The following is a 56,020-nucleotide window of genomic DNA, read 5'->3' on the forward strand; positions in this document are numbered from 1 at the left end:
TGCTTGGTGACGTGACTGCCGTCCTCGGACACCAGCAGGTGCTGCAGCACAATGCGCGGGCCCGTGTCTTCCACCAGCAGCACGGTCTCGTAGGCGCCAACCGTTTTACCCTTCCGACGCTCGTAGTCGGGCGCCAGCACCACGGTCTCGGCGAAATCGAAGCTCACCGCGAACTCGCCCAGCATGCCGAGAATCGCGAGCCGGTCCTTCTCCATGGCATCCGAAGCGGCCGCGATGGCAGCTAGATAACCCGCATCCGGCGTCGGAACGATGCCGGACGGCGCTGGGACCGGCTGCGGAGCTTGGTTCGTGGCGGGCGTCGCTGCGCAGGCCGCGAGCGCGACGCCGGCCAGGGTCATCACGAAAGCAAGACTGAAGCGCACGGCGGTTCTCCGTTGACCTCATCGATGCGACCGGCCCCGCGTCGGACCGACGCCGGTGTCGCCGTTGGCTGCAACAGGGTTTCCACGGCGCGGGTTTCCGCTGGGCGCATGCGCAAGCCCGGCCCGCTGCTCGCATCCGCTGACGGAGATGCACCGCGGATCGCGCCATCGGCCTGCATCCTGGGGCAGGCGCTGCAGGTCCGGGTGCAGGAAGCTGCTGCGCGCTGCGACGGAGACGGCAAGGGCGTACACATGGCGTCAGGCTCCGCTGGACGGGGTGACGGCGGGAATAAAAATCGCCCCGGCCCGGTGTGGGCCGGAACGCAAGGACGTACCGGGAACCCTCAGGAGGCGATTTGTCGCCGGCACGGTTGGGAGCGGGTTCAGGCGCGTGCGCGAGCGCCGGTTTCGATGCGCGTCTGCTGGGGACGGTACGCAAAGCCAGGGGGGCAGCGGCATCGCGGGGCTCCGGAAGAGCGGCTGGCGATGGCTGGCCGGTGGTAGGCCTGAAAGCGGCCGATCAAATAAGATTAATTATCATTTAATAGAAGATCAAATGACGGAGTCCGCCAGCGTGTCCCAGCGCAGCATCGCCGACCGTGCCGACCGCTTCAGAAGCGCATTTCGACCCCGATCGATACCGTGCGCGGTGCACCGGCGATGAGCTGCCCGAAGTTGCTGGTGGAGAAGTAGCGCTCGTCGAATACGTTGTCGACGCCGCCGCGGAAGGTGACGCCGCGCAGCAAGGCGCTGGCGGCCACGGCGGTGTCGTAGCGAAAGCCCAGCGCGACCACGTCGAAGGCGTCGGCACGTTCGAACAGGTGGGCGTTGTCGAGCGGACGGTCACCGGTGTAGGCCCAGTTGCCGGTGAACGTCCAGCCGGGCAGGGCCAGCGGCGCATACTCGGTGGTGAGAGTGGCGCGGTGTTCCGGCACGCTGGTGGGGCGGTTGCCCTCGGTGGCGGGATTGCCGGTTCGATCGAGCTCGGCGTCCAGCCACAGCGCGCTGCTCAACACCGTCCAGCTCGGCGTGAGCTGTGCGGTCAAGCTCAGTTCGACGCCGCGATGAACCTGATTGCCCTCCTGCACGAAAGTGTTGCTGGCGTCGATGAAATTGGACGGGCGCTCGATCTGGAACAGCGACAGCTCACCCTGGATCGCCGACGTGACCATGGCCTTGAGCCCGGCTTCCCATTGTTCGCTCACCAGCGGCGGTTGTACTTCGCCGGCGTTGGTGACCGGCAGGCCGTTGGCGGTCTGCGGTGCGGTGCCGCCGTTTTCCAGGCCTTCGATGTAGCTCAGGTAGGTCGAGATGCTCGGCGCGGGCTTGAACACCAGCGCAGCGTTGGGCGTGAAACGCGACTTGTCGTAGCGCGCGGATTCGGCGCCGGCGGCGTTGACCGAGCGCTGTTCGAGCGTCGCGTAGCGGCCGCCCAGGTGCACCTGCCAGACTTCCGACAGCGCCACCACATCCTGCAGGAACCAGCCGGTGTCATCGATGGTGAAGCCGGCCTGCGACGGTGTCAGCACCGGCTGGGGATCGGGGATGGCGACCGGGTTGTAGAGATTGCTCATGCCGATCTCGCCGGAGAACGAATCGCCGAAATTCGCCTCGGTCTTCTGCGCGGCGTAGCCGGCGACCAGTTCGTGTGCGATGCCACCGGTCTGCAGTCGGCCCTGGATCATCGGACGCAGCGCGCGCGACTCGCGATCGGTGTTGTCCGAGATGAAGGCCGAGACGGTGGCATCGCCGTTGTCCTGGATACGCGTCATCGAGGCTTCGTTGAACGGATGCTCGGTGCGATTCCAGTTGGCCTCCAGCACCAGATTCCAGTCGGTGCCGAGCGCGTGCTGGAGGCGGCTCGCCACGGTGCTGTGGTCGGTGTCGTAGTTGGCCCAGGACTGGCCGATGAAGGTGCGCGGGTCGAAATTGCGCGGAATGCGGCCGTTGACGTCCGGCCGGAAGCTCACCTGCAGCACCTGGTCGCGCTGCTGATGTTCGGCGTCCAGGCTCAGCAGGGTGCCGGTTGCCAGCCGCCAGTCGGCGGCCAGGCTGGCGAATTGCCGGTTGCCGTTGGCAGGTTCGACGTAAGAATGCAGCTCCTCGACCGCCGCGTTGACGCGAATCCCCACCGCGCCGTCGGCGAACCGGCGACTGAGATCGATGTGCGACAGCGCGCTGCCGTACTGGTCGAAGCCCAGGTGCAGGTCGGTGATCGGCGCCTCGCCCGGGCGCTTGGTGACGTAGTTGACGATGCCGCTGGGCGCGGCGAACCCGGCTTCGAAGGCGGCCAGGCCCTTGAGGATTTCAACCCGCTCCTTGTTCTCCAGCGGGGTGAGCTGCTGGCGCAGAAAGGTCAGGCCGTTGTAGCGGTAATTCTGGCCGTCGGCGACGTCGAAGCCGCGAATCTCGGTGCGCGCGTGAAAGCCGGGCTGCCGGTACGAGGCGGTGACGCTGGCGTCGAGTCGTCCCAGGGTCTCGATGTCCTTGGCAAGCTGATTGGCCAGCAGTTCGGCGGATACCACGCGCAGCGAACGCGGCGTGTCCAGCAAGGGGCGCGAGGTGAACCCCGCCAGCGCCGAATCGCTGACGCGATAGGCGTCGTCGGCGGACCCGGTTTCGACCGTATCCACCACCTTCACCGTCGCCAGCACCGGCGCGGCAGTCGACGAGACCGGCACCGACTTGAGCGTGTAGGCCCCGTCGCCGCGGTGGTCGAGTCCGTAGCCGCTGCCCTGCAGCAGGCGTGCAAAGCCGGCCTGGGGGCTGAAGTCGCCGATCAGCCCCGGACTTTGCACACCCTCGAGCAGACCGGGATCGAACGAGAGGCGCACGCCCGACTCGGCTGCGAACTGCGCCAGCACGTCGGCCAGCTTGCCGGCGGCGATGTTGTAGCTGCGCCAGGGGCCAGAGCCGTCCGGCGCAACTGCGGTTTGTGCCGGCGCCGTAGCGGGTGACAGCAGTGCGACAGCACCTGCCGCCAGCGCGCCGGCCAGTAACCACGAGGAGGCAGATTGAACGGGCCTTGCCGTGCTGCGCGCCGCAAAGCCGTGGATGAAACCGGTCATGAAGTTCCCTGGTTCGTGAAAGACGGGTCGGGACGCGCCCGGCGCGTTCCTTACCTGTTCAACGAGCGAGCGGACAAAACAGGCCAGGCCGGCGAGGTGATCGGCTGTCGATCAGCCGCGCGGCTCCACCGTGACCCACCAGCGGCTGCTGCGGCCGATATCCACCGGCAGGGTCTTGCGCAGCAGGTCCAGGCTGGCATCGGTATCGCGCAGCGGGAATGCCCCGGAAACGCGGAGCTGGCCAACGGCGGGGTGACAGCGCAGGCGGCCAGGCCGGTAGCGGTTCAGCTCGGCGATCAGCGCATGCAAGGGCAGATCGCGCGCCACCAGCATGCCCTGGGTCCAGGCGGATTCGCCGGGATGAACCGGCTGCAAGGATATCGCGCTCTGACTGCCGAAACGGGCCTGCTCGCCGGCGTTCAGGCGCAGCGCCGGACGGTCGGGCGATCGCACCTCCACCGCATGTTCGAACACCGCGACGTGGGTGGTCTCCGAATCCAGACGCCGCACCGAGAATCGGGTGCCGAGCGCCTGCACGGTGACCCCGGAGCTGCTCACCAGGAAGGGCCTGCCACTGGCGTCGGTGGCCGTGGTGACGAACACCTCGCCGGCATGCAGGAACAGGCGGCGTTCGCTGGCGGTGTAGCGCAGATCGAGCGCGCTGCCGGTGTTGAGCACCAAGCTGCTGCCGTCCGGCAGCGAGCGGGTGACCTGTTCGCCGGTCGCCGTGCGCAGGTCCGCGAACTGCGTCTGCCAGGGCGCTTGGCGTGCGGCGATCCACACCGCGGCCGGGGTCACCGCAACCATCGCCATGGCCTTGACGATCTGGCGGCGGCTCGCGTCCGGCAGGCGTCCGGCAACGGCGCGGGTCAGCGGTGCGGGGACGGCGGCGAAGGTGGCGAGCACGCGTTCGGCGCGCTGCCAGGCTTCGGCGTGGGCACGGGATCGCTGCTGCCAGTGCCGCCACTGCGCCGCCTCGTCATCGCCGAGCGGACCCTCCTGGCGGCGCATGACCCAGTCGGCCGCTTCGGACAGCAACTCGGCGTCGACCGCGGTGGGGCCGGGTGCGTCCGTCATACGGCGGCCATGCACGCCACCAGAGCGCGATGCACGTGACGCTTGACGGTGGTCAACGACACGCCGCGGGCGTTGGCGATCTGCTGGTAGGTGAGACCGTCCAGTTGCGAGGCCAGAAAGATCTCGCGGGTGGCGACCGGGAGCGCGCGCAGCAGTGCATCGATGCGCAACAGGGCCTCGACGATGAGGTACTGCGTCTCCAGACAGGGCGCTTGCGGTTCGGGCAGGGCCGTCAGCGCTTCCAGATAGGCGCGTTCGATCAGGCGGCGGCGGTGCAGGTCGATCAGCAGATTGCGCGCAACCCGGGTGAGGTAGGCCCGCGGCTGATCGGCGGGCAGCGTCTGCCCGCTGCCGAGCACGCGCAGAAAGGTGTCCTGCGCCAGATCGGCGGCATCGGCGGCGTGGCCCATGCGGCCGCGCAACCAGGTTTTGAGCCAGCCGTGGTGTTCGGCGTAGAGCTGATCGAGCCGATGCGACCCCGGCGCGACGGAGTTGAAAGTGGACATGGGCAATAGGCGTGTCGGGTGGCACAGGAACGCTAGAAATCCATGCTCACGCTGGTGGCGACGCTCAGAGGGCCGCCCACCACCAGATAGCCGTTGCCCGGAAAGCCGCCCACCGAGGCCCAGTAGTCTTCGTCGAAGACGTTGTCGATACGGGCGCGGAAGCTGACCAGCTTGCCGGCGATTTCGGTGAGGTAGCGGCCGCCCAGGTCCAGCCGCGTCCAGTCGTCCACCTTCAGGGTGTTGATGGCGTCGGCGTAACGCGTGCCGGTATGGACCACGCGCGCGTCCAGCGACAGGCCCGGCACCGCGGGCACCATCAGCTCCGATCCGAAACTGGCCTGAAAGCGGGGAACACCGATGACGCGCTCGCCTTCGGTGGTGGTGTCGCCGGTGGCACGTTGTTCGGCATCCAGCAGGGTCACCCCGCCCAACACCCGCACCCGCGACGTCGCCATGCCGTAGGCGGACAGCTCGACGCCGCGATGTCGGTCCTCGCCCTCGTCGGTGAAGCGGCCGTCCACCAGCAGTTGCCGTGGACGGTCGGTGGCGAATACCGCCACGCCCAGGCCCAGTCGCTGGGTCTCGAACTTGGCGCCGATCTCCTGCTGCTGCGACACATAGGGTTCCAGCATCTCGCCGGCATTGGCGACGGGCTGCCCGTCCGGCGTCGTCTGCGGCGCGGTTTCGCCCTGGGTCAGGCCCTCGACGTAGTTGGTGTACAGCGACAGCCGCGGGGTGAGGCGGTACACCACGCCGAGGCTGGGGCTCAGACGCTCGTCGTCGTACTTGGGCGCAGCTGCTCCGGTGTCGTAGGCGAAGTTCTCGATCTTCAGGCGCTGCAGTCTCGCGCCCAGGGTCAGCAACAGGCGCTCGTCGAGCAGGGACAGGGTGTCGCCCACCGCCAGGCTGCTCAGGCTGGTGCGCGCGGTGAGCCGCGGGTTGGACAGCTCGTTGCCGCTGAACCCGGTCCCGCCGAACGGCGGTAGAGGATAGGCCGTGGGCCGGTACAGATTGGTGGCCAGGGTGTTGAAGAAATCCCACTCGTAGGCGTTGTCGTTCTCCGATCTGAACCACGCTGCGGCGATCACCCATTGGTGGCCGATCGCGCCGGTCCGGAAGCTGCCGCGCAAGCCCAACTCGCCGGTGTCGACCCGGTCTTCGCGTGCGTTGTCGAAGCGCGAGGTGTTGCCGTCGCCGGTCTGTGCATTGGTCACCGTCAAATTGGCCAGCGAGTTGGCTTCCTCGCTGCGGCGCAGGCCGTAGGCCGCCCAGGCCGTCGCCGCCGGATGCAGGTCGTACTCGCCGCGAAAGGTGCCGAACAGGTCTTCTTCGTCCGAATAGGACCAGGGCTGCGCGAAATTGCCGCCAGCGTCGGGGGCGTCCGGCACCGCCGTCACGCCGCTGAGGCTGACGTTGGTGCGCGTCTGGTCAAGCTGGTTGTCCTGCCAGCCAAGGTCAGCCGACAGGCGCAGGCGGTCGCCGCGCCAGTCGGCGCCCAGCGACACCAGACCGAGCTTGGCCGACTCGTCGTCCACCGCGGTGTCGCCGTCGCGATAGGCGGCGTTGAGGCGCAGACCCAGCCGTTGCTCGGGGCCGAAGCGCCGGCCAATGTCCACCGCGGTGCTGCCGAAGCCGCCGCTGCCGGTGCCGGCGGTCACGCGCGTCAGCGCTTCGTTGGGCGCGCGCTTGGGCAGCAGGTTGATGGCGCCGCCCAGGCCGCCGCCGCCGGGGTTGGCGCCGGTCAGAAACGCTGAGGCGCCGCGCAGCACTTCGACGCGTTCGAACAGTTCGGTGGCGATGTACTGGCGCGGCAGCAGGCTGTAGAGGCCGTTGAAGGCGACATCGTCGGAGCCGAGGATGAAGCCGCGGATGAAGTACGACTCCTGGAAATTGCCGAAGCCGCGCGCCACGCGCACGGTGGGATCGTTCTGCAGCACGTCGCCGACGCTGCGCGCCTGCTGGTCCTGAATCAGCTCGTTGGTGTAACTGGTGATGGAAAACGGCGTTTCCAGATGATCGCGCGTGCCCAGGATGCCGGCGCGGCCGCCCTGCGCGACCTGTCCGCCTGCGAATGCCGGCGACAGGCCTTCTTCGGAGGCGTCGGCGCTGGCGTTGACGACGATGGTGGGCAGGTGCTCGCCGCGCGCGTCGGGGCCAGCGGCCGGCTCGGCGGACGTATCGTCGCCGGGTTGCGGCGAGTCCGCCGCTTGCTGCGCGGGCGCCGCCAGGCTGGCGCAAGCCAGGGCGGCGAACAGCAGGACTTTAAGAGGGGCGGGTGGCATCGAGTGGTGGACGGATGTGGGGAAGGAGGGTTGGAAGAACGCTGCGACCGGGATGTCGCATCAGGATTCGCCGCGGGCGCGCTCCAGCAGGCGCAAGCGCCCAGGGTCGTCGCGAAACGCGCGCCGAAAATCCGTGCAGAAGGTTCGTTCCTGGGCGTAGCCCACCATCAGCGCGGCGTCGTGTGCACTGCGACCGTCGGCGAGCAGGCGCGCCGCTTCGCGCGCGCGGACCTCGCGCAGATGGTGGAGCGGGGGCGCGCCGTAGGCGTCCTCGTAGGCCTGCTGAAAGGCGAATCGCGGCAGGCGTACGCGGCGCGCCAGTCGTTGCAGGGTCAGGGGCGTGGCGTATTCGCGTTCGATGATCTTGCGCGCTTCGCGCAGCCGCGCGCCGACCAGGCCGCGCGGCGCGCCGTCGGCATCCACGCTCACCACGAACGTCCACTGTCGGAGCGCGGACGGGTCGCCGGGAACAGCACGAACACGATGCCGAAGCAGATCAGCAGGTCCAACACCAGAAAGGTCAGAATCATCATGGCGTGGCCTCCGGCTCAGTGCAGTTGCGCGGCGGTACGCCGCGAGCGGTCGTGCAGATAGCCGTCGGCTGCGGCATGGGCGCGCAGCCAGCGCCCCACATCCTGCGGCGAGTCGGCCACGCCGAGCAGACCCGGGACCGACTCCAGGCATGGCCCGGCGGTGCGCCCATAGCCCAGCGCCAGCGCGGGCACGCCGATCCGCTGTGCGGTGTACAGCTCCGGCAGATGGTCGCTGAGCAGCAGGTGCCGGTGCGCAGGTGCGACGCGTCCGCAGATGAAGTTTTCGAACAGCGGCGAGCGGGCGCAGGGGCAGATGCTCTGCGGCGGCGTGTAGACCGTGGTGAGCAACTGGGCCAGCCCGCGCCGGTGAACCAGTGCGGTGGCCGCCTGGGGTCCGTAAGTGGAGACGTAGTGCAGATTCGCGTTCATCGCAGCCAGGGTTCGCATCAGGCTGGCGGCGCCTGGCAGCAGGGGGGCGCGGAAGCGGCTCTCCTGTTCGTAGACGCGCCAGTAGTGCTCGACCAGCTCCGCGATCATGCCGGCATCGTCGCAGCCGGCGATTTCGCCGATGAGGTCGGCCAGCGAGCGCGAACGCAACTGCGCCAGCGTCAGCCTGATGGTGCCGCGGCGATTGCGCAGGCGCGCAACGCTGTGCAGCGCATGGCGCACACCGGCAGCCGTGTCGACCAGCAGCGAGTCGATGTCGATCACGATCTGTAGCGAGGACGATGCAGCGGGGGCGGGCGGGGCGGTGTAGGGCACGGCAGGCTCCGGTGGACTAGAAAGGGAGCTGGCGTGGTGAAAACCGCTGGCAAATTGATGTTAATGCGAATCAATATCAATTACAAGCGAGCGATGGTGGGTGCAGTTCGTTGCGGCAGGTGCGGGGGATATCGGGGCGACCGATGCCGTCATCCTGCGCCGCCCGGGATTGCCGTCCGGCGGCCCCGCGCGACCCCGGATTCCAGGTCGCGCGGGCCACGGGCTTAAGGCGTCACAGCGTGTACTTCACGCTCAGCAGCATCGCCGTCGGCGAACCGAACTGGGCGTAGGCGCCACGGCGGTCGGCACCTTCGATGTAGTGCTCGTCGGTGAGGTTGCGCACCAGCAGATTGATCTCCACGTCCTTGAAGCCCTTGTAGAACGCGTGCAGGTCCAGGCGCTCGTAGCCGGGAATGGTGCCGGTCTGGAAGGTGCTGACGCCGCGATCGTCGATGGCGTAGGCGGTGAGGCCGGCGCCCAGGCCGCGCAGCGGCCCGGCCTGGACCGCATAGGCGTTGTAGAAGCCCACCTGCCAATCGGCGGTGCCGCCGGGCTGGTTGCCGAAGAAGGGATCGTCCGGGTCCTTGAACTCGGAATCCACCCGACTGAGCGCCAGGCTCAGATCCCAGCCCGGAACCGGACGCCCGTTGACCTCCACCTCGAATCCCTCCGAGCGCTGCAGTCCGCTGGAAACCGAGTAGGGGTCCTCGCCGGGCGGCAGGTCGACGCCGACCGGCACGTCTTCGCGGTCGATGCGGTAGAGCGCGGTGCTCAGCCCCAGGCGGCCGTCGAACCATTCGGTCTTGGCGCCGACTTCGAAGATCTCGCCGGTCTCGGGGTCGAGCAGTTCGCCGTTGATGTCGGTGTCGAACAGCACCGGCTGGAACGACTGCGCATACAGGGTGTACAGCGAAACCTGGCGATTCAGATCCCAGGTCAGTCCGATGCGGCCGGTGACGTCGTCGACGCGGTCGCTGTCCTTGACGTCGCCATCGAACGAGCGCAACTGCACGTCGTCGTAGCGCGCCCCCACCAGCACCTTGAGCCGCTGTGTGGCCTGGATCTGCGCCTGTGCAAACGCGCCGCTGCTGCGCGGATCGCCGCCGAAGGTGGCGCCGGGGAACAGCTCGGGATCGGGCTGCGGAAATTCTCCGTCGTAGAGATTGGCGTCGGCGTAGCCGGTGTACATGCCGCGACGCGAATAGGCGTTATCGTTGTGATCGGCACCGAAGCTGGCCTTCACTGCCTTGCCGGCCACCTCGAAGCTGCCGGTCAGTTGCAGCTCGCCGGACCAGACGTCGCGATCGATCGCAAAGTCGTTGCCGAGCACCGAGGTGTCGCCGCGCCGCTCCACCACGTCCGCGGTGGTCGGGTCGTCGCCCTCGTCGCGAAAGCCGTAGACGTAGCCGTCGGTGTTCAACGGCGTGTCGATGTTGCTGGAACTCAGCCGCAAGGCGGCCAGCCAGCGGTCGCCCAGATCCTGTTCGAGCTGCGCGATCGCGGATTCGATCTTCCAGGTATAGGGCCGTTGCGGGACCACGCCGTTGTAGCGCCGCCGGCTGATGTCCGGCGCGTCGAATCCACCGGGTACGCCTTGCAGCGGCAGGCCGGTGTTGGGAACGATGTCCTCGCTCTGGTAATGCCCCATCAGCAGCAGGCGTGTGGAAGCGGTGAGATCGAAGTCGACGCTGGGTGCCAGCACCGTGCGCTGGGTTTCCGCGCCGCGCACGAAGGAGCCCGAGTCCTCGTAGGCCGCCACCAACCGGCCGCGTGCCCGTTTCGAGGACAGCAACGGGCCGGTGACGTCGAGGTCGGCACGATAGGTGTCGAAACTGCCGGCGCTCAGTTCGAGTTCGGTGTGCGCGGTGGCCAGCGGTTTCTTGCGGACGCGGTTGATCAGGCCGCCGACGCTGCCGCGACCGTAGAGGACGGAGTTGGGGCCCTTGACCACCTCGATACGCTCGTAGATCGCCAGGTCCGGCACCGAAAAGAACGAGCCGCTGACGAAGCCGTCGTCGCGAAAGTCGTAGAGATCGTCGACTGCGATGCCGCGGATCGTGGTCTGGTTGAAGCCGAACGAGGGTTGCCCCGCAAACGGTCCGTTGCCGCTGTACTGGGTGACGCCGGCCGACAGCTCGAACGCCTGCTGCAGGCTGAACACCTGCCGATCATCCAGCGACTCGCGGGTGAGCACGCTGATCGACTGCGGTGTTTCGCGCAGGGTCAGCGGCAGTTTTCCGCTGACCTGATCGTCGGCCTTGAACCCAGCGTCCGGCCGGTGTCCCTCGACCCGAATGGTGTCGGGCTGGGCAGGGTCGTCGTCCTGCGGGGCGGCGGTCGGGGGCGTGGCCGCGGGGTCGCGATCGGCCGCACGGGCCGACAGCAGAAAACCGCCGACGGCGGCGGCAAACAGGGATTTCTTCCACATGTGACCAACTCCCGGGATTATCGATCTGGATGCCGGCTGCCGGTCGCGGGTGGCTGGCGATGAGGATGAGCATGGGTCGCCGCTACGCCGGTTCAACGCGCGGACCGAGCGACACCGGCGTCATGCCCCGCCGGCATCGGATGAGCCTGAAAAACCGCCGTCAGCCGCGGATTGCGCGAATGAACGCGGGTCAAGACATCAACAGGGCAGGGATCGCCGCCACGCCGATCCGGTGATCGCTTGGCCCCTTGCCAGCGGCGGATTTTCGATCCGTGCGGACCGTGGCAGATCCGTTTTTCGAAACTCGTAAAAAGTCGCGGTGCGCCGACCGGCGCGCCGCGCAGGAAAGGGCCGGTTGTTCTGCACACAAGCCCTCAGGAGTCGATGTGCATCCGACGGCCACCGCAGGCCGCATGCCTCACTTGTTCAGGATCAGCTTGTCCTGTCGCGTGAGCCGGAGTCGGTAGCATTCGCCGCGATGCTCGATCAGCAGCTCGTTGTGGCCGTCGCGAAACAGATCCACCGAGCGCAGCCGCTGGAGTTCTGCCGGGACGGAACGTCGGGGCGCTGCGGAGATTCCGAGTTGCGGAATGCGGTAGGTGCCGCTGGTGGGATGCATGTCGTTGTAGCTCATGGCCAGACTCTCCGGTGGACAAGCGGACGGGCTGGCGATGGCTGGCTCGACGGGAAGCGACCGGGTGCCGGGACGGACGATGGCGTCGCGGTCGGACTTCCTGGGTGACGATATTAAATAAGAATGATTAGCAAACGCAAATGCATCTGTGAAAACACACCGCGATGGTGCGTTTCACGTCCTGATCCAGCTCACCAGGGGCGCCAGCAGACGCGGCCGATAGGCGAGCAGCAGCGCCACCGCGGCGGCGGCAAGCGCCAACGCCATGATCCAGACCAGCGCCGCCATCGAGGCGTGATCCACCCGCAGGCAGATCGCCAGCGATGCCAGCAGCCCCAGCACGCCCAGCCCACGCAATGCGCTGGCAACCCGTGGCGACGGCGCGCCGCTGCCGCGTACCTGTCGCCAGTGCACGTCCATGGCCAGCGCCAGCCAGCCCAGACCGGCGCTGGCTGCGATCAGCGCGAGCGCGAGCAGCAGCGCATCAAGCACGCGCGGCCCCCAGCTCGCCCTCTTCGGTTGCCGCTGCGGGGTGCGTGCTCACGCCGCGTTCCGCACGTGACAGGCGTCGCGCGGCGAAGGCGGCGATTCCTGCGCCGGCGAGCAGGGTCAGGTCGATCCCCGCGACCGGCCAGTAACCCGCGCTGATCGTGCGGATGAGGTGATCGCCGGTGGTCACCGCGTTGAGCACCACGGCGAGCACCGCGAGCGCCGCAATCGCCCAGGCCTGTTCCCGCCAGGCGGGCGCAAGACGCGCGCGCGCAACCGGTGCGGTGCGCCACGCGGCGTGCAGGAAGGCGAGCGCCCAGGCGCTCCAGAACGCGGCCTCTTCCCAATAGTCGCGATCCGCAAGGTCCACCGGCAGCAGGCGGTTGAACACCAGCATCGCGAGCGTGGCGATGACCATGCCGGTGACGGTGGTGACGGCCAGCGCGTCCACCACGCGCGAGCCGCTGGCGCCCTTCAGGGCGTGCTGGCGCTTGCGCTTCTCGACGAAGAAGATGAAGCCGGTGGCAATGCACACCGCGCCCGCCATGCCGCCGAAGAAGTAGAACCAGCGCAGCAGCCAGTGGCGGAAATGCTGGAAGTGCAGACCTTCGACGAAACCCTCGATACTCTGCACCGCGGACTGCTGGGTCTCCTGGTGCAGCACTTCGCCGGTGCTGGCCTTGAAGAAGATCGGATGACCGAAGAAGTCCACGCGATCCGTGGTGGCGCGGTACACGCCGACATAGGCGTTGGCATCGCCGAAGTGCTCGATCTGGAAGAAACCAATCTCGGGCACCAGTCCCTGATCCGCCCGGCGCCGCTTGGCCTCCTCGAACATCGCGTCCACCGAGGCCATCGTCCCCGGCACGCCGGAAGGGTCATGCGGCAGGCCGTTGCGCTCGGCCTCGGATTCTTCGAAGGCCTTGGCAGTGTCGCGGAACACGGTGTCACCGACCGGCAGGTAGATGCCGGCAAAGATCACCAGCCCCGACAGCGCGAACATGAAATGGAACGGCAGCGCGACCACGCCGGTGAGGTTGTGCAGGTCCAGCGCGCTGCGCTGCGCGCGCTTGGCGGGGCGGAAGGTGAACAGCTCGCGGAAGATCTTGCGATGCATCACGACACCGGACACCAGCGCCGCCAGCATCACCAGCGCGGCCAGTCCCACGATCCAGTAACCCAGGCTCCGCCAGTGCAGATGCAGGCTGTAGTGCATGGGGTAGAAGAAATCGCTGCCGAGCTTGCGCGAGGTTTCCGGAATCTCCGCGCCGGTACGCGGGTCGATGGTCATCCAGCCGTGGACGTGCAGGTGCTCGTCCTTGGGGTCGATGGGCTGGTTGGGAATGCTGTACTCGCCGCCGATGCCGAGCACCGGATCGCGGTGCGTGGTGTAGGCGTAGACCGAGGCGAGCTTGAGCGTGTTCGGATCGGGAATGGTGCCGTGCACGCGCTGCTGCGTGGCGAGCATGTCATCCGGGTGCGGCCGCATCTGCAGGTAGATCGGCGCCAGCAGCTCATCGTACGAGGGCATCGGCTGCGCTTCGAAGCGCGTCTGCGGAATCGCCCAGCGGTCGATCTCACGATCGAACACTGACAGGCTGCCGAAGAAGAAACAGATCATCAGGACGAAGCCGAGCACCAGGCCGAACCAGGTGTGCAGCCAGGTCATCGAGAGTCGGAAGGACGAAAACATCAGGCTCTCCTCAAATCAGGCTAGGGTGCCGGCCAGCCACCAGGCCAGCGCACTGGTGAGGGCACCACCGCCGAACAACACGGCGTAGACCGTCTGCAAGCGCGGCGCGGTGAACGCCCAGCAAAACGCCCAAAGGAACACCAGGAAGGCCAGCAGCATGACGGCGGTATGCGCCTCGCCATAGGGCGCGCCCGCTTTCACTGCTAATCCGATGGCCAGCGTGCTCAGCCCCCACACAAAGGCATAGCCACCGAGCAGGCTCGCGGCAACGCGGGCCGCGATCAGGGGGACAGGAAGGGCGTGGGTGGACATCGGGCGGGCGGTCAGACTTGCGGTTCTATCTGATTAGACGAATGAGATCGGAAAAGAGGAACACCGTTCAGGGATTCGTCTGGCGATCCCAGGCCAGGAACGCGGATTCGAGACCGGGCAGATACGGCGCATACGCACGCCAGCGCTCGACCGACCGGGTGTAGATCGGCTGGCGCACCTGCCAGCGGCTCGGCGTCTGCACCGCGCGCTCGGCCTTGTGGAAGTCCAGGCAGCGCGCATCCCAGGGCGCGCCCAGAAACGCAACCAGCTTGCGCGCCTGCCCTTCCAGATCGGCCACCGTGTCTTCGTAGCGCAGTTCCAGCATCTTGAGCGGCAGATGCACGCGCCAGTGCGCCATCAGGCGTTCGTACTGCTGGCGGAAGAACGCGAGGTCGGAAAAATCCGTGGCGTACTTCTGGTCCGGATTGAAGTTCTCCATCCAGATCGACAGCGCGTTGTCGCGCGCGTCACGCACGCAATGCACGACTCTAGCGTTGGGGAACAGCACGGCGGCGAAGGCGAGCTGGAAGAAATTGAGCGGCGACTTGTCGCTGATGCGCAGCCGCCCCTTGGGCGCGCCTTCGCGCAGCGCCTTCAGATATTCGTGCGCACGTTCGCGCGAACCCATCTCGTCGAGGTTGCCCGCGGCCTGCCAGGGCTCCTCGTTCTCGCCCGCACTGCGCGAAGCAATGCGCGACAGGTCCGGCAACTCGCCGGCGCCGTGCAGCAGCGGATGCGAGGACAGCACCTGCTCGGTGAGCGTGGTACCGGAGCGCGGCAGGCCGACGATGAATACCGGCTGGTCGGTGCCCAGCCCCAAGCGCCGATACGCGGCGAAGAAGTCGCGCGTGTAGGTCTGGATGATGCGATCCACGCGCGTGCTCAATGCGTCGCGGTCCAGCGCACCCGTCGCGCGCCGGCGTGCTGCGTTCGCGGCCAGACCCGCCTGCGCGGCCTGCACATAGTCCTTGCGCCGGTCGTGGAACTTGGTCAGGCCGTAGCCGATCAGCGCAATGGCCTCGTCCGGCGGCGCGCTCGTAGTACTCGTAGCCCGGCTGGGTCCCAGCGTGGGAGTGCCTTGAATGGCACTCCCTGTTACGCACAACCGCGCCGAAGGTGAGCCGGGGTCTTCGAGCGCGGCACCGCCCCCGGCTTCGCTGCCGCGAAACCGGGCTACGCATCCGGCCAAGGCTGCTTCGGCATCGGCGAGCAGCGTGGGGTCCGGGGCGTCCTTCACCAGCGCAAGGTACTGGCCCATCGCCTGCGCGTGCGTGGGCCGCAGCGCGAGCACCTGTCGATAACAGCCCAGCGCACCTTCGGCCTCGCCCAGGTCTTCGAGCGTGCGGCCGAGCCCGATCCAGCCTTGCACATGCTGCGGGTCCAGCCCCAGCGCCTGCCGGAACAGCGACTCGGCGCGCTTGACCTTGCCGGATTGCGAGAAGTGCTGTGCGAGGCGCGAGCGCGCACGGGCGAGCTGCGGATCGTGCTTCGCCGCGCGCTCGAAACATTCGAGCGCGTCTTCCAGTTGGCCTGCGTCAATCAGCAGATTGCCGAGATTGAGATAGGTCTCCGCGCGCGACGGATCGATCAGCAGCGCATTCTTCAGCGCCGTGAACGCACCCGATGCGTCGCCGAGCTTGCGCAGCGCGGTGCCCAGGTTGTGCCAGCCATCGGCGTGTTTCGGATCGGCCTGGATCGCCTCGGTGAAGCAACGCGCGGCGTCGTCGAGCCGGCGTTCCGCAGCGTAGACGCGGCCCAGGTCCGACCACGACCGCGGATCGTCCGGTACCAGTTCGCAGGCGCGCCGTGCGTGGCGCTCCGCCGGCAGGAACTCGCCGCGCACCGACAGCAACTGCGCGAGGTGGCGATGGGCTTCGGCGCTGTCCGGCTCGGCGGCGATCTGCGCGCGGCAGGTCGCCAGGGCGCCGTCCATGTCGCCGGCCTGCAACCGCCCCTGCACCTGATCGAGCACACCCATGACGCGGACACTTAAATGCGAATGCGTCGCATAATCGCACATGGGGTCGTGACGGTAAACACAGCGTGCGGATCGGCGCTCGCCGCGATGCGCAGTCCAGCGCCACGGCACCGCCGCAAGCGGCAGTGCAGCGAGCAGGTACAGGCGCGATCTCTTGCCCTCTACACCAGCAAGGTGCCGACGAGCCGGTCGGCATATTCGATCAACCCGCTCATTTCCGAGCTACCCCCCATGCCTTGACACCGGACCTCTACCGCGGCCTACGCCTCGGCACGCTCCAGCGCCTCATAGGCCGCACGAAAGCGCGGGGCGAAGTCTTCCAGGGTCGTCGGCATCACTTCGACCGGTTCCGGCGGCGTCGAGTGGGTACCGGTCGACAGCCACTGCGCCATCTCCGCCATCTGCTCGGCCGCGTCCGGCGAGAAGCCTGCGTGGAGCATCGCCGTCCGTGCCTCGGCGACATCGGACTGGACGTACATGAGATCCGGGCGGCCGATCGCGCGTCCGAGGATGGTCGCGGCTTGCTGGAAGGTGTAGTGGCGCGGCGCGTGCAGGTGCAGCACGCCGCATGTTTTGGCGTCGAGCAGTTCCCGCACCACGATCGTGGCGATATCGGGTGTCGCGACCATCGGCACGCCGATGTCCGAACGCTCCAGGGACGGATACACACCGAGCGAGGCGATCGTGCTGGCCGCGAGCAGATGGTTCTCCATGAAGTACCCGGGGCGCAGGTGCAGCAGTTCCAGGTTCGGGATCGCGTCCAGCCGCTGTTCCTCCTCGTGCAGGCCGACGATGGGGCCGGTGCCCGCCGGCAGTTCGCCACCGATGCTCGAAAGATTCACCACACGTCGCACGCCGGATTGCGCGATGGCCGTGGCGATGGACCTGCCCAGCTCCGCCTGCGCGCGGCGCAGGTCTGGCGCGCCGTAGTCGGTCGGGATCATCACGTACACGGCGGTCGCACCCGCGAAGGCTTGCGTGAGGAAGCCGGCATCGCGGGCATCGCCGACGGCAAGCTCGGCGTCTAGTTGATGCAGCGGAGCGAGCGATGCTGCGCTGCGGCCGATGACGCGAACCGGCACGCCGCTTTGATGCAATGCGCGCACGGCCTTCGACGTGATATTGCCGTTTGAACCCATGAGTACGTACATGACGGTTTCCTCTGTCTTGATGGTGTCGGGAAGCGCATCGTGGGCGTCTCGATTGTTTCGATAAATATCTCTTAATAGAATTCACCGTGAAGTCGTTCTGAACAGTGCAAGCCCGATGGATCTGGTAAAGCTGCAGGTGTTCGTCGCGGTGACGCAGGCGGGTTCGTTCACCGCGGCGGCGGATCGTCTCGCACTCACGAAATCGGCCGTGAGCCAGGCGGTGTCGGCGCTCGAGCGCGAACTCGGGATTCAGCTCCTGCAGCGTTCGACGCGGCGTGTCGCCATCACCCAGGCCGGCGAGGCCTTCCTCGCCGATTGCCGCGCGCTGCTGGCGCAGGCCGGGCAGATGGTCGAACGCGCGCGGGCGCGACAGGGCGAGCTGTCCGGACTACTGCGGATCACTTCGTCGATCGACGCCGCGCCCTTCGTCGCGCCGCTGATCGCGGAGTACGCGGCGCAACATCCGCAGATGCGGGTCGAGTACCTGCCCACCGACGAGCTTGTCGACCTGATCCGCGAGAACATCGATCTGAGCCTGCGCATCACCGGTGTGCGCGATTCAGGCCTGCGCGCCGTGGGCCTGGCCGACATGCAGATCTGGTGCGTCGCTTCGCCGGACTACCTGAAAGCGCACGGCACACCCAAGCACGTCGAAGACCTGGCGGCGCACGAATGGATCGGATTCACCCGCCTCGCCAGCCCCTGGTCATTGCGCTTTCGCGTCGGCCGGCGCGACGTCACGGTGCGCGTGCGGGGTCGGCTCAGCACCTCGATGACCTCTGCCGGGCGCGCCTTGGCGATCAGCGGGGCAGGGATAGTGGGCGCGCCGGACTACACGCTGCGCGCGGACGTGGAGGCGGGCCGGCTGGTCCGGCTGTTCCCGGACGCGCGGCTGCCGGCGCTGTCGCTCTACGCAGCCTGGCCCGGCCGCATGGAACCTGCGGCGAAGACACGCGCGATGATCGAGCTGGCCAAGACGCGCTTGGGCAAACGCCTGCCGGCGGATGGGTGACCGATGTCGGAAACAAGGTCGCGGGTCTTTCGCGAACGGGAAGCGGGTCTGATGGAACGCAAGCTCCAGGCGCTGTCGGACCCGTCTCGAAACGATCGCCGGAGAGGGGGATCAAGCACTGGCGATTCGAATTCCAGGCCGGCGATCAGGCCAGCTCCGTCCAGGCCTTTTCGATCCTTGCCGCGCGCGCCTGGGCAGCCAGCGTCAACAGCTTGCGGTCGCGCTGCCAGCGCGCAGCCGCGGACGGGTCCGCTGCGGCGTTCGATGTCGAACCCCAGTGCGAATCGGCCTCTGCAACGAGCTGTTCTCCAAGCGCCATGGTTCCCGCAAGGGCGACGTGCGTGGTGGCGGCGGCCGGGTCCAGCTCGGCGGTGGTGCTGAACGCCAGCAAGGCGGCGACCGCGCGCTCGGTCCATTGCCGCGGCCATGCGAGCCGTCGGGATTCCCGGACCAGGTAGGCCAGTACGCCGGCGTGCACGTGCAGGTCTTCGACGGTACGAAACGGTTTCACGTAACGGGAGTAGCCGTCGCCGGGCAACAGCGCCGCCGCGGGCAGGGCGACGCGATCGAAGTGCAGCCGTGCGTGGGGCACCTCGGGCACGAAGGCGGTGGGCGGCATGGGCTGGATCTGCAGTCCCGCCGTGTCCGCCGGAACCTGGACCAGCCGGATGACCGGACGTTCGCCGCCGCTGCGACCGTCTCGGGCGGCGACCAGAAACAGGCCGCCGTCCGGTCCCAAGGTGGTCCAGCGCTTGGCACCGCTGAGGAAGAATCCGCCGGCACCGTCGTCGGTCAGCGTGGTGTGCATGGCGCGTGGCGCCGTGCCCTGTTCCTCGGTCACGCACAGGGCGGTCACCCGGTCGGCCGCAACGGTGGGGACCAGCGCGCGCAGCGCCGCCTGATAGGCCGAAGCGAACGCCCAGCCGACGCGGTCGGCGCAATAGCCTCCAACGATGGCGCGCTCTACCGGACGCGGCCATGCGGGCTCCAGGTCAAGGTATTGCTCCCACCACGCCGTCACCGTATCGCAAGGCTGGGCGGTGGGATCGTCGGTCAGCAGCAGGCGCAGCAGGGCAGGGGTCATACCGCGCAGTTTGACGCAGCCGGCTGCATTCAGGTCATCTGCCGCGGTGCGCCTGACGAGGCCTCAGGGGCTGGCGATCCTGAGCCAGTCCCTGCCGGGTTGCCGCTGCACTCGAACCCGGCGATGGGCGGGTTCGTAAATGTAGGTGAGGTAGCAATGCAGGCGCGGATCGCTCAGATGCCGGGGCGCAAAGATCGCCAGGCAGTCGCCGTCGCACCGCGCCGAGCGCGTGATCAGGCCCGCATGACGATCACGGATGCGAAGCCCGATCGACTGGCACAGCCGATAGTCGGACGGATGAACCAGGTCGGGTGCCTGTTCGACCTTGCCCCTGAGATCGAACACCAGCGCATCGACCTCCACCCGGTACACCTTGCGCTCGCGAATCACCGGCTCGCCCTGATCGAACCCGGCATCCTTGAGCTGGATACAAAAGTGGTACACGGTTTCAAAGACGGTGGTTTCCAGCCGGGGCGAGCCGTACCACACGCCGAAGCTGCCGTCGCTGTAGCGCGTGGCGGTCCATGATCGGGAGAACGGGAAATCGATGGCCGCCAGGTAATGCTTCTCGAAGGCGCGGTTCAACGCCGGCAGGGGATCACGCGGCTTGGTATGGCTCTCAAGCCGGATCGCAGCCTCCCAGTCGGTCGGATTGGCGGACAGATCGTCGAACAAATCCTGGCTGACCCGGATCGACACCACGTTGCGATAGGCGTCGTCCCTGAAGTAACGAGGCGTATCCAGCAGCGATGTCGCCTGGTGACGCTTGCCCCGCATCGCCTATTGTCCGCGCAGGTGGTCCAGGTAGCCACGCAGCGCGACCAGTCCGGGCAGTCCTTCTTCGGCGATGACATCCACCGGGCGGCGCCCACCCAGCGCCCGGTTCGCCGTTGTCGGCCAGCGATAGGCGAGGTCGCGGTTGTGCGGAAACAACAGGCGCAGCGACTTGTGGATTCCCAGCAGATTGCCCACCCGGTCGAGCAGATCGCGCTGATCCGCCAGCGCCGCGCCCTGGGCGTAGCGGCTCAGCGTCGTGCGGGTGTTGGCCGACAGACCCAGCATTTCGCTGGCCTTGGCCTTGTCCAGTTGCCACAGCTCCAGCAGCTTGACCACCTGCCTGGCCAGCGCCTTGCGTTCGGCCTCGGTGAACCGGCCACCGGAGCCATTGGGGGTGCGGGCAACGTCGTCGATCAGCGGTTCCATGGTTGCCTCCTGCTGTCATGGTACGAAAATCGTACCAGTGCGAACAAGGGCAGATGGTCAGCCGAGACGGCACCGGACCGTGCCGAATCTGCGCGCAAGCGCGCGGGAGGAGGCCGTCCTAAAGCGGCTTGGTGTAGTCGGCCAGAGCCGGAAAGATTTGCGCGTCCTGGTGGAAACAGCCTTCCTCGTAGGTGGCGATGGCGGTCCGTTCACGGATGCGCCAACCCTCGGCGTGGCGTGCCAGCACGTCGTGGTAGTAGCCGCCCAGGATCCAGTTGGCGCGACTTCCGTCCCGCAGAATCTGTACATGCACGGCGTGTACCGTGCTGGTGGTGCGTGCCAGTTCGCCGTCGAACTCGATCGCCGGCGGCGACACCAGATGCTGCGTTGCATAACACCGCTCGTGGAATGACATGGCCACCTCGATTCCGCCCGGCATCGAGAATTCGACGAACTGCCCCAACAGGTAGTAGTGCTGCCGCGCATGGTCCTCAAACACCTGGGGCAGCAGCTCGCGATGGCGTTTGTGATCGTAGGCGCGCGCAACCAACTGGATGGTTCTGGTGATCGCGAGCTCGTCTTCGCAGCGTGCGTCCGGCATTGCGTGGTCCTCAAATATTCATCGGTCAGAGCACGGCATTGAGCACACTGCCGGCGACGTTGTCGAAGGAGGCGTCTCAGGCAAGCTGAATCGAATGCCCTGCGTCAATGGTCAGGATCGAGCCGTTCATGTGGCTGGAGGCGTCGCTGGCCAGCAGCAGCAGCGGGCCGTCGAGTTCTTCGACGCGTCCGAGCCGGCCCAGCGGATGACGCGCCACCAGCGCACGGCCGGCGTCGGTATCGAACAGCGACGAGGACATTTCGGTGTCGAAGTAGCCCGGCGCAATTGCGTTGGCGCGGATGCCCTGTCCGCCCATGTCGCGCGCGATCGAACGCGTGAGCTGGTTGGCAGCGGCCTTGAGGGTGCCGTAGGTCGGCACGCCCATCAGCACCACGTCGCCGATGATCGAGGTGACGTTGACGATGGTGCCGGGCTCGCCGGCGGCCAGCAGCCGGCGCGCGAAGCTGCGGCAGGTGCGCATCATGCCGCTCAGGTTGACGTTGAGCAGGTTCGCCCAGTTGTCGTCCTTGACGTCCGGGAACAGGCCGAAGTCGACCTGCGCGGCGCTGTTGACCAGCAGGTTGACGCGGCCGAAAGCCTGCTCGGCGGCATCGAACATGGCCTCCACCGATTCGGTGCTGCCGACGTCGCCGGGCACCGCCACCGCCTGCCCGCCGTCGGCGCGGATGGCGGCGGCGACCTGTTCCAGGCGTTCGCCATTGCGTGCCACGCAGACCACCCGGGCCCCGGCACCGGCCAGGGTGGTGGCGAAGCGACGGCCCATGCCGGTCCCGGCGCCTGTGACCAGCGCAATTTTCCCATGCAGTGAAAACAGTTTCTCGATGTCAGGCATGTCTCAATCTCCGATGGATCAGTCGCGGCCCAGGCGGGGCATGGACCACGCGCGTTCGCGCAGAATCTGCTGGCGTTCCTGCGTGGACACGCGCGCCGCCGACGCGGGAAGCGCGTCGCCGAGCTGGGCGAGCTTGACCTTGCGGATCGTCGGCACGGGCAGGGAGTCGGCCTCGTAATAGCGGATCGAGATCAGGCCCTTGTCGTGGCCGCCGGCATCCAGCCAGTTGGCGACGCCGGGATCCTGGTGCGAGATCACAGCGCGAAACACGCCGCCCTCCTCGACCCGGGCCTGATGGCCGTTGAGCGAGGTCTGGCGCAGATGGTAGTCGCGCGCCTCCCACCAGTGACTGCCGATCTGGACGTTCCAGTACTCGGTGTTGGGCAGCTTGCACTCCAGGATCAGGGCCTCGTCGAGCGCGCATTCGTAGGGCCCCTTGCCGTACTGGATGGCGCGCCAGCCGTAATCGATGCCATCGAACGCCAGGGTGTTCGGCGGCGCCGCGTAGTAGGTCTCCACCGACTTGCGGAAGATGGCGGTGGCCTGCCGCAGGAAATCGCAGAACAGCGCGCAGCGCTCGCGGATCTGGTTCTGCGTCAGCGGCGGCGGCGGATAGACGGCGTTTTCGTTGACGATCACCAGACGCGCGGCCTGCTCGGTGTTCCAGTCGTAGAAGTACTGGCGGAAGATCAGCTCGCCCGGACCTTCCGGCAGTTCCAGCCAGTTGCGCGCATCGGCGGGGCGCTTGCGGCTGAGCACGATGTCGACATGGTTGTTCGGTCCGACCACAGCCTTGGGCAGCCGCGCGTGCAGGGTCCACTCACCGAGCCGCGCGAAGTGATTGCGCCGCGATTCGATGTCGAACATCTTGGCCGTGCCGCGATCGCCGCTGACGCGATACACGTTGTCGCCGTGCACCGGCGCCCATTGGTAATGGCAGTCTGCCGATGGCAGACCCCATTGCAGGCGCGTGCTGAGCAGCTGCAGAAACCGCGGGTAGTTCGGGTTGGACTCTTCCATCGTGATCGGCAGCGCGCCGGCGATCAGGCGCGTGAGGTAGCGCAGGCCTTCGGCGCGTGTGAGGTCATCGGTCACGCGCGGATCGTTCCAGACCAGGGCCTCCATCTCGCCCATGGCCTTGACCACTTCGCGCCAGATTTCGGGCCGGGTGAATTTCAGATGTTCGAAAGACGTGTGTTCAGTCATCCTGCGGTCTCCGGTCATACGCTGACGTAGTCTCGAAAGCGGTCGTTGTAGGCGGCAAAGCGGCGGTCGATGGTGCCGGGTGCATAGCCGTAGTCGGCCGCCGAATAGGTGTAGTGCCCCAGGTAGTGCGGCGGTCGGGTTTCTTCCCAGGCCTTGATCTGCTCCAGGGTTCCCGGGCTCAGGCTGCGGCCGAGCCGCTCATAGATGCGGCGCACCACGCCAACGGCATCCTGCAGGACCTCGTCGTAGCGCACGTCGATGATCCGGTCGGGCGCGAGCTGATCGCGCAGCACCAGATAGCGATCCATCAGCCGGCCGAAGTATTCGAGCATGTCGTCGCCGAGCAGCTTGCGGTCGACATGATCGCTGTGGATGCGGCGCATCTCTTCGACCAGTCCGGCGATGGAGGGCAGCAGGCCGTTGACGTCGCGATGACAGTGCACCAGCACTGCGTCCGGGAAGGTCTCCAGCAGCACGTCGATGAAGCCGGTATGGCAGGGCGATTTGAGCACCCAGGAGCGGCCGCGCGCGCCGCCGTCCTGCCACTGCAGGTACTGCATCTGGCTGTGCAGAAAGCGGTACTGCGGGCGCAGATCGCCGTTCATGGCATGGTCGTAGAACGAGGGCATGCGTGCGAACAGCCACGTCACCACATGCTCGAAGGAGCCCTGCATCAACAGCACTTCCTCGTCGGGTTGCTGCGCCTCGGTGGGATGGCGCGCCACGAAGCCCGGGAACTGTTCGCTGAGCATGGCCACCGCCGCCTCCGCCGCCTCGATACGACCGACCGGGTTGCCCGGCGCTTCGTCCGGAAACGGCGCCGGGTTCAGCATGCGCCAGTAGATCATCGCCTGCGATTGCGGATCGGTCGCCAGGATGCGCAGCAGCTTGGTGGTTCCGGTGCGTGGCAGGCCAAGAATGATCACCGGACGGGTGATCTGCTCGTCGAGGATTTCCGGGTGCTCCTTGACGTCGCGCACGTAGCGCAGCCGGTTGACCAGCATGTTGAGCACGCCGCCAAAGGCGAGCTGTTCGCCCATGGCGCTGAGCCGTGCCTCGCGGTTGAAGCCGTCGATCAGCACCTGCAGTCCGGTCATGAAATGCGGATCGCCGAAATCGTCCAGGCCCGCCAGTGCGCGCGCTGCGACAAGCAGGTCGGGTACGGTTTTTGGGACTTCGGCAGTCGGCGCGGTCTCGGTCAAGTTCGTTCTCCTCTATTTTTTCTTTGGCGGCCTCTATGGGACACAGATGTCTCGGCGATGCAATGGCTGGCCCGGTGCAGCTCCGTCAAGCGCCGTCATCCGGCCGACCCCCTCGGCAAGTTTGGAGCTGCGGCCATCGAATACGGCTTCGAGGGCGTCGCGCGGGGTCAGCCGATGAACTGATCAAGAACGGGTCCGCGTTTCGGCTCGGCAGGGAGAGGCCCCATGCTCCGGAAAGTTGGACAGGGACACCCGACGCGCTTCAACCCTTGAGAACGTCGGCCGTGTGCATCGTGTCCAGGTACTCCTTGACCGCCGCGATCTTGCCGTCACGGATCTCGATCAGGAAGTGATACTGATTGTTGTAGGTGCGCCCATTGCCGAGCACGCCCAGCGACTCCGCTTCGCAGGCGACGAAGTTGCCTTCGGCCACCATCCCTTTGGGCGTGATGGCCAGGCCGTCGCGGGTCGTCGGCACCAGCGAGTTGAGCAATTCGCCGATCTCGGCCTTGGTCTTCAATCCGCAGATGGGAAACAGGTCCGGCTTGCCGCCGATCCACCAGGTCGCGTCGGCGCTCATCATGTCGAGCGCGCCGTCGACGTCCTTGCGACCGAAGTGGGCAAAAAAATCAGCGACCAGCTGCTTGTTCGCATCCAGACTCATGACATTCCTCCATGCCGGTATCCGGCTCGTTGTCGAACGCATCGGTGAACGATCAGGTTGCTCATCGCAGCTTCGTTGATCGCTGGGCAAAGGCTTTCTACGGCGGCAACGACGCATGTGCCCGCCGAATCACTACCGCCACCGCTTACTCTGTCAGTAATTCGGGCCCGTAGATTTCACAGAAATCCGTTCCAGCGCTTTCAAAATCGTCCGGTCTCGGCAGGTCCGCGGGTTCCCAGCTCAAGCTTCCACATCGTCTGGAACCATACGATCAGTATATGCTCGACGATCACAGTGCCATCGTGCGGAACAGACATGCACGTCACCCATCCCGATGGCCTGCCTGCCATCGATGCGTATCAGCGCGTCTGCGGCGCGCGGCCGACACTGGTTCGAAGAGGTCGGCCCGAATCCGGCCTGTGCCTGTACCGCTGGGGAATCAAACCGGTACGCGAGGCACTGGTGCCGCGGATTCGCGAGGTCACGCTGACGGTGCATCTGGGTGGCGCGCCGCGGGTCAGGGCGTTCACGGACCGTGGCCTGACGCGGCGCTACTCCAGGCCTGGCGACATCACTCTGATCCCGCGGGGTCAATCGATCCGCTGGCTGGTCGACGGCGGTGCTGATTTCGCCACGATACACATTCCGGTCACCTCGGCTGCCTATTTCGAGGACCCCACGCTCGATGAAGTGCTGGGTCTGACTGAATGTCTATTCGCGTTCAGGGACGATTACGCGCTGGCGAGCACCAAGGCTCTGATTCAATCGGCCGATGCGGCGGGTGAACTCGACCGGCGCTACACGTCTCGGGTGCTGGAAGCCCTGGCGATGCATGTCTCGCGCGTTCTGAAATTCGCGGACGCCGAAAGAGTCAGACTGTCGCAAGAGCATCGGGAGATGCCGCCCGCATTTCCGGCGGCACCGGATTTTCATCGTCTTGCCGCCATGATCGACCGCCGTCTTGGCGATCCGCTGACCGTTCACGATCTCGCGGATTTTGCCGGGCTGGGTCGATCGAGATTCTGCGACGTGTTCACCGCTCATTTCGGCATAAGTCCGCACCGGTACATTTTGCGCCTCAGGATTGAACGGGCCTCGCATCTGATCCGGTCCGGCGCAAAGAGCATGACCACCATCGCCTACGAGACCGGTTTCTGCAGCGCCGCGCATTTTTCGACCGCGTTCAAGACCTGTACCGGGCTTTCACCGAATGCCTACGTAAAAAAGGGGAGGGCGAATGCGGAGAAGAGTTGCGATGCCAGACCACCCGCTACCGATCCGTCGTTACTCGCCCAATAGACTTCTCCGGTCTGAACATCGTGTCGAAAACGATGCGATGCCCGGACTGGCGACGCCTGCGGATATCTCGGGGGACGACGTTGAAGAATCCCTGCTGAGATCTTCCATCAGACGCAAGGTCGCCGTCACGAGGAATGCCGAGGCACCGCGACTGGAGCCAGGCCTGGCAGCGGGTCGGCGTATTCGACAACGGATGTAGGGGGACCCTGCGGTGGATGATGCTGGTATCGCGCGACGCGCTCTGAATTTCGTCGAAGGAGAGATCGGCTATCTGGCTCGCCTCGACGCCAGGCCTTATCGCTATGTGGACCCGGCACCACCGGATGTCCCTATCGAAATCGGAGATCGCGAATTCCGGATCATGCGCGTGTGCAACGGCTGGCCGCAGATAGCGGAGTTCACGCTCGACGGCGTCGGTTTCGCGATGACCGCCGGGGAGTATCCAACGTCCTTCGGTTCCTTCGAGGACCCGGACGCGGTTCGCGCCGACTACTACGGCGAAATGGAAGCGGTGGTCGTCGCAAAGACCGGCGCCGCACGCGCCATCGCCTTTGACCACAACGTGAGGCATGCCCCGCGTGGCGCCGCCGGTGAAGCGATCGGCAAGCCCGCACGCATCGCTCACAACGATTACACCGACTGGTCCGCTCCGCAGCGCGTCAGAGACCTGCTCGGTGAAAAGGCCGCGGCGGAGGTCTTCAAGCGGCGCTACAACTTCATCAACCTCTGGCGCCCGCTGCTCGAACCGTTACGTGACGCACCGCTCGCGGTTTGCGATGCGCGGTCCGTCGCCGCTGGCGACCTCGTCGTCTCCGACCTGATCTACCCGGACCGCCGTGGCGAGGTCTTCCAGATGTTTCACTGCCCGGATCACCGCTGGTATTACTTTCCCGAAATGTGTCGCGACGACCTGCTGTTCGTCAAGTGCTTCGACTCGATGACCGACGGACGCGCGCGCTGCTCCGCGCACACGGCATTCGACGATCCCACTACCCCGCCGGGTTCGCCGCCGCGATACAGCATTGAGGTGCGGACCCTCGTCATGTGGTGAACGAAGTACGCTCGGCGCGCGGGCACGCGGCGACGCGTTCGCAGGCGGCTTTGCCTTCACGCATCCCACATCGAATGTTGCGCCGGACGCGGCGAGGACTTTCCATTGGAGATCGCATGATGCGGGGGCAGGGAGGGACCGAAGCAGGCCTTCAAAGACCTGCGGCCACTGCGCTCGCGTTTGCGCCTTTGGTTTCCGCCCTCTCCACATCGAGAGAACCGCATCGCGCACTTGATGCGGAGCCGAGCTTCCGGTTCAGGCGGAAACCGCCGCCCCGGTGCGCGTGGACATACTCAGCCGCTGGCCGGCCTGATCCACCGCTGCCTCGGAGAACTCAGCGGCCATGATCTGGCGTGCGGCGGACAGCGTCGCTTCGTCTGCCAGTTCGGGCCGACCGGTGTTGAAGGGTGGCTCGGGTGCGTATTCGACAATCAGCTCGATCAGCCGCCCCGCCGATTCGCCGCCCCATTCGGCGACCAGGCGCAGCGCGAAATCCATACCCGCGGTGACACCGCCGCCGGTGGCGCGGTTACGGTCGATCACCACGCGATCGTCCGACGGGGTCGCGCCGAATTTCGTCAGCCACTGACGCGGGTACCAGTGACATGCGGCGCGGTAACCCCGCAGCAGTCCCGCGGCGCCGAGAACGAGCGATCCGGTACACACGCTGGCAACCCACTTCGCATCTCGGCTGAGGCGCGCAATCGCGTCCAGCAGCGCGGCATCGCCAAGGGCGTCGATCGTCGGCTTCGCGCCGCCTGGAACAAATACAACATCCGGATCGGGCGAGGCGTCGGCGTACGAGTGGGTCGCGACGAACGCCAGGCCCGTGTCCGTCGCGACCGGACCCTTTTCTGCGGCGATGAATTCAAACTGCACACCCGGAACGAACTGCCAGACCGTGACCGGGTTGATCAGGTCGGCGGAGGTGAAGTTCGGGTAAAGGAAGCAGGCAATTTTCATGAAGGCTCTCCGTTAGGGAGCCCCAGTGTCCGGCAGTGGCCGGTACGAGGATGGACGAAGTTCCGTCGATTCAGGACAGATTCGACACGTCTGGATTCGGGTCCGTTAGGCTGGACGCATCGCCTCTTCCGGGATTCATCCATGACGCAGCGCGCTCCGCTGACGGTCGGCTTCTTCGTCACACCCGACTTCATCCTGCTTGATCTCGGTGGCGCCATGGAGCCGTTCCACCTCGCCAACTGGCTGGGCAGCGAGCGCTACCGGATCCGGGTGCTCTCCGCGTCCGGCGGAATGGTTCGGAGTTCCGAAGGGGTCATGGTCGGCAGCGAGCGCGCCGAATTCGACGGGCTCGACACCCTGTTCGTGATTGGCGGCGAGGGTGCGGTGCTGCATCCGATCCCGGTAGAGCAAACCCGTATCGTCCGTGCCGCCTACGACGACGGCATCCGGCGCGTGGCAAGTGTGTGTGTGGGCGCCTTCATCCTTGCCGCGGCTGGACTGCTAGACGGGCGGCGCGCAACCACGCACTGGATGTACGCGCCGGAACTGCAGCGACGCCATCCCAGGGTGCAGGTCGACGGCGATCGCATCTTCACCCGCGATGACCGCATCTGGACGTCCGCCGGCATCACCGCCGGCATCGATCTGGCGCTGAGCCTGATCGAGGAAGACCTGGGCAAGACCGTCGCTCGAACGGTGGCGCGCCAGCTTGTCGTTTACCACCGACGCGCTGGCGGGCAGATGCAGTTCTCTTCGCTGTTGCGCCTCGACCCCGACTCGGACCGCATGCGGCGCGTGATGTCGTTCATGCGTGAGAACCTGGAACACTCGCTGCCGCTCGAACGTCTTGCCGACATCGCCAATCTCAGTGTCCGGCAGTTCGGACGTGCGTTCTTCAAGGCCACCGGCACCACACCGGCCAAACTGGTCGAACGACTTCGCGTCGAAGCGGCCAAGCCACGGATCGAGGAAGGTCGCGAATCGCTGGATATTGTCGCGCGCTCCGTCGGCTTCACCGACACCGACCGCATGCGGCTCGCGTTTCTGCGCGTGCTTGGACAGACGCCGCGCGTGCTGCGCAAAGCGGGATCGGGCAGCAAGCTCGATGGTCCGGGCGTTGCGCCCATGACACCCGCTGTACGCGCAGCGCAACGCGTGAATTGACTGCCGCCGCTTAGGCTCAGAGCTGCGAAATCCCGCCGTCGACCACCAGCTCGGCGCCGACGACATACCGGGAATCGTCGCTTGCCAGGAACAGCGCCGCGGCGGCGATCTCCTCGGGCTCTCCCATGCGGCCGACCGGAATCAGCGCGGCTGCGCCAGCTTGCTGCTGCTTCACCTCCTCAGGACTGAGACCCATCCTGGCCATGATCGGCGTGCGGATGAACCCGGGCGACACCGCGTTGACGCGGATGCGACGGGGCAGGAATTCCTGGGACCAGGTTCTCGCCAGAGATCGCACCGCAGCTTTCGAGGCCGCGGTGAGCGACAGTCCGATCCTGCCGGTCTGGTTGAGGAAGCTGGTGTTCAGGATGACCGAGCCGCCTTCCCGTAGCAGGGGCGAGACGGCCTGCATCGAGAAGAACAGACCCTTGACGTTGGTGTCCATCAGCTCGTCGTAAAGCGCTTCGTCCGTCGTTTCGAGGGGCGACGGCAAGGCCCGGCCGGCGTTCCCGAAGAAAATGTCGAGTGCGCCAAAGCGGTCCTTCACGAGCCGGCTCATCTCCCGCATATCGTCAGCAGAGCGAACCTCAGCCTTGATGATCAAAGCGTCCGATCCGAGCGCTGTCCTGACCTCATCGAACCTGGATTCGTCGCGGCCCGTCACCGCAACCCTGGCGCCTTCCTGCGCGAACAAGCTTGCTGTCGCAAGGCCGATACCGCTCGTGCCGCCAGTGATCAGGGAGGTCTTGCCTGTCAGTCTCATCCTGCCTCCATCGCGATTGGATACGAAGCAGTTTGAGTCCGCGGTCTCGCGAGGAAGGGACAAAACAACGACAAAAAAAGTCGTTTCACAACGCCGGGCATCTCCGATGGTGGTGAGTCTCTGGCCAGCCGGCCTTGGCGCGGAGTTGCGAGAATCCGCCGATATCAAGGGCCGGGAAGGACGAAAGGGGCCATCCGCGCGGTCATGACGCGGCTGCTCTGCGGCATTGGCCGGAAGTGCGTACTCCGTAACGCGGTAGGCGACGCGACATTTGGAGAATCGGGAAACCTCCGAACGGCTTCTTCTTGAGAGCCGCCCTTCGGTCTGCAACGGCAGGATTCGCTAGGACCGCGGCCGTCGGTGCTGGCCATGACATTGCGTCAGCTCGGGCACGCCCTCCCGTCCGTGCCGGCGAAGCCTGCACCCGGATCAGTGTCAGAGCCTTTCGGCGTGCTTATGGAAGAGGATGACCTGTTCGTTCCTGACCCGCGACAGCTCTTTGCTCTTTTCAGATTCCAATCTTTGCGGGTCTTCGTGTACGTCCCAGTAGAACTCACAATGATCGTGGCCCTGCATGAGGGACTTCGGCCGCCGCATGACAGCCTTGGGGTCCATGCCCTCCGTCAGCGGATAGTCCTGGCCGCAGCAGATGAGAAACCCGAGCTCCGGCGCGTCGATGCTTTTGAAAAATTTCGCGAACCCGCAGCCGTCGACTCTCACATAAAACGCGTCTTTCGACTGCTTTTCAATGGTGTAGTCGAATGAATTGTCCACGTTGTAGATTTCCCAAAGCTTCTTGGTCTTGCTCCCGAAGTCGCCGTCCAGCGATTCGAAGATCGATTTGCCCATGGCGCGGAAGTTTTCGCCGATTGCTTCTGAGACTAGCTCGTGAGTCCGTTCGGCGCCCAGCTCTTTCAGCAACGCGCGCACAATGGGAACGAGCACGTCGGCTTGCGCCTTGTACATCTCGAACGGCGTCATCGCCATGGTCTTCTCCTCTGGTGGTTTGGCTGCGCCCATTGATCGGGCGGGGCTGCATCCGTCTCAGTCAACGCGACGGCGAGCGACGACACCCTACCCGGAAGAGTAGTTTCACGTGCTGATGCACACGCCGAACGCGTGGTGGGTTACCGCTGTTGGAGCGAATGCTGCAGACCAGCCGCTGTTGTCAGACGCCCGTATCCAGGGGCGAATCCGGATCGATCCGTAGATGTTCCGTCCCTCAGCGAGCTTTCTGTCTCGAGTGCAGGGCCACACGATGCAGGATGCCCACATCCTGGATGGCAATCTCGTCCGGATTCACGAGCAGGCCGTTGCCGACGGTCATCGAATCGTGGCGGTAGCCGCCGAGGATTCACAGACCCGTGAGCGTCAACTCACCTTGAGGCGGCTCCGCAAGCGGGGCGCCACGATCACGCTGATCTCCGAAAACAGCGATCAGGGGCAGTACCCACCTATCGTCATCGATGCTTGCCGAGAGCAGGGTGCGATCAGCGGATAAGTCGCAGGACTGGTGCGCCGGCCCACGTGGGCAGCGCGTCACACTTTCTTGAGCATCGCCTTGAGATCTGCGAACGGATGTCCCGTAGCGGGTGCGCCCTCGTCTGGCGTCGACGACAACCCGCCTCGCGCGTCCAGGTACCGCGAATGCTCGTTGTTGAACCGCCCCGGTTTTCCCGGAGGCTCGTTGTTGTGAGTCACGCCGCGAGGGCGAGACTCGGGATTTGTGAATAGTAGGCAGCTTCTGCTTCGGCGGGTGGGATGTTGCCAAGCGGTTCCATCAGTCGGCGATTGTTGTACCAGTCCACCCACTGCAGCGTGGCCCACTCGACGTCTTCGCGGCGTTGCCAGGAAGGCCGCCGGTGAATCACCTCGGCCTTGTACAAGCCGTTGATGGTCTCGGCCAGCGCGTTGTCGTAGGAATCGCCCACACTGCCCACGGAAGGTTCGAGACCCGCGTCGGCAAGACGCTCGGTGTAGCGGATCGACACGTACTGGACACCTCTGTCGCTGTGATGCACCAGCCGATCCGGGCCGACCGGTTTGCGCTCATGCAGCGCCTGCTCCAGCGCGTCGAGCACCAGGTCGGTCCGCGCCGAGGACGAAGCCCGCCAGCCGACGATGCGCCGGGCGAAGACGTCGATGACGAAGGCGACGTAGACGAAGCCCTGCCAGGTCGACACGTAGGTGAAGTCCGAGACCCACAGCTTGTTCGGCCGATCCGCCTTGAAGTGACGACGGACATGATCCAGCGGGCAAGGTGCGTTGGCATCACTCACCGTCGTGCGCACCGACTTGCCGCGGATGACGCCACGCAAGCCCAGGCGCTTCATCAGGCGCGCCACCGTGCAGCGGGCCAGATCAAAGCCTTCGCGCCGCAGTTGCCGCCACACCTTGCGCACGCCGTAGACCTGGAAGTTTTCGTTCCAGACCCGTTCGATCTCCGGCACCAGCGCTCGATCTCGCTGGTCCCTCGTAGAACGGCGCTGTGGGTCTGCCTCGCGAGCCGCGTGGGCGTAGTACGTCGACGGGGCAATCGGCAGCACCTTGCAGATCGGCTCGACCCCGTGGACCGAGCGATGCTCGTCGATGAACGCCTTCATCGTTTGAACGGGCGGTCGAGCTCCGCCTGCGCAAAATACGCCGATGCCTTGCGCAAAATCTCATTGGCCTGGCGCAGTTCACGGACCTCGCGCTCCAGCGCCTTGATCCGCTCGCCCTCGGCCGTGGTCAGGCCGGGCCGTACACCGGCGTCACGCTCGCCCTGGCGCACCCAGCGCCGCAACGTCTCGGCTGTACAACCAATCTTGGCAGCAATCGATTCAATCGCTGCCCACTGCGAGGTGTGCTGCGCCGCGTGCTCCGCCACCATCCGGACCGCGCGCTCCTGCACTTCCGGGGAATACTTCGATGCTCTGGTCATGGCTCCATTCTCTCAAGTGAGGGAGCCTCCGAGATTCCCGGGGCGGTTCAGAGGAACCACCGATGACCGAAGAGATGATGAGCCTGCGGGCGCTGTTGGAAAAGAGTCCTGACGCCGATCTGTTGCGCGAGATGATCGGCTTTGCCGGGCAGCGGCTGATGGAGCTGGAAGTGGGCGCGCTGACGGGCGCTGCGTTTGGCCAGAAGAATCCGGAACGGCTGGCACAGCGCAACGGTTATCGTGAGCACGACTGGGAGACACGGGCCGGGACGGTCGAGCTGCGCATCCCCAAGCTGCGCAAGGGCAGCTTCTTCCCCAGCTTTCTCGAGCCGCGGCGAATGGCCGAGAAAGCCCTGACGGCGGTGATCCAGGAGGCCTACATCCAGGGCATCTCGACGCGCTCGGTGGATGACCTGGTGCAGGCCATGGGCGGCAGCGGGATCTCCAAGAGCTAGGTCTCCCGGCTGTGCGAGGAAATCGACGAGCGCGTCCATGCCTTTCTGGATCGGCCGATCGAAGGCGACTGGCCCTACCTGTGGGTCGACGCGACCTACGTGAAGACCCGTCAGGCTGGGCGGATCGTGTCGGTGGCGGTGATCGTCGCGGTGGGCGTCAACGCCGATGGCCGCCGCGAGATCCTGGGCATGGACATTGGTCCGTCCGAAGCCGAGACCTTCTGGAAGGACTTCCTGCGCAAGCTTGCGCGGCGCGGCCTACGCGGCGTCAAGATCGTCATCTCCGACAGCCATGAAGGGATCAAGGCGGCGGTCTCCAAGGTGCTGACGGCAACCTGGCAGCGCTGCCGTCGTCGGCGGGCAAACGATTCACCGGATCGTTTGCTGATCCGCCTCCGCTTCATGCGCAACGTCCTGGCGCACGCCGGGAAAAGCGGACGGCGTGTCGTGTCGGCCTTCATCGCAACGGCCTTCGCCCAGAACGATGCGCAGGCCGCGCGCGATCAATGGCGCAAAGTCGCCGATCAGCTCAGGACCAGCGTACCCAAGCTGGCGGCACTGATGGATCAGGCTGAGCCCGACGTGCTGGCCTACATGACCTTTCCCGCTGCCCATCGCGTGAAGCTGCACAGCACCAATCCCCTGGAGCGGCTCAACGGCGAGATCAAGCGCCGCACGGAGGTCGTCGGCATCTTTCCCAACCAAGCAGCAATCACGCGGCTGGTCGGCGCGATCTTGCTCGAACAGAACGACGAGTGGGCGGTACAGCGCGCTCGTTACATGACCCGCGAGACCCTCACCGAAATGCTCGAAACCCCTGCCATCCTTCTGCCCGCTGTGGCAGCCTGAGCACCGCAGCCCGATCCTGCCAGTAGCCGACCGCTAACTCGACGAGCTACACCACGTTCTGGGACACGACCGTGCCGACAATCTTTTTTTTTGGCAGGGAAGGGTGGAAGCGGTCGCCTCGCAGTACTCTCTCGTCCCGGACCCGCTGCTGCGAGCCGCCTTATTGCTGCTCGGACGAGTATCCGTATGGATGGATGGGCGTCGCTGCCTCTTCGGGGAAGCCACATAACTGACGGGGGTTTGCCGCAACTCCTGTATACGCTGCAAGTTTCGCGACAGACTGGGTTGCTAGTCTGGCTTCCGATGACGATCAACCGTCCGAGGGACCAGACATGCTGCACAGACTATTGCTGCTAGCAGCGCTCATATTGTTTGTATCTGCCTCGCATACGGCGCATGCCCAGGTCCAACTGCAGGCGGAGGGCGCCGTTCGTGGACGCATCGTGGATTCGGTGACTGGACGGGCGGTACCGGCTGCCTCTGTACATCTCATGCGCAATCAGCGGCTTCACGGCACGGTTGAAGCCGATGCCGCCGGAGAATTCTTGTTCGATAACGTGCCGGAGGGCGTGTATTCGGTCGAGGTGGAAGAGCAGGGCTACGTGAATGCCGTGCAGACGGATGTTCGGGTCGTGCTTCGCAGAGTGGCTGTCGTGGACTTTGCGCTAGTGCGTGGAAGCGATGAGGTGATTGACGAAGTGGTAGTCACGGAAGTGGTTGTCACGGCGCGCACGACAGCTGGGGATCCACGGGCGACGCCGAACACCGTGCGGCTGGAGCGGGAGGAGATACGACGTAACCCCGGCAGCGCAGGCGACGTGGTCCGTGCGCTGGACGTTCTGCCGGGCGTCGTCTCGACGGGGGAGTTCTCAAGCTTCACCGTGCGCGGCAACGGGCCGCGGGATAACCTGATCCTGATCGATGGCATTCCTTTCGACAGGGTTGCGCATTTCGACGAGTCGCTCGGCGAGCAGGAAGGCGTCGACGGTGGCGGACGATATTCGATCTTCGCGCCGAACATCATCGGCAGCGCCAAGTTTTCTCCGGGCGGCTGGCGGGCGGCCGAGGGCGGCAGGAATGGTTCCTTGCTAGAACTGGAGATCGCAGACGCCAATCCCGTGAGCTCCACGATGGGCGCGCGCGTGGACATCATCGGAGTGGAGGCGGACTACGAGGGGCCGAGTTACGTCGCCGATAACACCAGCGTGCTGCTATCGGCGCGCCAGTTTGATTTCAGTAATTTGTTCGAAGCCATCGAGGAGCTGGACATCGGCACGCAGCGCCTGACCGATGTCATCGCAAAGTCCGTCACCGAACTGAATGACGATCATCGTCTCGAACTGCTGGCGATTGACGCAAGCGAGAGTTCCAAGCGAACGGTCGAGAACGCGCTGGCGTCCGAAAACTTCGAGGATGTGGGACTTGAGGACACGACGCAGGACAGCAGCTTGCTCGGCGTGACGTGGCGCTGGTCTCCCGGTGACGTCGCGCAGTTGCGCAATACGTTCTACTACCGCAATAGCGACACGACAGGCACTGAGGGTGAGGCCTATCCGGACCTCGCGGGCCCCGACCCGACACCTGCGACGACGCCGGTGCGCGAGAACATTCTGCGCATCGATGAGCGTGAAACCGAGATCGGCTGGCGCAGCGATTTCAGCACGGTGCTCGGATCGGATGGAATCTTCTCCGCCGGCGCGCGGGTCGCTCGCGTGGACCTGGACTTCGACCGTAGTCTCTCCGGCGACTGGATACGGTATGTGTACGAACAGTCGGACTTTCGCCCCGACCCGACACAGCGATACATCGTGCTCACTCCCGCGGAATACGACTCGTCCTTGAGCGCAGCGGAGACGCAGCTTGCCGCGTATGCCGACTACGCCTGGACCCTCGGCGCGTTCACATGGACACCCGGACTGCGCTACGAGCGCGACGGGTTTTCGGATAAGTCCGCCGTTGCCCCGCGCCTGCTGCTGAGTTGGCAGCCTGATGCGCTCACCCGAGTCTGGACCGGGGGTGGCGTGTATCACCAGGCACCGCGTTATCTCGATATCGCGGCCGATCCGTCCAATCTCGATCTGAAGAGCGAGCGCTCCACCCAGTGGGTGCTGGGCTATTCGCGCTACCTGCGCCAGGACCTGCGTTTTTCGGCTGAAGGGTATTACCAGCAGCTCGACGATCTGATCGTGTTTGACGATCGGACCACGAACACCGCGAGCAACATCGGTGAGGGGTCCGCGACGGGCGTGGACCTGATGCTGGCCAAGCGCATGGGCCGCGGCTGGAGCGCTTCGGCGACCTACTCCTACTCGCGCGCGCGCCGCGACGACAATCTCGGCGAAGGCGAATATGCAGCGGATTGGGACCGGCCGCACGCGGTCGGTATCGTCGGCGCCTGGCAGCCGAGCGACCGATGGACCTTCTCGGCGAAATGGAAACATGCGTCGGGCCGACCCACCGACGCGTTCGTCGTGCACAGCGACGTGTTGGGAGGCGAGGGTCCCCTGCGGTTCTCCAAGGAGCTGACGCGCACCAATGCCGAGCGCCTGCCTGCCTATCATTCGCTCAGTCTGCGCACGGACTACCAGCGCCGCTTCGGCCCGGTGAGCCTGGTGGCTTATCTGGACATCTTGAACGTTTACGAGCGCGAGAACGCCAACGGTTATGAATGGGACGAACGTCGCGGCGTCAACATCATTGAAGGACTCGACGAGGCGCTGCCCACCATCGGGATCAGGTTCGAATACTCCTGGACACCAGGCGAATGAGCGGATCACCGAGTCTGTCCATTGAGATCGGCCATTGAGATTGCTCATCATCGAAGATAACCAGCGCCTCTGCCAGGCCGTCGCGGTGAGCCTGCGTGCGCAGGGATTCGCGGTCGATACCGCGGCCTCGGTATCTGAAGGCCTGCAGGTCTGGCAAGCGGCGGACTACGACGCCGCCGTGCTCGATCTCATGCTCCCCGACGGCAGCGGTCTGGATGCGCTGAAGCAAATGCGGCAGCGAGGCAACAAGACGCCGGTGCTGATTCTCACCGCGCTAGGTGCGATCGAAGACCGCGTGCGCGGTCTGGATGGCGGCGCGGACGACTATCTCGTCAAACCCTTCGCCATGCAGGAGCTCATCGCTCGGCTGCGCGCGCTATTACGTCGTCCGGGTGCGGCATTGGGTCGCACGCTGACGCTCGGTAACGTGAAGCTCGATACGTCTGCACGAATCGCCACCGTCGCCGAGACGCCGCTCGATCTGACGCGCTCGGAGCTGATCGTGCTCGAAGCGCTGCTGCGCAATCAGGGACGTGTCATCTCCAAGGAGCGGCTTGCCGAATGCCTGTACGATTTCGAGCAGGAGCGCAGTGCGAATTCGGTGGAGACGCAGGTGCACCGGTTGCGCAAGAAGCTCGCGGCTGCGGGCGCTGATGTGTCGCTCCGGACCTTGCGCGGTCTGGGCTATCTAGCCTCCTGATCGCAAATCGATGCGCGCACCATCCCTGCTCCGAGCACTCGTCGTTCGACTGACCCTCGTGGTCCTGCTGGCGCTAGCCGGTAGCTGTCTGGTCTTGTACCTCGAATTTCGCGACGGGCTGTGGGGTCTGGAAGGCCAAAGCATCGCCGTCCAAGTGCAGGACCTGCGCGCGTCTGTCGTGTCGGAGACGGGATCGCCGCGTCTCGAGTTGCCACCGTCCCTGCAAGCGTTCTACGCCCAGCCGGATTCATTGAACGGTTATCAGTTGTTGAGCGCAGAGGGCACGGTGCTGGAGTCGGGCGGCTTCACTGCGCCTTATCTGCCATTGCCGATCGCTCAAGGCACTGGACAGATTGTCATGCAGCGGGAAACCGATGCCTTGTCTGGCAACAAGGTCATGGCTGCCTCGCTCGATATCGATCACGCTCACGGCCCATACTGGCTGCGTGTGGTGCGCGATCTCGAAGACGCAGAGAGTCTGGTCAGCCAGCTCATGCTCGGCGCATTGGAGGAGTTGTATTGGTCGATTGCGCTGCTGCTGAGCGCCGTGGTCGGCGTCGTGGTCTTGACGGTACGGTCATCGCTTCGCTCCTTGCGTGCCGTCTCGCATCAGGCATCGAGGTTGTCGCTGCATCGTCTGGACGAACGTTTGCATGCCAAAAACCTTCCTCGGGAGCTCGTCCCGCTGGTTCAGGCCGTCAACGACTCGCTTGATCGGCTCGAAGCCGACTATCGCGTGCAGAGGGAATTTTCCGCCAACGCCGCACACGAGCTGCGCACCCCGCTGGCGACGTTGCGAGCCCGACTCGAGTCCCGCTTTTCGGCGCAGGAGCTGGGCGATGTTGCGTTCGAAATCGAACAACTCGCGCGGCTCGTTGAGCAACTGCTTTGTCTTGCGCGCCTCGATTCGCAGGAACAGTTCCAGTTTGCCGTGTTCGACGCTCACGCCGTTGCGCTGGAAGTGGCTCGGGAACTGGCGCCTCTCGCACTCGACTCGGGGCACTACGTGACCGCCGCGACGCCCGACGCGTCCGTGCCTGCGCACGGGAACGCAACGCTGACACGCTTGGTCTTTCGCAACCTGATCGAGAACGCGATTCAGTACACGCCCGCCGGCACCACGATCACGCTGTCCGCTGACGCTGCCGCTGTGATCATCGCCGATGATGGGCCCGGAATCGCTGCGCATGCCGCTGCGTTCCTGTTTGAGCGGTTCCGCCGCGGTCTCAATGCCTCAGGCCCCGGCGCGGGTTTGGGGCTCGCCATCGCGAAGCGCATCATGGAGCGGCAAGGCGGACGCCTGTCGCTTGATCCGAATGCGGCCCGCGGGGCGCGTTTCGTGGTGGAGTTTCCCAAGTTGTTGGCGCGCGCTGAAAACTGACCAGCTGGGGGTTCGGCGGCGCGGGAGATCGCGTCCGAGCTTATGTGTGTGCTGGTCTTCGCCGTGCTCAAGATCACGGAGTACGTCGCAGAAGTCGGTGCGGGCTATACGCCAGGGACCAACCTGTTTTTCACCTACTACTTCGTCCTGACCGGAATCCACTTGCCGCACGTGCTCATCGGCGCGCTGCTGCTCTTTTCGCTGTGGCGTGGCCTGCGTGGACCCAAGCCCGGTATCTCTGCAGGTTTCGCGGAAGGAGCGGGCATCTACTGGCACATGGTGGATCTGCTGTGGGTGGTGCTGTTCCCGCTACTGTACCTCTCGAGGCTGGCATGACGTCTTTCATTTCCAGCCGGATATGGATGGTGTGGCTCGTACTGGTCGTCGCCGCGCTGTTCAGCTGGTGGACCGCGGCGGGCCGCCCTTTCGACACGTCCACTGCGCAGCTCGGCGGCGCCATCGCGGTCGCTATCGGCTTCTGCAAGACCTGGCTGATCGGCAAACACTTCATGGACCTTTGCGACGCGCGACCCCTGCTGCATTGGGCCTTCGACCCCTGGACGGTCCTGATCGGAGGCGTCGTCGTCGCGCTGGTGCTTCTCCGACGGGATGCCCAGGCGAATTTACTGATGTCCGGACGGACAGGCGCGCGATACCGGCCAGTCGCCGAACGGTGACGGCTTCGTGCAGGTGCGCGTCTACGTGCTCGGTCACCCGTCGCAGCGCCGCGCCGGAGAGACCGCTGGCCATAGCCGGCACCAACCGGAAGGGCGACCGTTCCGGCTCCGACGCGCCCTTGTCGAATGGAGGCGTCATGGCAAGTGATCGAGAGGCGTCGCGCGAGTCCGACGCCTACGCCGCTGCACCGGGAAGGTCGAACACCAGCACCTCGGCGTCCTGACCCTGTTCGACGATCAGCTCGCGCACGTCCTCGAGCTTGAGCGCGTCACCCGCCTGCAGGCGCACGCCGTCGGCCGTGATCGTGCCGCGCGCCACATGCACGTAGGCGCGTCGTCCCTGCGCCAGCGCGAGTGTTGCGGTTTCGGCCCCATCGAACAGGCCGGCGTACAGCCGCACATCCTGGCGCACCAGCACCGAACCCTGCGCGCCATCGGATGAAGCGATGAGTCTGAGTCGGCCGCGCTTCTCGTCTTCCGCGAAACGCTTTTCCTCGTAGCTCGGCGCGATGCCCTGCACGTCGGGCTGAATCCAGATCTGCAAGAAATGCACGGGCTTCGAGTTCGAGGGATTGAACTCGCTATGCCGGATGCCGGTGCCCGCGCTCATGCGCTGCACATCGCCCGGGCGAATGACCGAGCCGTTGCCGATGGAATCCTTGTGCGCCAGTTCGCCGGCCAGAACGTAACTGATGATCTCCATGTCGCGATGGCCGTGCTCGCCGAAGCCGGCTCCGGGTACCACACGGTCCTCGTTGATCACGCGCAAGGGGCCGTATTCCACGTGTTCGGCATCGAAGTAATCGCCGAAGGAGAAGCTGTGATGGGAATTGAGCCAGCCGTGGTCGGCATGGCCGCGGTCGGCATGGCCGCGGTCGCTGGCGAGTCGGATCTGGTTCATGGTGCTGCTCCTGTTTGTCGTTTGCCTGGAATGATAATAGGCTCAGGAAAGCGGATTAAAAAGCTCGATGTTTGGATGCAAATAATCAGAAAACTGGATCAGTAGGAGCGCGCGACAATGAAAACCGATCTGGAACACTGGGCTGCGCTGGCCGCCGTGGTCGATCACGGCGGCTACGCCCGGGCCGCCGAGACGCTGCACAAGAGCCAGCCGGCCGTGAGCTATGCGGTCACGCGGCTGCAGGAAGCGCTGGACGTGAAGCTGCTGGTGGTGGAGGGGCGCAAGGCGGTGCTCACCGAGCACGGCCGCACGCTGCTGCAGCGCGCACGGCCGCTGCTGCGCGACCTGGAGACGCTCGAACAGCTCGCACGCAAGCTCAAGCAGGGCTGGGAGGCACAGCTACGCCTGGTGGTGGACGTGGCCTTTCCGCGCGAGCGGCTGCTGCGCGTGATCGGCGAGCTGCAGGGGCTGTGTCCGGATACTCAATTGCAGCTCGCCGATGCAGTGCTCTCCGGCGCCGAGGAAGCCATCGAGCAGCACAGCGCCGACGTGGTGCTGAGCACGCGCGTGCCGTCCGGATTTCTCGGCGACTTCCTGATGAGCGTTCCGTTCATCGCGGTGGCTGCCCCGGAGCACGCGCTGTTCGCGCAGGGCCAGGCGCTGACCGTCGAAGATCTCGCGCGTCACGTGCACGTCGTGGTGCGCGACTCCGGTCAGCGGCATCCGCGCGACGAAGGCTGGCTGGGCGAAGACCGTCGCTGCACCGTCAGCAGTCTGGAGGCCTCGCTCGCCACCGTGATGGCGGGGCTGGGCTACGCCTGGCTGCCCGCGCATCTGGTCGAACAGCCACTGCGCGATGGCAACGTGCGCGCGCTGCCCCTGGCCATCGGCGGAACGCGCTCGCTGGACCTGTATCTGGTCGTGGTGCGTCCGGAACTCGCCGGGCCGGCGACGCGAGCTGCGGTGGAATGCTTTCAGCGGCATGTGCCGCCGAAGCGGGAGTCGCTGTAGCGCACGGTCACGCGAAGCGATCAAGAGTTACGTGCAGTGCGATTCGAGAAACCTATAGTTCGAAGAGGGCGTCTCTGGACCCGTTGAAGCCACGCGACCCGTCAGCCCGCCGGAGAAAGCAGGCGCAGCTTGAGCTTGGAGAAGGAGCGGAATCCGCGGTCGAACGTGACCATTTCGCAGTCGGTGGACTGAGCCAGCGCGGCGAGCCAGGCATCCGTCCACAGGTCCGGTGTCGGCTCGCGCTTCGCGATGTTGGCGCGCCAGTGCTTTGCGTGAGTCTGTGGCACCTGATCGACCAGGGAAATTCGGGGGTCGTCGAGCAGCTTGCGCACGGCGTCCCAGGCCTGCTCTGGGCGCAGGGTTCCAGAACCCATGACGCGAACATTGGTCAGCAGCCGGAGCAGGGCCATGCGTATGGGAAGGCAGAGACCGACGGTGCCGTCATCGATGCCGTCCCACCACTCGATCGCCGGAACGTGGTGGGCGTGCCCGTCTGTGAGTACCGGCAGCAAAACATTGGCGTCAGCGACGTACTGCATGCGCCCTTGCCGCGTCGGCTTCTGCGACGGACTCGGTGTCCAGACGCTTGACCGCGTCCGGGCTGAGCTTGCGCAAGGGCGCGTCGGCCGCAAGCTTGATCGGCGGACTCGTCATTCGCCGGCGAGTGCTGGGCGTGGCTCCCTCGATCTCGTGACGCAGCGCGTCGGTGACAAGTTGACGCAGGCTGGAGCCGCGCTCCACGGCCGCGATCTTCGCCCTGCGAAGCACGTCATCCGGAAGGTCCAGGGTGGTACGCATAAATATGCCTTGCTGTATTGATGCGCGGAGATTGGGGCATCTTGAGTCTGCCGTCAAAGAGGGTCGTTCGATGGCTGATGGCGACGCTCTTGCTTGGCCCAGAGCCTGCTGTCCATCTGCCGAGCTCTCGCAAAGGGCTGCACCGCGATGATCGCGGTGTGCCAGGAGCTGCGGTTGGCGACCGGCAGCTTCAAGGCAACTCGCGCGTATCAGTATCCGCGCCTCTCTTCGGACATCGCCGATGTGTCCTCCGAAGCTCAGGCACTCGATGCGCGACACCGCCCGCTGGGCGAAACGATACGGCGTACCCCTTGAGATCAATCAGGCGTGGTGGAATGGAATTGGTACTGGACAGGTCGATCTGCGACTGCACATGAGGGGAGCGCTCGCCGCGCAGAAACTCGGAAACTTCGAGGCATACCATCGCGTCATCTGGGATGCGATCTATGCTCACCCTCGACCTGTAGCCAGACCAGCAGAGACTCAGGCCCTGCTCGAAGCCAACGGACTGGAGCGAAAACTTCCAGGTCTACGGCGTGCGCAAGGTGTGGCGGCAACTGCGGCGCGAAGGCTTTGATCTGGCCCGCTGCACGGTGGCGCGCCTGATGAAGCGCCTGGGCTTGCGTGGCGTCATCCGCGGCAAGTCGGTGCGCACGACGGTGAGTGATGCCAACGCACCTTGCCCGCTGGATCATGTCCGTCGTCACTTCAAGGCGGATCGGCCGAACAAGCTGTGGGTCTCGGACTTCACCTACGTGTCGACCTGGCAGGGCTTCGTCTACGTCGCCTTCGTCATCGACGTCTTCGCCCGGCGCATCGTCGGCTGGCGGGCTTCGTCCTCGGCGCGGACCGACCTGGTGCTCGACGCGCTGGAGCAGGCGCTGCATGAGCGCAAACCGGTCGGCCCGGATCGGCTGGTGCATCACAGCGACAGAGGTGTCCAGTACGTGTCGATCCGCTACACCGAGCGTCTTGCCGACGCGGGTCTCGAACCTTCCGTGGGCAGTGTGGGCGATTCCTACGACAACGCGCTGGCCGAGACCATCAACGGCTTGTACAAGGCCGAGGTGATTCACCGGCGGCCTTCCTGGCAACGCCGCGAAGACGTCGAGTGGGCCACGCTGCAGTGGGTGGACTGGTACAACAATCGCCGACTGATGGAACCGCTTGGCAACATCCCACCCGCCGAAGCAGAAGCTGCCTACTATTCACAAATCCCGAGTCTCGCCCTCGCGGCGTGACTCACAACAACGAGCCTCCGGGAAAACCGGGGCGGTTCATGGGCTTGTCCGAGCAATCGTCGGGTCGTTCTTGGCCCAGAAGCGAGTGATCTCGACCATGGCCCGCTGCTGGCTCGGACGTTCATACGTACCCAGCAACGTCTCCTTGCCATGCTGTGCCATCGCGGCGGTTAGGTCAGGATCGCCGCTCCGGCGAAGTAGCCAATTGACGCGCGTATTCCGCAGTTCCTGCGGCGGAACGAAGCGTAGGCCTAAATCCTTGCAGACGGCTCGCAACGAGAACTGCGGATGCCTGTTGAGCGATCGTCCACCGATTCGAACGAAGGGGAAGAGAAGTTCGGAATCGGGGAACAGCACTCTCCGCCATTCCAGGAAGCGTTCGAAATGCGGCTTGTATTCCTTGAAAATCTCGAAGAGTACGTCTCCGCCCCTGCGACCTTTCCGGTCTCGAACCAAGTAACCATCGAGGTGGCTGGCATAGTGAAAGTGGCGAAGCTTCAGCTTGTGAGCCTGCGCGAAATTCATGCCGGTCTGGCCTATGAAAATCAGCAGCTCGGCCTCGCACCGCCTATTGGCAAGAGGGTAGCGCGTGCGAAGGGTGCCTTCTGCTTCCCGCAGTTTGAACTTCGCGAGAGACTTCCGATGGTTTCTTCGCTCGCGCCCTTTCTTGCTTACTCTCGGCTCGTTCTCGAGGTGGTGCTGCACTGCCTTCCAGTTCGCGTAGCCAGACCATTCGACCAACTCGCCTCCCAAACGGAGCGGGATTCGGACTGGCAGTGATCCTCTCAGAACCGTTTCGGTGGTCAGCGCGTCACAGATATCTTGGAGGAAGTGCCCGAAGGTGAACGTCTCCTCAAGGTTTTGCTTTTCGGCCTTCACTCCACGCGCCGTCTTGCGCTGTGTCGGCATCCGCAAGCGCGTCGTCGTGACCAACGGCGTTGACCGCTCCAAAACTGTGTCGAAGACGTCTCCGGCTTGCGCTCCCATCGTGTAAGCAGAACGCTGGCTGAGATCCTTGGTCACTTGGTGCCGGCTGACCAACGAGTCGCACCACGCCAGATATGTCTTTTCGAGGGAGGCGAGGTTGAGGTGGTGATCGGATGTTTCCGCCCATACGAACATCGCTCGGACCCAGCGAATCATGTTCTGCGCGCTGTAAGGGCTGCCGCCGCCTACAAGCTTCCCATTGATGACCTCGTGGATCTTCTCCACCAGCTCGAGTCGGTCCTTTTGCGGCTCTCCCAGAGAGCCGTCAGCGATCATTCGGACGACGTGCTTCGTGTAGGTCTTTGCCCCCCCAGGTAGAGGAGGAAGGTCAGGTCCCAGGTTGTCTCGTTTTTGCCGTGTTCGACGCCTGCAAACGTCAGATCAGGAAGACGTACATCGTCAGGCATCGAAGGTGTCCCAATTCCTTTCGCGTAGCCCGGTGAACACTTCGTGAAACGCTTGGGCTACCGCTTGCTTACCCTTGTTGGTTTCGAGGAACTTCACGTAGGTGAATGTGGTGGATTCGCGTTTATGCAGCATGGCGTTCTTCACGAATTCGATGGCCGCCGCTGCCGTCGCCACCGAGAGGGCCAGCTTCATCAACCACGTGCCGTACGTGGCCCTCGTCTGATGGAACTTGAACCGCTCCATGAATCGGAGGTTGGCGCTGACTGCGCTGCGACGGAGGCCCGTCATCAGCCGTGAGACTGAGTTGTTGCTGTATTTCTTGCCGCGACAGGTCAGGAAGAGAATCGACCGTAGAGCCTGAGGCGCCTTCTCCTCTCGCTTCAATCTCTCAGTGGAATAGGCGTACCGCTTGAGCTCATCGAGCAGCATGCCTGGTACAAGCAGATCCCCTTCGACATTGAGCTTGGTAGCGACGCCGGTCCCGGGACCGACTCGAATGAGGAAAAACCCGTTCAGGTAAGGGTCCTGCCGCGCCTGCTCGAGGTTCTCGATCCTGAGGGAAGTGATAGTGCCCAGCCGAGCTCCTGTGAAGAATCCCGTAGACAGCATCAGGTGGAGTTCTGTGGTCTCCTCTCGCGCAGTGAACTGGAGGAGCTCCGTCATGTGTTCATCGCTGAGCGGCAGCAACCCATCCTCGAGGCGCACGCCCACAACGCTGCGGTTGGGGATGGCGAGATCAGTCGTGAGTCGTGTCAGGGAGCGTTTGAAGCCCGCTGAATCGAAATATCGAATGACCACTTGCCGATCACGCCACATGGGGGTGGTCGGAGTGACGAAGTCATATGCGGACGCATGTCTGTAGAATTGCACGACTGCGTTGATTCGGGATCGAGCCGTACTCGACGCCAGATTGCCCTGTTCGATTAACTTGAGCAGATCGCCGCGAAACCGCACTACCGCACGCTCGCTGAGGCGGGTCGGGAAGTGGCGCCAGTCGAGACTGTGTTCTTCGAGGAAGCACGCGTAAGCGTGCAGGTGCTTCATCAGACCTTTGGCGGTGTCGAGGTGAGCGCGGTGACTGACGATCTTCTCTTAGGCCCAGTGATTCGCTTCAGCCCAACCGTCGCCATCCTTCCAAAAGATCTGCGGCAGTTGAGGAACAGGAGGGGCGACCTTGTCTAGCTCCCAGTCGATACCTGCGCTCGTTGCGACCTCACGCCACGGCCTGAAGTCGACGTACTCCAACGATGCCATTCACCCCCCCCTCTCGTGCTGCGACCTAACTTGAGGGGCACGCCCCATGGCCGCTGCTCGCATTTAACTCCAACTCGTATTGCATGTCCATAGATTGACATGCAAGGGGTGAACGTCCATGCCCTGCTATACGTTGGCGAAGCGAAAGTGCATGACGTCGCCTTCGCGAACGCCGTATTCCTTGCCTTCCAGCCGCCATTTGCCGGCTTCCTTGGCGCCGGGCTCGCCTTTGTAGCGGATGTAGTCGTCGTAGCCGATCACCTCGGCACGGATGAAGCCACGCTCGAAGTCGGTATGGATGACGCCGGCCGCCTGCGGTGCGGTGGCGCCGACCTTGACCGTCCAGGCACGCACTTCCTGAACGCCGGCAGTGAAATAGGTTTGCAAGCCGAGCAGGGCGTAGGCGCTGCGGATGACGCGGTTCAGGCCGGGCTCGTCCAGCCCCAGGTCTTCGAGGAACGCGGCCTTGTCGTCCTCGTCGAGCAGCGCGATCTCGGCTTCGATGGCGGCACACACGGGCACGATCTGCGCGTGTTCGCGTGCGGCGAGGGCGGCGACCTTTTCCAGGTAAGGGTTGCCGTTCTTGAGACCGTCCTCGTCGACGTTGGCAACGTACAGCAGCGGCTTGGCAGTGATGAGCTGGAAGTCGCGGATGACCAGCTTTTCCTCGGCGTCGAGCGGTAGCGAGCGCACCGGTTGGGCATCGTCCAGGTGCGTCTGCACGCGCTTGAGCACGTCGTGACGATACGCTGCGGCCTTGTCGCCGGACTTGGCCACCTTGGCGACGCGATCGACCGCGCGCGTTACCGTTTCCAGATCGGCCAGCGCCAGCTCGGTATTGATGATCTCGATATCGCGGATCGGATCCACGCTGCCGGCAACGTGGATGATGTCGTCGTTGGCAAAGCAGCGGGTGACATGCGCGATGGCGTCGGTTTCGCGGATGTGCTGCAGGAACTGGTTGCCCAGACCCTCACCCTTGCTGGCCCCGGCGACCAGTCCGGCGATGTCCACAAACTCCACTGTGGCCGGCAGGATCTTCTGCGGCTTGACGATGGCAGCCAGCGCCTGCAGCCGTGCGTCAGGTACCGGCACGATGCCGACATTGGGATCGATGGTGCAGAACGGGTAGTTCTCCGCCGCGATCTGCGCCTTGGTCAGCGCATTGAATAGGGTGGACTTGCCGACATTGGGCAGGCCGACGATGCCGCACTTGATTCCCACGTTGTTGTGTTCCTGGATTGAATCGATCATTGACAACGGCGGCGGCACACCACGCTGCCGGTGTCGTCGCATCTGCGGCCGGCATTATCGCCGCGTTGCCTGCCACCTGCTGGCGGTGCGCTGCTTCAGCTCGCGGTGTGCAAGGCCTGCACCGCCTTGTCCCAACTCCCGTCCAGCCACATCTCCACCGCATCCAGTGCGCGCTCGATCCCCTGCAGGATCGCTTCCTCGCTGGTCTTGTCCGGCCTTTGCTGAGTCAGGTAAGGCATGACCAGATGGCGCTCCCCGGGATGGCCGACGCCGATGCGGATGCGACGATAGCCGTCGCCGAGCGGCTTATGGATGTCGCGCAGGCCGTTATGTCCGCCGTGGCCACCGCCTAGCTTGAGCTTGACCGCGCCTGTGGGCAGGTCGAGTTCGTCATGCGCGACCAGGACCTGCGCCGGCGTTAGCTTGTAGAACTGGGTGAGCGCCGCAACGGCCTGCCCGCTGCGGTTCATGTAGGTGCCGGGCTTGAGCACGAACACATCTGCCGCGCCCGTGCGAACACGCGCCAATTCACCGAAGAATCGGCCCTCCGCGCGAAAGCCGGCGCGATGGCGTTCGGCGAAGCGGTCCGCCAGCCAGAAGCCGGCGTTGTGGCGGGTGCGTGCGTATTCCGGCCCCGGATTGCCGAGGCCGATCAGGGCGACTTGCAGTTCGGAATTCATGGTCTGAGCATCTCAAACAAAACCCCGTCCAGAGACGGGGTTGAGTGTGACGATATGGATGTGCGAAGAGCGAGCTGTCCGATTGCAGTCGCAGATGGCGGCAGCATTCGTTCTTGCCAACTGCCGTGGCTCGAGCTCACATAGAGACCCTTGCAATCGGTCGACCTCGAGCGCTGGCGCCTCCGACGCGCACGAGAATCGAAATCCGCGCTGCTCGGAAACAAGACATTCCCTTTTTGCCGTCGATCCCAGGGGCCGTGCCCCCGGGGCCCTCGCCGGGTACGGGAATGTCTTACTTCTTCTTCTCGTCCTTTTTGGGTTCTTCGGCAGCGGCTTCGGCGGCGGGGGTCTCTTCTTCTTCCTCCACCGCGACGCGGGGCAGGTGCAGGGAGACCACCGGGGCGTCGTTATCGTGCTTGAGTTCGACCAGGGTCACGCCCTCGGGCACCGGCAACTGCGACAGGTGCAGCGATTCGCCCACGTCCATGGCGGAGACGTCCAGTTCCAGGAATTCCGGCAGGTTGGCCGGCAGGCACTCGACTTCGACCTCGTTCATCAGATGGTCGATCATGCCGCCACCGGTCTTGACGCCAGGGGCGATATCGCCGCCCTTGAAGTGCACCGGCACGCGCATGCGAATGAGCACGTCGGCCAGCACCCGCTGCAGGTCCATGTGCATGACCTCTTCACGCACCGGATGGCGGTGCAAGTCCTTGAGCACGACCTGCTCGGACTCGGCGCCGATGTTCAAGGTCAGAATCTTGGAATAGAACGCCTCGTGCTTGAGGTGCTTCCACAATTCGTTGTGATTGACCGTGATGGATTGCGGCGGCTTGTTGCCACCGTAGACGATCGCGGGCAGGTGGCCGGTACGACGCAGGCGGCGGCTCGCACCCTTGCCCTGGTCGACGCGCGGCTCGGCGTTGACGGTAAAGCTTTGCTTCATGGGAAATCTCCTGAAAAAACAATGGCCCCCGACCTGCGACCGGCCGAAGGGCCGCGTAGTGTACGGGACCGGCCGCGGCGGTGCGAGCGGCGGCAGGGCTTCGATCAGGAGGGCGCCGGGCGCTGAGACGGCGGGCGGCGCAGAGCAAACTAACGTCCAGGGCCGGCTTTCGACCGCGCCGGCCCTGGACGCTCTACAAGATCCGTCGTTCGGTGATTACAGGCCGGCCAGTGCCGGCAGGCCCAGTCCGACGCTGCCCGATGCGGTCGCGGAGCGAGAGTTCTGCAGGAAAGAGACGCCGCGGAAGAGCAGGATCGCGTCGGTCAACGGGCCGCTCAGCGGCCGGCCCAACTCGGCGAAACGCATGGCGGGGCCGTCGAGTGCCACGTACAGCGGCAGCAGAGCGTCATAGATGGCGACGTAGGTGCGGTCGGCGGCGACGCCGAGCGGCTCCAGCGGCGTGCCTTCGGTGGCGATCACCGAGAAGGCGCTGAAGCCGTTGCGGCCTTCCAGGAAGCCCAGAGTGATGTTGCCCCTCAGAAAGGACACTCCGGAAGCGGTCAAACCGCCCGGAAACCGGGAAGTTCCCACCAGCAGGCCACTGGTCGCGGCACCGATGTTGCCGAGTGCTCCAAGATTGGGCGCAGCGCTTTGCCCCCAGGCGCTACCGGCAGAAACAAGCAATACGAGGGCGATCATTGAACGAAACATTTTGTGGCTCCTGGGGATGGACGGCGGCATGCCGTATCGAGCGAGGGAATTGTTTTCCGGGGTGTGATGCAGCGGTCGCAGGCTATCCTGATGCCGATGCAGCGCCCTGGGTCGAGCTCGATCCCCTTTGCAGCACTGAAACGAACGATCTTCTAGTCGTATTCACGGAGCGGGAAGGCGGCGAGGGCAGGGCACGCGGCCGGGATCGGCTAAACTTGGCATCCCTAGACGCCACCGGATGCCAACTTGTCCGCTGTCCTGAAACTTGACCAGTTCAACCTGCTCGACGACGGCAACTGCGATGCCCGCATCGTGGCGGCCAAGCAGGTGCTGGGTTCGCGTCTGGCCATATTGGGCCATCACTACCAGCGCGACGAGGTGTTCAAGCACGCCGACTATTCCGGCGACTCGCTCAAGCTGTCGCAGCAGGCGGCGAGGTCGGACGCCGAGTTCATCGTGTTCTGTGGCGTGCACTTCATGGCCGAGGTGGCCGATATCCTGACCTTCGGCCAGCGCACGGTCATCCTGCCGGACCTGGCCGCCGGTTGTTCGATGGCGGACATGGCCAATCTGGTCAAGGTACGCAAATGCTGGGACGAGCTGAGCCAGGTCATCGATCCAGACCAGAGCGTCACGCCGGTCACCTACATCAATTCCGCGGCTGACCTGAAGGCGTTCTGCGGCAGCCATGGCGGTATCGTCTGCACCAGTTCGAATGCGCGCGCCGTGCTGGAATGGAGTTTCGCCAGACGCGAGAAAGTGCTGTTCTTCCCCGATCAACACCTCGGCCGCAACACCGGCATCCGCATGGGCATCCCCATGGACCAGATGGTGACCTGGGATTTCATGAAGCCGCGCGGCGGCCTCACCGAGCAGCAGATTCGCGACGCCAAGATCATCCTGTGGAAGGGCTTCTGCTCGGTACACCAGATGTTCCAGCCCGCCCACATCGACAACTTCCGCAAGGCCAACCCGGATGGCAAAGTCATCAGCCATCCGGAGAACGCGATGGAGGTGTGCGACAAGTCCAATTTCGTCGGGTCGACCGAGTACATCCTGCGTACGGTGCGCGCGAGCGAACCGGGCACGCACTGGCTGGTCGGCACCGAGCTGAATCTGGTCAATCGCCTCTCGGACGAGATGAAGCCCAAGGGCGTGACCGTGCAGTTCATGAGCCCGACGGTGTGCATGTGCTCGACCATGTTCCGCACCGATCCGCAGCATCTGGCCTGGGTACTCGACAACCTCGTCGCCGGCCAGACCGTCAACCAGATTCGCGTGCCGCAGAACATCGCGGATCCTGCACGCAAAGCGCTGGATCTGATGCTCGAAGTGGTCGATTGAAACGCTGGGAATCGGCAATGGGGAATCGGGAATCGTGGAAACCCGGCCGCCGTTGCGATTCCCGATTCCTCTTTCACTTCGCGAAACTCAATCCCGATTCCCGTACTCCCGCATGTACGCCAACGCCCCTAGCCTGACCCAAGCCGACCCCGAGATTGCCGCGTCCATCGCCGCCGAACATGCGCGCCAGGAAGCGCACATCGAGCTGATCGCGTCCGAGAACTATTGCTCTCCGGCGGTGATGGAAGCGCAGGGCTCTCAGCTCACCAACAAGTACGCCGAGGGCTATCCGGGCAAGCGCTACTACGGCGGCTGCGAGCATGTCGACGTGGCCGAGGCGCTGGCCATCGAGCGCGTGAAAAAGCTGTTCGACTGCGACTACGCGAACGTGCAGCCGCACTCCGGTGCGCAGGCCAATGCCGCGATCTTCCTGTCGATGGTCAATCCCGGCGACACCGTGATGGGCATGAACCTCGCGCAGGGCGGGCATCTCACGCACGGCAATCCCGCGAACTTCTCGGGCAAGCAATACAAGATCGTGCCCTACGGGCTGGACCCGGCCAACGGCCTGATCGACTACGACGAGATGGAGCGCATCGCGCTGGAAGCCAGACCGAAGATGTTGATCGGCGGCTTCTCGGCCTATTCGCGCATCAAGGACTGGAAGCGCATGCGCGAGATCGCCGACAAGGTCGGCGCGATCTTCTGGGTGGACATGGCGCATGTCGCGGGCCTCGTTGCAGCCGGCGAATACCCGAGCCCGCTGCCGCATGCGCACGTCGTCACCAGCACCACGCACAAGACGCTGCGCGGTCCGCGCGGCGGCATCATTCTGGCCAAGGGCCAGTCCGAGGATTTCTACAAGAAGCTCAATTCGGCAGTGTTCCCGGGCATCCAGGGTGGCCCGCTGATGCACGTCGTCGCCGCCAAGGCCGTTGCGTTCAAAGAAGCGCTGGACCCGAGTTTCAAGGTCTACCAGAAGCAGGTCGTGGCCAATGCGCGCGCGATGGCCAAGGTTTTCCTCGACCGCGGCTACAAGGTTGTCTCTGGTGGTACTGACGATCACCTGTTCCTGCTCGATCTGATTGCCAAGAACGTGACCGGCAAGGACGCGGAGGCCGCGTTGGGTCGCGCGCACATCACGGTCAACAAGAACTCGGTGCCGAACGATCCCAAGTCGCCGTTCGTGACTTCGGGTCTGCGTCTGGGTTCGCCGGCCTCGACCACGCGCGGCTTCAAGGAGGCCGAGATGGCGCTGGTCGCGGGTTGGATCGTCGACGTGATCGACGCCATGTCGGTCGGCGGCGATGTCGAAGGCGCGATCGCCAAGGTGCGTGGCGAAACCGAAACGCTGCGCAGGCGATTTCCGGTATACGTGAGGCGCCAGGAGTGAGGCGTGAGGCGTTGAAGACGCATCGATCCGGGCGCGAGCACCTCACGCCTCACGCCTCACGCCTCACCCGGGCCTAGCCCGTGCAATGCCCCTTCTGCAACGCTGCCGATACGCGAGTCGTCGATTCGCGTCTGGCGGAGGAAGGCACTCAGGTGCGCCGTCGGCGCGAGTGCGCGGACTGCAAGGGGCGCTTCACCACCTTCGAGCGCGCTCAACTGAGCATGCCCAACATCATCAAGCGTGGCGGCAGTCCCGAGCCGTTCGACGAGGACAAACTGCGGCGCGGTTTTGCCAGTGCTCTGTACAAGCGCCCGGTGTCGCCCGATGCGGTGGATCATGCGGTCGAGGCCGTCATGCGCAAGCTGCGTCAGAGCGGCGAGCGCGAGGTGGCGTCGATGCAACTCGGCGAATGGGTCATGGAGCAACTGCGCGACATGGACCATGTTGCCTACGTGCGCTTTGCCTCGGTCTATCGCAGCTTCGAAGACGTCAACGCTTTTCGCGAGGAGATCGAACGCCTGCAGCAACTACCGACCGTCGAGCAACGCAAAAGCCAGATGCAGCTGATCGAGTCGATGGACCGGGTCGGCCCCGGCGAGCCCCCGCTGCGCAAGCCACCGCGCTCGCGATGAATGCGCAGACGGCGGCGGCACATATGGCGCGAGCGCTGAGCTTGGCCGGGCGCGGGCGCTACACCACGTTTCCCAATCCTCGGGTCGGCTGCGTGGTGGTGAGTGACGGCGCAGTGGTGGGCGAGGGCTGGCACGAACGCGCCGGTGAGCCGCATGCCGAGGTCCACGCCCTGAATGCGTCCGGCGCGCGTGCGCGGGGCGCCGAGGTGTTCGTGACCTTGGAACCCTGTTCGCACCGGGGCCGCACGCCACCCTGCGCCGACGCCTTGATCGCGGCTGGCGTCGGCCGCGTGTGGGCGGCGATGCAGGACCCCAATCCGCAGGTGGCCGGGCAGGGCCTGGCCAGGCTGCGGGCGGCCGGTGTCGACGTGCAACTGGGGATGCTGGAAGCGCCGGCGCGCGAGCTCAATCGCGGATTCGTGTCGCGTATGGCGCGTGGCCGGCCGTTCGTGACCCTCAAGCTGGCCGCCAGCCTGGACGGTCGCACGGCCATGGCCAGCGGCGAGTCGCAATGGATCACCAGCGACGCGGCGCGCGCCGACGTTCATCGCCTGCGAGCCGAGGCCGGCGCCGTGCTCAGCAGTTCGGCCACGGTGCTGGCTGACGACCCGGCGCTCACCGTGCGCCAGGGCGTGACGCTGGAGCGCCCGCCGGATCGCATCGTGCTGGACTCCGCTGGCCGCGTGCCGGCATCCGCACGCGTGTGGGCTGCAGACGGCGCCAGGCGAATTTCGGTAGGACGCCCCGCGGACGTCGGCGCGCGCGACACAAGCGCGACGATGGCGGCCAGCGGCCACCCCGCCGTGGAACGCATCGAATCCGCCAGCGGCGACGGCGGCCGGCTCGATCTGTGCTCGGCGCTGTCTGCGTTGGCGCAACGGGAAATCAACAGCGTGCTGGTGGAATGCGGACCGACCCTGGCGGGGGCGCTGCTGACGCAGGACTGCGTGGACGAGGTCGTCATCTACTTGGCACCCAGTCTGCTCGGAGACGCCGCGCGTGGGCTGGCAAACTTGCCGGGCCTGAAGCGTCTCGAACAGCGGGTAGCGCTGAAGTTCGTCGACGTCAGGCAGGTGGGGCCGGATCTGAGAATCTCCGCCATCGTGGCCAAGGGAGCGCACTAGACCTCATGTTTACCGGCATCATCGAATCGGTCGGCCGTATCGAGGCCGTGCAGCCGCGCAGCGGCGATGTGCGCATGCGCATCGCGGCCGCGGACGGTTATCTGAACGCAGTGGCGCTGGGCGACAGTGTCGCGGTCAGCGGCATCTGCCTCACCGTGGGCGCCCGGCATGCCGATGCGTTCGACGCCGACCTGTCGGTGGAAACCTTGCAGGCCACCAGCAGCGGTCTGTGGCAGCCCGGGCGGCGGGTCAATCTTGAAACGGCGCTGACGCCGTCCAAACCGCTCGGTGGCCATCTGGTGTCCGGCCACGTGGACGGCATCGGCCGGCTGCTGGAGCAATGCGAGGAAGCCCGCTCGTGGCGCATGCGTTTCCAGGCACCGGCCGAGTTGGCGCGTTACATCGCACGCAAGGGCTCCATCACCATCGACGGTATCAGTCTTACCGTCAACGACGTCGAAGGCGGCAGCTTTGGCGTTAACATCATTCCCCATACCCGCAGTCACACGACTTTGGGCGATCTCAAACCCGGCGATGCGGTGAACCTGGAGGTGGATCTCATCGCCCGCTACCTTGAGCGGCTGCTGGCCGCGCGCGAGGCCCCATGACCGGCAAGGTGACACCCATCAACAAGCAAGCCGAGGGCCCGCAGCAGGGCCTGGACTACATCTCCGACATCGTCGCCGACATCAAGGCCGGCAAGATGGTCGTGATGATGGATGACGAAGATCGCGAGAACGAGGGCGACCTCATCATGGCGGCCGGCCTGGTGCGGCCCGAAGACATCAACTTCATGGCGCGTTATGGCCGCGGACTGATCTGCCTGACCCTGACCGCAGACCGCTGCCGGCAACTGCGCCTGCCGCCGATGGTGACGCAGGAAGGCGATATTCACCGCACCGCGTTCACCGTCTCGATCGAGGCGGCCGAGGGCGTCACTACCGGGATTTCCGCTTTCGATCGCGCGCACACCATCCGCACCGCGGTAAGGCCCGACGCCAGGCCTACCGACCTGGTCCAGCCCGGGCATATCTTTCCGCTCAGCGCGCAGCCCGGCGGGGTACTGGCACGCGCCGGCCATACCGAGGCCGGTTGCGATCTGGCTCGTCTGGCCGGGCTGGAGCCCGCTTCGGTCATCGTCGAGATTCTGAACGAGGACGGCACCATGGCGCGGCGTCCGGACCTGGAAGCCTTTGCCCGCGAGCACGGCCTCAGGATCGGC

At 65.2% G+C, this 56,020-nt stretch carries 54 protein-coding genes, 2 pseudogenes and 1 other annotated feature (2 of these 57 cut by a window edge); of the genes and pseudogenes, 21 read left to right on the forward strand and 35 right to left on the reverse strand.

The window, feature by feature from the left end:
- The 14 genes from ACOOHP_RS08635 to ACOOHP_RS08700 all read right to left on the reverse strand — a co-directional run.
- Positions 1 to 383, reverse strand: the start of a protein-coding gene (locus tag ACOOHP_RS08635; RefSeq protein ID WP_420466044.1) for a DUF6607 family protein. 670 nt of this gene lie to the left of the window's left edge; 383 of the gene's 1,053 nt are visible here — the first part of the coding sequence; the start codon lies at positions 381 to 383; its stop codon lies off the left edge, out of view.
- Between the two features lie 611 nt (positions 384 to 994).
- Positions 995 to 3,451 (reverse strand): TonB-dependent siderophore receptor, encoded by a 2,457-nt coding sequence (locus tag ACOOHP_RS08640; RefSeq protein WP_420466045.1) that lies wholly within the window; start codon positions 3,449 to 3,451, stop codon positions 995 to 997.
- A gap of 111 nt (positions 3,452 to 3,562) precedes the next feature.
- Positions 3,563 to 4,528, reverse strand: coding sequence for a FecR domain-containing protein (locus tag ACOOHP_RS08645; protein ID WP_420466046.1), 966 nt, complete (start codon positions 4,526 to 4,528; stop codon positions 3,563 to 3,565).
- Positions 4,525 to 5,034: a sigma-70 family RNA polymerase sigma factor gene (locus ACOOHP_RS08650; RefSeq protein WP_420466047.1), complete on the reverse strand. Its 510-nt coding sequence runs from the start codon at positions 5,032 to 5,034 to the stop codon at positions 4,525 to 4,527. Before ACOOHP_RS08650 ends, ACOOHP_RS08645 begins: the two co-directional genes overlap by 4 nt.
- Before the next feature lie 32 nt (positions 5,035 to 5,066).
- A complete protein-coding gene (locus ACOOHP_RS08655) occupies positions 5,067 to 7,316 on the reverse strand; it encodes a TonB-dependent receptor (protein WP_420466048.1) in 2,250 nt (749 codons plus the stop codon).
- Between the two features lie 60 nt (positions 7,317 to 7,376).
- Positions 7,377 to 7,745: a helix-turn-helix domain-containing protein gene (locus tag ACOOHP_RS08660; protein WP_420466049.1), complete on the reverse strand. Its 369-nt coding sequence runs from the start codon at positions 7,743 to 7,745 to the stop codon at positions 7,377 to 7,379.
- Positions 7,746 to 7,864: 119 nt separating this feature from the next.
- Positions 7,865 to 8,611 carry an HAD family hydrolase gene (locus ACOOHP_RS08665; RefSeq protein ID WP_420466050.1) on the reverse strand — a complete coding sequence of 249 codons (747 nt, stop codon included), beginning with the start codon at positions 8,609 to 8,611 and terminating at the stop codon, positions 7,865 to 7,867.
- Positions 8,612 to 8,843: 232 nt separating this feature from the next.
- Positions 8,844 to 11,039, reverse strand: a complete 2,196-nt coding sequence (locus tag ACOOHP_RS08670; protein WP_420466051.1) for a TonB-dependent siderophore receptor — start codon at positions 11,037 to 11,039, stop codon at positions 8,844 to 8,846.
- A 418-nt stretch (positions 11,040 to 11,457) separates the two neighbouring features.
- A complete protein-coding gene (gene hemP / locus ACOOHP_RS08675; RefSeq protein ID WP_420466052.1) occupies positions 11,458 to 11,673 on the reverse strand; it encodes a hemin uptake protein HemP in 216 nt (71 codons plus the stop codon).
- Positions 11,674 to 11,847: 174 nt separating this feature from the next.
- Positions 11,848 to 12,165 (reverse strand): DUF3325 family protein, encoded by a 318-nt coding sequence (locus tag ACOOHP_RS08680; protein WP_420466053.1) that lies wholly within the window; start codon positions 12,163 to 12,165, stop codon positions 11,848 to 11,850.
- Positions 12,158 to 13,855, reverse strand: coding sequence for a PepSY-associated TM helix domain-containing protein (locus ACOOHP_RS08685; RefSeq protein WP_420466054.1), 1,698 nt, complete (start codon positions 13,853 to 13,855; stop codon positions 12,158 to 12,160). The genes ACOOHP_RS08680 and ACOOHP_RS08685 overlap by 8 nt, the downstream gene beginning before the upstream one ends.
- Positions 13,856 to 13,870: 15 nt before the next feature.
- Positions 13,871 to 14,167: an iron uptake protein gene (locus ACOOHP_RS08690; protein WP_420466055.1), complete on the reverse strand. Its 297-nt coding sequence runs from the start codon at positions 14,165 to 14,167 to the stop codon at positions 13,871 to 13,873.
- 67 nt (positions 14,168 to 14,234) lie between these two features.
- The gene (locus ACOOHP_RS08695; protein WP_420466056.1) at positions 14,235 to 16,145 is read right to left on the reverse strand and encodes a tetratricopeptide repeat-containing sulfotransferase family protein; all 1,911 of its coding nucleotides are present in this window, start codon (positions 16,143 to 16,145) and stop codon (positions 14,235 to 14,237) included.
- Positions 16,146 to 16,405: 260 nt separating this feature from the next.
- Positions 16,406 to 17,296 (reverse strand): NAD(P)H-binding protein, encoded by an 891-nt coding sequence (locus tag ACOOHP_RS08700; protein ID WP_420466057.1) that lies wholly within the window; start codon positions 17,294 to 17,296, stop codon positions 16,406 to 16,408.
- 115 nt (positions 17,297 to 17,411) lie between these two features.
- Here ACOOHP_RS08700 and ACOOHP_RS08705 point away from each other — a divergent pair, with 115 nt between their 5' ends.
- Complete coding sequence (locus ACOOHP_RS08705) at positions 17,412 to 18,308, forward strand: LysR substrate-binding domain-containing protein (RefSeq protein ID WP_420466058.1); 897 nt, start codon at positions 17,412 to 17,414, stop codon at positions 18,306 to 18,308.
- Positions 18,309 to 18,453: 145 nt separating this feature from the next.
- Here ACOOHP_RS08705 and ACOOHP_RS08710 read toward each other — a convergent pair whose 3' ends face one another.
- The 8 genes from ACOOHP_RS08710 to ACOOHP_RS08745 all read right to left on the reverse strand — a co-directional run bounded on the left by ACOOHP_RS08710 (position 18,454) and on the right by ACOOHP_RS08745 (position 25,121).
- The gene (locus tag ACOOHP_RS08710; protein WP_420466059.1) at positions 18,454 to 19,392 is read right to left on the reverse strand and encodes an acyl-CoA dehydrogenase family protein; all 939 of its coding nucleotides are present in this window, start codon (positions 19,390 to 19,392) and stop codon (positions 18,454 to 18,456) included.
- Between the two features lie 63 nt (positions 19,393 to 19,455).
- Positions 19,456 to 20,169 (reverse strand): RES family NAD+ phosphorylase, encoded by a 714-nt coding sequence (locus tag ACOOHP_RS08715; protein WP_420466060.1) that lies wholly within the window; start codon positions 20,167 to 20,169, stop codon positions 19,456 to 19,458.
- 3 nt (positions 20,170 to 20,172) lie between these two features.
- Positions 20,173 to 20,595 carry an MbcA/ParS/Xre antitoxin family protein gene (locus tag ACOOHP_RS08720; RefSeq protein WP_420466061.1) on the reverse strand — a complete coding sequence of 141 codons (423 nt, stop codon included), beginning with the start codon at positions 20,593 to 20,595 and terminating at the stop codon, positions 20,173 to 20,175.
- 118 nt (positions 20,596 to 20,713) lie between these two features.
- Positions 20,714 to 21,196, reverse strand: coding sequence for a nuclear transport factor 2 family protein (locus tag ACOOHP_RS08725; RefSeq protein WP_420466062.1), 483 nt, complete (start codon positions 21,194 to 21,196; stop codon positions 20,714 to 20,716).
- A gap of 76 nt (positions 21,197 to 21,272) precedes the next feature.
- Positions 21,273 to 22,049: an SDR family NAD(P)-dependent oxidoreductase gene (locus tag ACOOHP_RS08730; protein ID WP_420466063.1), complete on the reverse strand. Its 777-nt coding sequence runs from the start codon at positions 22,047 to 22,049 to the stop codon at positions 21,273 to 21,275.
- Positions 22,050 to 22,067: 18 nt separating this feature from the next.
- Entirely contained in the window at positions 22,068 to 23,255 is a 1,188-nt protein-coding gene (locus ACOOHP_RS08735) for a hypothetical protein (protein WP_420466064.1), read from the reverse strand.
- A gap of 14 nt (positions 23,256 to 23,269) precedes the next feature.
- On the reverse strand, positions 23,270 to 24,457 hold the full coding sequence (locus ACOOHP_RS08740) for a sulfotransferase family protein (RefSeq protein WP_420466065.1): 1,188 nt from the start codon (positions 24,455 to 24,457) through the stop codon (positions 23,270 to 23,272).
- 262 nt (positions 24,458 to 24,719) lie between these two features.
- Positions 24,720 to 25,121, reverse strand: coding sequence for a nuclear transport factor 2 family protein (locus ACOOHP_RS08745; protein WP_420466066.1), 402 nt, complete (start codon positions 25,119 to 25,121; stop codon positions 24,720 to 24,722).
- A gap of 315 nt (positions 25,122 to 25,436) precedes the next feature.
- On the opposite strand from ACOOHP_RS08745, the gene ACOOHP_RS08750 reads away from it, so the two are divergent.
- Positions 25,437 to 26,420: a helix-turn-helix domain-containing protein gene (locus tag ACOOHP_RS08750; protein WP_420466067.1), complete on the forward strand. Its 984-nt coding sequence runs from the start codon at positions 25,437 to 25,439 to the stop codon at positions 26,418 to 26,420.
- 211 nt (positions 26,421 to 26,631) lie between these two features.
- Positions 26,632 to 27,471 (forward strand): CmcJ/NvfI family oxidoreductase, encoded by an 840-nt coding sequence (locus ACOOHP_RS08755; RefSeq protein WP_420466068.1) that lies wholly within the window; start codon positions 26,632 to 26,634, stop codon positions 27,469 to 27,471.
- Between the two features lie 255 nt (positions 27,472 to 27,726).
- Here the strand turns inward: ACOOHP_RS08755 and ACOOHP_RS08760 are convergent, their stop codons facing one another.
- On the reverse strand, positions 27,727 to 28,434 hold the full coding sequence (locus tag ACOOHP_RS08760) for a DJ-1/PfpI family protein (protein WP_420466069.1): 708 nt from the start codon (positions 28,432 to 28,434) through the stop codon (positions 27,727 to 27,729).
- 141 nt (positions 28,435 to 28,575) lie between these two features.
- Between ACOOHP_RS08760 and ACOOHP_RS08765 the strand changes: the two genes are divergently transcribed.
- Complete coding sequence (locus ACOOHP_RS08765; protein ID WP_420466070.1) at positions 28,576 to 29,598, forward strand: GlxA family transcriptional regulator; 1,023 nt, start codon at positions 28,576 to 28,578, stop codon at positions 29,596 to 29,598.
- A 16-nt stretch (positions 29,599 to 29,614) separates the two neighbouring features.
- On the opposite strand, the gene ACOOHP_RS08770 is transcribed toward ACOOHP_RS08765, so the two are convergent.
- Positions 29,615 to 30,361 (reverse strand): SDR family oxidoreductase, encoded by a 747-nt coding sequence (locus tag ACOOHP_RS08770; RefSeq protein ID WP_420466071.1) that lies wholly within the window; start codon positions 30,359 to 30,361, stop codon positions 29,615 to 29,617.
- Positions 30,362 to 30,796: 435 nt separating this feature from the next.
- Positions 30,797 to 31,348 (reverse strand): L-2-amino-thiazoline-4-carboxylic acid hydrolase, encoded by a 552-nt coding sequence (locus ACOOHP_RS08775; RefSeq protein ID WP_420466072.1) that lies wholly within the window; start codon positions 31,346 to 31,348, stop codon positions 30,797 to 30,799.
- A 223-nt stretch (positions 31,349 to 31,571) separates the two neighbouring features.
- Here ACOOHP_RS08775 and ACOOHP_RS08780 point away from each other — a divergent pair, with 223 nt between their 5' ends.
- Entirely contained in the window at positions 31,572 to 31,862 is a 291-nt protein-coding gene (locus ACOOHP_RS08780) for a LexA family protein (protein ID WP_420466073.1), read from the forward strand.
- 196 nt (positions 31,863 to 32,058) lie between these two features.
- Here the strand turns inward: ACOOHP_RS08780 and ACOOHP_RS08785 are convergent.
- Positions 32,059 to 33,284 (reverse strand): IS3 family transposase gene (locus ACOOHP_RS08785; protein WP_420466000.1). Its coding sequence is split into 2 segments (ribosomal slippage): positions 32,059 to 32,999 and positions 32,999 to 33,284, totalling 1,227 coding nucleotides; the frame shifts between segments, so codons are not numbered across the junction.
- Positions 32,890 to 33,006 (reverse strand) — a sequence feature (AL1L pseudoknot). (Overlaps the previous gene by 117 nt.)
- A gap of 62 nt (positions 33,285 to 33,346) precedes the next feature.
- Between ACOOHP_RS08785 and ACOOHP_RS08790 the strand changes: the two are divergent.
- From ACOOHP_RS08790 to ACOOHP_RS08815, 6 genes and pseudogenes are all read left to right on the forward strand, one after another.
- Positions 33,347 to 34,588: pseudogene (locus tag ACOOHP_RS08790) on the forward strand (IS256 family transposase).
- Positions 34,589 to 34,920: 332 nt separating this feature from the next.
- Positions 34,921 to 37,356 carry a TonB-dependent receptor gene (locus tag ACOOHP_RS08795; RefSeq protein ID WP_420466074.1) on the forward strand — a complete coding sequence of 812 codons (2,436 nt, stop codon included), beginning with the start codon at positions 34,921 to 34,923 and terminating at the stop codon, positions 37,354 to 37,356.
- A gap of 40 nt (positions 37,357 to 37,396) precedes the next feature.
- Positions 37,397 to 38,056 (forward strand): response regulator transcription factor, encoded by a 660-nt coding sequence (locus tag ACOOHP_RS08800; RefSeq protein ID WP_420466075.1) that lies wholly within the window; start codon positions 37,397 to 37,399, stop codon positions 38,054 to 38,056.
- A 10-nt stretch (positions 38,057 to 38,066) separates the two neighbouring features.
- Positions 38,067 to 39,437, forward strand: a complete 1,371-nt coding sequence (locus tag ACOOHP_RS08805) for a sensor histidine kinase (protein WP_420466076.1) — start codon at positions 38,067 to 38,069, stop codon at positions 39,435 to 39,437.
- Between the two features lie 48 nt (positions 39,438 to 39,485).
- Positions 39,486 to 39,773 carry a cytochrome c oxidase subunit 3 gene (locus tag ACOOHP_RS08810; RefSeq protein ID WP_420466077.1) on the forward strand — a complete coding sequence of 96 codons (288 nt, stop codon included), beginning with the start codon at positions 39,486 to 39,488 and terminating at the stop codon, positions 39,771 to 39,773.
- Positions 39,770 to 40,114 (forward strand): cytochrome C oxidase subunit IV family protein, encoded by a 345-nt coding sequence (locus tag ACOOHP_RS08815; RefSeq protein ID WP_420466078.1) that lies wholly within the window; start codon positions 39,770 to 39,772, stop codon positions 40,112 to 40,114. Before ACOOHP_RS08810 ends, ACOOHP_RS08815 begins: the two co-directional genes overlap by 4 nt.
- Positions 40,115 to 40,289: 175 nt before the next feature.
- Here the strand turns inward: ACOOHP_RS08815 and ACOOHP_RS08820 are convergent, their stop codons facing one another.
- A complete protein-coding gene (locus ACOOHP_RS08820) occupies positions 40,290 to 41,015 on the reverse strand; it encodes a pirin family protein (protein WP_420466079.1) in 726 nt (241 codons plus the stop codon).
- Between the two features lie 117 nt (positions 41,016 to 41,132).
- On the opposite strand from ACOOHP_RS08820, the gene ACOOHP_RS08825 reads away from it, so the two are divergent.
- A complete protein-coding gene (locus ACOOHP_RS08825; protein WP_420466080.1) occupies positions 41,133 to 42,026 on the forward strand; it encodes a LysR family transcriptional regulator in 894 nt (297 codons plus the stop codon).
- Positions 42,027 to 42,127: 101 nt separating this feature from the next.
- On the opposite strand, the gene ACOOHP_RS08830 is transcribed toward ACOOHP_RS08825, so the two are convergent.
- Both ACOOHP_RS08830 and ACOOHP_RS08835 read right to left on the reverse strand, forming a co-directional pair.
- On the reverse strand, positions 42,128 to 42,565 hold the full coding sequence (locus ACOOHP_RS08830; protein ID WP_420466081.1) for a TA system VapC family ribonuclease toxin: 438 nt from the start codon (positions 42,563 to 42,565) through the stop codon (positions 42,128 to 42,130).
- On the reverse strand, positions 42,549 to 42,824 hold the full coding sequence (locus ACOOHP_RS08835) for a hypothetical protein (RefSeq protein ID WP_420466082.1): 276 nt from the start codon (positions 42,822 to 42,824) through the stop codon (positions 42,549 to 42,551). Before ACOOHP_RS08835 ends, ACOOHP_RS08830 begins: the two co-directional genes overlap by 17 nt.
- Before the next feature lie 93 nt (positions 42,825 to 42,917).
- Between ACOOHP_RS08835 and ACOOHP_RS08840 the strand changes: the two genes are divergently transcribed.
- The 3 genes and pseudogenes from ACOOHP_RS08840 to ACOOHP_RS08850 form a co-directional block, all read left to right on the forward strand.
- Complete coding sequence (locus ACOOHP_RS08840) at positions 42,918 to 43,139, forward strand: hypothetical protein (RefSeq protein WP_420466994.1); 222 nt, start codon at positions 42,918 to 42,920, stop codon at positions 43,137 to 43,139.
- Complete coding sequence (locus ACOOHP_RS08845) at positions 43,093 to 43,401, forward strand: DsbA family protein (protein WP_420466083.1); 309 nt, start codon at positions 43,093 to 43,095, stop codon at positions 43,399 to 43,401. The genes ACOOHP_RS08840 and ACOOHP_RS08845 overlap by 47 nt, the downstream gene beginning before the upstream one ends.
- Positions 43,334 to 44,065, forward strand: a pseudogene (locus ACOOHP_RS08850) (IS3 family transposase); the annotation flags it as partial. The gene ACOOHP_RS08845 and the pseudogene ACOOHP_RS08850, both read left to right, overlap by 68 nt.
- 36 nt (positions 44,066 to 44,101) lie before the next feature.
- Here the strand turns inward: ACOOHP_RS08850 and ACOOHP_RS08855 are convergent.
- The 6 genes from ACOOHP_RS08855 to ACOOHP_RS08880 form a co-directional block, all read right to left on the reverse strand.
- The gene (locus ACOOHP_RS08855) at positions 44,102 to 45,328 is read right to left on the reverse strand and encodes a site-specific integrase (protein WP_420466084.1); all 1,227 of its coding nucleotides are present in this window, start codon (positions 45,326 to 45,328) and stop codon (positions 44,102 to 44,104) included.
- A gap of 123 nt (positions 45,329 to 45,451) precedes the next feature.
- Positions 45,452 to 46,504: a tyrosine-type recombinase/integrase gene (locus ACOOHP_RS08860; protein ID WP_420466085.1), complete on the reverse strand. Its 1,053-nt coding sequence runs from the start codon at positions 46,502 to 46,504 to the stop codon at positions 45,452 to 45,454.
- 336 nt (positions 46,505 to 46,840) lie between these two features.
- Positions 46,841 to 47,938 (reverse strand): redox-regulated ATPase YchF, encoded by a 1,098-nt coding sequence (gene ychF, locus ACOOHP_RS08865; protein WP_420466961.1) that lies wholly within the window; start codon positions 47,936 to 47,938, stop codon positions 46,841 to 46,843.
- A gap of 125 nt (positions 47,939 to 48,063) precedes the next feature.
- Positions 48,064 to 48,648: an aminoacyl-tRNA hydrolase gene (gene pth / locus ACOOHP_RS08870; protein WP_420466086.1), complete on the reverse strand. Its 585-nt coding sequence runs from the start codon at positions 48,646 to 48,648 to the stop codon at positions 48,064 to 48,066.
- A gap of 292 nt (positions 48,649 to 48,940) precedes the next feature.
- Positions 48,941 to 49,594 carry a 50S ribosomal protein L25/general stress protein Ctc gene (locus ACOOHP_RS08875; protein ID WP_420466087.1) on the reverse strand — a complete coding sequence of 218 codons (654 nt, stop codon included), beginning with the start codon at positions 49,592 to 49,594 and terminating at the stop codon, positions 48,941 to 48,943.
- Between the two features lie 216 nt (positions 49,595 to 49,810).
- Positions 49,811 to 50,335: a hypothetical protein gene (locus ACOOHP_RS08880; protein WP_420466088.1), complete on the reverse strand. Its 525-nt coding sequence runs from the start codon at positions 50,333 to 50,335 to the stop codon at positions 49,811 to 49,813.
- A gap of 216 nt (positions 50,336 to 50,551) precedes the next feature.
- Here ACOOHP_RS08880 and nadA point away from each other — a divergent pair, with 216 nt between their 5' ends.
- The 6 genes from nadA to ribBA all read left to right on the forward strand — a co-directional run.
- Positions 50,552 to 51,649 (forward strand): quinolinate synthase NadA, encoded by a 1,098-nt coding sequence (gene nadA / locus ACOOHP_RS08885; protein ID WP_420466089.1) that lies wholly within the window; start codon positions 50,552 to 50,554, stop codon positions 51,647 to 51,649.
- A 112-nt stretch (positions 51,650 to 51,761) separates the two neighbouring features.
- A complete protein-coding gene (gene glyA / locus ACOOHP_RS08890; protein WP_420466090.1) occupies positions 51,762 to 53,042 on the forward strand; it encodes a serine hydroxymethyltransferase in 1,281 nt (426 codons plus the stop codon).
- Positions 53,043 to 53,122: 80 nt separating this feature from the next.
- Positions 53,123 to 53,674 carry a transcriptional regulator NrdR gene (gene nrdR, locus ACOOHP_RS08895; RefSeq protein WP_420466091.1) on the forward strand — a complete coding sequence of 184 codons (552 nt, stop codon included), beginning with the start codon at positions 53,123 to 53,125 and terminating at the stop codon, positions 53,672 to 53,674.
- Positions 53,671 to 54,798: a bifunctional diaminohydroxyphosphoribosylaminopyrimidine deaminase/5-amino-6-(5-phosphoribosylamino)uracil reductase RibD gene (gene ribD / locus ACOOHP_RS08900; protein ID WP_420466092.1), complete on the forward strand. Its 1,128-nt coding sequence runs from the start codon at positions 53,671 to 53,673 to the stop codon at positions 54,796 to 54,798. The genes nrdR and ribD overlap by 4 nt, the downstream gene beginning before the upstream one ends.
- Before the next feature lie 5 nt (positions 54,799 to 54,803).
- Complete coding sequence (locus ACOOHP_RS08905) at positions 54,804 to 55,406, forward strand: riboflavin synthase (RefSeq protein WP_420466093.1); 603 nt, start codon at positions 54,804 to 54,806, stop codon at positions 55,404 to 55,406.
- A gap of 95 nt (positions 55,407 to 55,501) precedes the next feature.
- Positions 55,502 to 56,020 carry the 5' end (the start) of a bifunctional 3,4-dihydroxy-2-butanone-4-phosphate synthase/GTP cyclohydrolase II gene (gene ribBA / locus ACOOHP_RS08910; protein ID WP_420466962.1) on the forward strand. Its footprint extends 543 nt past the window's final position, so the window shows 519 of its 1,062 coding nt (coding positions 1-519); its start codon is at positions 55,502 to 55,504; the stop codon falls past the right edge of the window.

Origin of the sequence: Panacagrimonas sp. (genome assembly GCF_965216805.1) — a bacterium.
Lineage (GTDB): Bacteria > Pseudomonadota > Gammaproteobacteria > Nevskiales > Nevskiaceae > Panacagrimonas.

Coding starts and splice junctions, on each gene's coding strand:
- ACOOHP_RS08640 (WP_420466045.1), bottom strand. CDS start 3,451: ATGACCGGTTTCATCCACGGCTTTGCGGCGCGCAGCACGGCAAGGCCC.
- ACOOHP_RS08645 (WP_420466046.1), bottom strand. CDS start 4,528: ATGACGGACGCACCCGGCCCCACCGCGGTCGACGCCGAGTTGCTGTCC.
- ACOOHP_RS08650 (WP_420466047.1), bottom strand. CDS start 5,034: ATGTCCACTTTCAACTCCGTCGCGCCGGGGTCGCATCGGCTCGATCAG.
- ACOOHP_RS08655 (WP_420466048.1), bottom strand. CDS start 7,316: ATGCCACCCGCCCCTCTTAAAGTCCTGCTGTTCGCCGCCCTGGCTTGC.
- ACOOHP_RS08670 (WP_420466051.1), bottom strand. CDS start 11,039: ATGTGGAAGAAATCCCTGTTTGCCGCCGCCGTCGGCGGTTTTCTGCTG.
- hemP (WP_420466052.1), bottom strand. CDS start 11,673: ATGAGCTACAACGACATGCATCCCACCAGCGGCACCTACCGCATTCCG.
- ACOOHP_RS08685 (WP_420466054.1), bottom strand. CDS start 13,855: ATGTTTTCGTCCTTCCGACTCTCGATGACCTGGCTGCACACCTGGTTC.
- ACOOHP_RS08690 (WP_420466055.1), bottom strand. CDS start 14,167: ATGTCCACCCACGCCCTTCCTGTCCCCCTGATCGCGGCCCGCGTTGCC.
- ACOOHP_RS08695 (WP_420466056.1), bottom strand. CDS start 16,145: ATGGGTGTGCTCGATCAGGTGCAGGGGCGGTTGCAGGCCGGCGACATG.
- ACOOHP_RS08700 (WP_420466057.1), bottom strand. CDS start 17,296: ATGTACGTACTCATGGGTTCAAACGGCAATATCACGTCGAAGGCCGTG.
- ACOOHP_RS08705 (WP_420466058.1), top strand. CDS start 17,412: ATGGATCTGGTAAAGCTGCAGGTGTTCGTCGCGGTGACGCAGGCGGGT.
- ACOOHP_RS08710 (WP_420466059.1), bottom strand. CDS start 19,392: ATGACCCCTGCCCTGCTGCGCCTGCTGCTGACCGACGATCCCACCGCC.
- ACOOHP_RS08715 (WP_420466060.1), bottom strand. CDS start 20,169: ATGCGGGGCAAGCGTCACCAGGCGACATCGCTGCTGGATACGCCTCGT.
- ACOOHP_RS08720 (WP_420466061.1), bottom strand. CDS start 20,595: ATGGAACCGCTGATCGACGACGTTGCCCGCACCCCCAATGGCTCCGGT.
- ACOOHP_RS08725 (WP_420466062.1), bottom strand. CDS start 21,196: ATGCCGGACGCACGCTGCGAAGACGAGCTCGCGATCACCAGAACCATC.
- ACOOHP_RS08730 (WP_420466063.1), bottom strand. CDS start 22,049: ATGCCTGACATCGAGAAACTGTTTTCACTGCATGGGAAAATTGCGCTG.
- ACOOHP_RS08735 (WP_420466064.1), bottom strand. CDS start 23,255: ATGACTGAACACACGTCTTTCGAACATCTGAAATTCACCCGGCCCGAA.
- ACOOHP_RS08745 (WP_420466066.1), bottom strand. CDS start 25,121: ATGAGTCTGGATGCGAACAAGCAGCTGGTCGCTGATTTTTTTGCCCAC.
- ACOOHP_RS08750 (WP_420466067.1), top strand. CDS start 25,437: ATGCACGTCACCCATCCCGATGGCCTGCCTGCCATCGATGCGTATCAG.
- ACOOHP_RS08760 (WP_420466069.1), bottom strand. CDS start 28,434: ATGAAAATTGCCTGCTTCCTTTACCCGAACTTCACCTCCGCCGACCTG.
- ACOOHP_RS08765 (WP_420466070.1), top strand. CDS start 28,576: ATGACGCAGCGCGCTCCGCTGACGGTCGGCTTCTTCGTCACACCCGAC.
- ACOOHP_RS08770 (WP_420466071.1), bottom strand. CDS start 30,361: ATGAGACTGACAGGCAAGACCTCCCTGATCACTGGCGGCACGAGCGGT.
- ACOOHP_RS08775 (WP_420466072.1), bottom strand. CDS start 31,348: ATGGCGATGACGCCGTTCGAGATGTACAAGGCGCAAGCCGACGTGCTC.
- ACOOHP_RS08780 (WP_420466073.1), top strand. CDS start 31,572: ATGTTCCGTCCCTCAGCGAGCTTTCTGTCTCGAGTGCAGGGCCACACG.
- ACOOHP_RS08795 (WP_420466074.1), top strand. CDS start 34,921: ATGCTGCACAGACTATTGCTGCTAGCAGCGCTCATATTGTTTGTATCT.
- ACOOHP_RS08805 (WP_420466076.1), top strand. CDS start 38,067: ATGCGCGCACCATCCCTGCTCCGAGCACTCGTCGTTCGACTGACCCTC.
- ACOOHP_RS08815 (WP_420466078.1), top strand. CDS start 39,770: ATGACGTCTTTCATTTCCAGCCGGATATGGATGGTGTGGCTCGTACTG.
- ACOOHP_RS08820 (WP_420466079.1), bottom strand. CDS start 41,015: ATGAACCAGATCCGACTCGCCAGCGACCGCGGCCATGCCGACCGCGGC.
- ACOOHP_RS08825 (WP_420466080.1), top strand. CDS start 41,133: ATGAAAACCGATCTGGAACACTGGGCTGCGCTGGCCGCCGTGGTCGAT.
- ACOOHP_RS08830 (WP_420466081.1), bottom strand. CDS start 42,565: ATGCAGTACGTCGCTGACGCCAATGTTTTGCTGCCGGTACTCACAGAC.
- ACOOHP_RS08835 (WP_420466082.1), bottom strand. CDS start 42,824: ATGCGTACCACCCTGGACCTTCCGGATGACGTGCTTCGCAGGGCGAAG.
- ACOOHP_RS08845 (WP_420466083.1), top strand. CDS start 43,093: ATGCGCGACACCGCCCGCTGGGCGAAACGATACGGCGTACCCCTTGAG.
- ACOOHP_RS08855 (WP_420466084.1), bottom strand. CDS start 45,328: ATGATCGCTGACGGCTCTCTGGGAGAGCCGCAAAAGGACCGACTCGAG.
- ACOOHP_RS08860 (WP_420466085.1), bottom strand. CDS start 46,504: ATGAAGCACCTGCACGCTTACGCGTGCTTCCTCGAAGAACACAGTCTC.
- pth (WP_420466086.1), bottom strand. CDS start 48,648: ATGAATTCCGAACTGCAAGTCGCCCTGATCGGCCTCGGCAATCCGGGG.
- ACOOHP_RS08875 (WP_420466087.1), bottom strand. CDS start 49,594: ATGAAGCAAAGCTTTACCGTCAACGCCGAGCCGCGCGTCGACCAGGGC.
- ACOOHP_RS08880 (WP_420466088.1), bottom strand. CDS start 50,335: ATGCCGCCGTCCATCCCCAGGAGCCACAAAATGTTTCGTTCAATGATC.
- glyA (WP_420466090.1), top strand. CDS start 51,762: ATGTACGCCAACGCCCCTAGCCTGACCCAAGCCGACCCCGAGATTGCC.
- ribD (WP_420466092.1), top strand. CDS start 53,671: ATGAATGCGCAGACGGCGGCGGCACATATGGCGCGAGCGCTGAGCTTG.
- ACOOHP_RS08905 (WP_420466093.1), top strand. CDS start 54,804: ATGTTTACCGGCATCATCGAATCGGTCGGCCGTATCGAGGCCGTGCAG.